63 protein-coding genes and 1 pseudogene (1 of these 64 only partly in view) are annotated in these 56,082 nt (G+C 35.7%); 45 read left to right on the top strand and 19 right to left on the bottom strand.

All coding sequences use genetic code 11. The annotated features are described in order from the left end of the window. The 15 genes in view from BN3769_RS11260 to BN3769_RS11190 are tightly spaced (at most 18 nt apart) and all read left to right on the top strand, a layout consistent with a single transcriptional unit that may run on beyond the window. On the top strand, positions 1–299 hold the 3' portion of the coding sequence (locus tag BN3769_RS11260) for a TraK domain-containing protein (RefSeq protein ID WP_068470642.1). Its footprint begins 418 nt before the window's first position; the window shows 299 of its 717 coding nt (coding positions 419–717); its start codon lies beyond the left edge, outside the window; it ends in the stop codon at positions 297–299. Next, entirely contained in the window at positions 296–1,597 is a 1,302-nt protein-coding gene (locus BN3769_RS11255) for a TraB/VirB10 family protein (RefSeq protein ID WP_068470640.1), read from the top strand. Before BN3769_RS11260 ends, BN3769_RS11255 begins: the two co-directional genes overlap by 4 nt. Before the next feature lie 5 nt (positions 1,598–1,602). Next, positions 1,603–2,202 (top strand): thioredoxin domain-containing protein, encoded by a 600-nt coding sequence (locus BN3769_RS11250; RefSeq protein ID WP_068470638.1) that lies wholly within the window; start codon positions 1,603–1,605, stop codon positions 2,200–2,202. Next, positions 2,192–2,656, top strand: a complete 465-nt coding sequence (locus BN3769_RS11245) for a hypothetical protein (RefSeq protein ID WP_068470635.1) — start codon at positions 2,192–2,194, stop codon at positions 2,654–2,656. Before BN3769_RS11250 ends, BN3769_RS11245 begins: the two co-directional genes overlap by 11 nt. 3 nt (positions 2,657–2,659) lie before the next feature. Continuing rightward, complete coding sequence (traC, locus tag BN3769_RS11240) at positions 2,660–5,128, top strand: type IV secretion system protein TraC (protein WP_068470633.1); 2,469 nt, start codon at positions 2,660–2,662, stop codon at positions 5,126–5,128. Further along, a complete protein-coding gene (locus BN3769_RS11235; protein ID WP_068470631.1) occupies positions 5,115–5,591 on the top strand; it encodes a S26 family signal peptidase in 477 nt (158 codons plus the stop codon). The genes traC and BN3769_RS11235 overlap by 14 nt, the downstream gene beginning before the upstream one ends. Beyond that, entirely contained in the window at positions 5,576–6,220 is a 645-nt protein-coding gene (gene traW, locus BN3769_RS11230; RefSeq protein ID WP_068470629.1) for a type-F conjugative transfer system protein TraW, read from the top strand. The genes BN3769_RS11235 and traW overlap by 16 nt, the downstream gene beginning before the upstream one ends. Then, complete coding sequence (gene trbC / locus BN3769_RS11225) at positions 6,205–6,873, top strand: type-F conjugative transfer system pilin assembly protein TrbC (RefSeq protein WP_068470627.1); 669 nt, start codon at positions 6,205–6,207, stop codon at positions 6,871–6,873. Before traW ends, trbC begins: the two co-directional genes overlap by 16 nt. Next, entirely contained in the window at positions 6,870–7,880 is a 1,011-nt protein-coding gene (locus BN3769_RS11220; RefSeq protein ID WP_068470625.1) for a TraU family protein, read from the top strand. The genes trbC and BN3769_RS11220 overlap by 4 nt, the downstream gene beginning before the upstream one ends. Next, entirely contained in the window at positions 7,874–9,538 is a 1,665-nt protein-coding gene (gene traN / locus BN3769_RS11215) for a conjugal transfer protein TraN (RefSeq protein WP_068470623.1), read from the top strand. Before BN3769_RS11220 ends, traN begins: the two co-directional genes overlap by 7 nt. Then, complete coding sequence (traF, locus tag BN3769_RS11210; RefSeq protein WP_068470621.1) at positions 9,528–10,325, top strand: type-F conjugative transfer system pilin assembly protein TraF; 798 nt, start codon at positions 9,528–9,530, stop codon at positions 10,323–10,325. The genes traN and traF overlap by 11 nt, the downstream gene beginning before the upstream one ends. Next, positions 10,322–11,692: a conjugal transfer protein TraH gene (locus BN3769_RS11205; protein ID WP_068470619.1), complete on the top strand. Its 1,371-nt coding sequence runs from the start codon at positions 10,322–10,324 to the stop codon at positions 11,690–11,692. The genes traF and BN3769_RS11205 overlap by 4 nt, the downstream gene beginning before the upstream one ends. 8 nt (positions 11,693–11,700) lie before the next feature. Continuing rightward, positions 11,701–14,442: a conjugal transfer protein TraG N-terminal domain-containing protein gene (locus BN3769_RS11200; RefSeq protein WP_068470616.1), complete on the top strand. Its 2,742-nt coding sequence runs from the start codon at positions 11,701–11,703 to the stop codon at positions 14,440–14,442. Beyond that, positions 14,443–16,116 carry a type IV conjugative transfer system coupling protein TraD gene (gene traD / locus BN3769_RS11195; RefSeq protein WP_068470614.1) on the top strand — a complete coding sequence of 558 codons (1,674 nt, stop codon included), beginning with the start codon at positions 14,443–14,445 and terminating at the stop codon, positions 16,114–16,116. A gap of 18 nt (positions 16,117–16,134) precedes the next feature. Then, positions 16,135–16,659 (top strand): hypothetical protein, encoded by a 525-nt coding sequence (locus tag BN3769_RS11190; RefSeq protein WP_068470612.1) that lies wholly within the window; start codon positions 16,135–16,137, stop codon positions 16,657–16,659. A gap of 56 nt (positions 16,660–16,715) precedes the next feature. On the opposite strand, the gene BN3769_RS11185 is transcribed toward BN3769_RS11190, so the two are convergent. After that, positions 16,716–17,183, bottom strand: coding sequence for an outer membrane lipoprotein (locus BN3769_RS11185; protein WP_068470609.1), 468 nt, complete (start codon positions 17,181–17,183; stop codon positions 16,716–16,718). A 246-nt stretch (positions 17,184–17,429) separates the two neighbouring features. Between BN3769_RS11185 and BN3769_RS11180 the strand changes: the two genes are divergently transcribed. The 5 genes from BN3769_RS11180 to BN3769_RS11155 all read left to right on the top strand — a co-directional run bounded on the left by BN3769_RS11180 (position 17,430) and on the right by BN3769_RS11155 (position 21,180). Then, a complete protein-coding gene (locus BN3769_RS11180; RefSeq protein WP_068470608.1) occupies positions 17,430–17,858 on the top strand; it encodes a hypothetical protein in 429 nt (142 codons plus the stop codon). A 211-nt stretch (positions 17,859–18,069) separates the two neighbouring features. Continuing rightward, the gene (locus BN3769_RS14940) at positions 18,070–18,300 is read left to right on the top strand and encodes a hypothetical protein (protein ID WP_068470606.1); all 231 of its coding nucleotides are present in this window, start codon (positions 18,070–18,072) and stop codon (positions 18,298–18,300) included. After that, complete coding sequence (locus tag BN3769_RS11170) at positions 18,267–18,665, top strand: hypothetical protein (protein WP_068470604.1); 399 nt, start codon at positions 18,267–18,269, stop codon at positions 18,663–18,665. Before BN3769_RS14940 ends, BN3769_RS11170 begins: the two co-directional genes overlap by 34 nt. Before the next feature lie 1,238 nt (positions 18,666–19,903). Next, positions 19,904–20,641, top strand: coding sequence for a HesA/MoeB/ThiF family protein (locus BN3769_RS11160; RefSeq protein ID WP_195155577.1), 738 nt, complete (start codon positions 19,904–19,906; stop codon positions 20,639–20,641). Beyond that, complete coding sequence (locus BN3769_RS11155) at positions 20,617–21,180, top strand: GNAT family N-acetyltransferase (protein WP_079989535.1); 564 nt, start codon at positions 20,617–20,619, stop codon at positions 21,178–21,180. Before BN3769_RS11160 ends, BN3769_RS11155 begins: the two co-directional genes overlap by 25 nt. Positions 21,181–21,314: 134 nt before the next feature. On the opposite strand, the gene BN3769_RS11150 is transcribed toward BN3769_RS11155, so the two are convergent. After that, positions 21,315–22,519, bottom strand: a protein-coding gene (locus BN3769_RS11150; protein ID WP_154017897.1) for an IS3 family transposase whose coding sequence is annotated in 2 segments (ribosomal slippage) — positions 21,315–22,195 and positions 22,195–22,519 — 1,206 coding nt in all. Because the reading frame shifts where the segments join, the coding sequence is not laid out codon by codon here. Between the two features lie 712 nt (positions 22,520–23,231). Between BN3769_RS11150 and BN3769_RS15295 the strand changes: the two genes are divergently transcribed. The 8 genes and pseudogenes from BN3769_RS15295 to BN3769_RS11100 all read left to right on the top strand — a co-directional run bounded on the left by BN3769_RS15295 (position 23,232) and on the right by BN3769_RS11100 (position 28,609). Further along, on the top strand, positions 23,232–23,474 hold the full coding sequence (locus BN3769_RS15295; protein WP_079989541.1) for a DUF29 family protein: 243 nt from the start codon (positions 23,232–23,234) through the stop codon (positions 23,472–23,474). Between the two features lie 12 nt (positions 23,475–23,486). After that, complete coding sequence (locus BN3769_RS11135) at positions 23,487–24,332, top strand: DNA/RNA non-specific endonuclease (protein WP_068470590.1); 846 nt, start codon at positions 23,487–23,489, stop codon at positions 24,330–24,332. 11 nt (positions 24,333–24,343) lie between these two features. After that, positions 24,344–24,751 carry a hypothetical protein gene (locus tag BN3769_RS11130; RefSeq protein WP_068470588.1) on the top strand — a complete coding sequence of 136 codons (408 nt, stop codon included), beginning with the start codon at positions 24,344–24,346 and terminating at the stop codon, positions 24,749–24,751. 106 nt (positions 24,752–24,857) lie between these two features. Beyond that, on the top strand, positions 24,858–25,133 hold the full coding sequence (locus BN3769_RS11125) for a hypothetical protein (RefSeq protein ID WP_068470586.1): 276 nt from the start codon (positions 24,858–24,860) through the stop codon (positions 25,131–25,133). Positions 25,134–25,620: 487 nt separating this feature from the next. After that, positions 25,621–26,586, top strand: coding sequence for a hypothetical protein (locus BN3769_RS11120; RefSeq protein WP_068470584.1), 966 nt, complete (start codon positions 25,621–25,623; stop codon positions 26,584–26,586). Position 26,587: 1 nt separating this feature from the next. After that, positions 26,588–26,836 (top strand): hypothetical protein, encoded by a 249-nt coding sequence (locus tag BN3769_RS11115; protein ID WP_068470582.1) that lies wholly within the window; start codon positions 26,588–26,590, stop codon positions 26,834–26,836. A 115-nt stretch (positions 26,837–26,951) separates the two neighbouring features. Further along, positions 26,952–27,161: pseudogene (locus tag BN3769_RS11110) on the top strand (helix-turn-helix domain-containing protein); the annotation flags it as partial. Positions 27,162–28,330: 1,169 nt separating this feature from the next. Beyond that, on the top strand, positions 28,331–28,609 hold the full coding sequence (locus BN3769_RS11100) for a hypothetical protein (protein WP_068470576.1): 279 nt from the start codon (positions 28,331–28,333) through the stop codon (positions 28,607–28,609). Between the two features lie 5 nt (positions 28,610–28,614). Here BN3769_RS11100 and BN3769_RS11095 read toward each other — a convergent pair whose 3' ends face one another. From BN3769_RS11095 to BN3769_RS15150, 3 genes are all read right to left on the bottom strand, one after another. Then, positions 28,615–29,040 (bottom strand): GNAT family N-acetyltransferase, encoded by a 426-nt coding sequence (locus BN3769_RS11095; protein ID WP_068470574.1) that lies wholly within the window; start codon positions 29,038–29,040, stop codon positions 28,615–28,617. Next, positions 29,037–29,705, bottom strand: a complete 669-nt coding sequence (locus BN3769_RS15155; RefSeq protein WP_068470572.1) for a GNAT family N-acetyltransferase — start codon at positions 29,703–29,705, stop codon at positions 29,037–29,039. Before BN3769_RS15155 ends, BN3769_RS11095 begins: the two co-directional genes overlap by 4 nt. Positions 29,706–29,769: 64 nt before the next feature. Then, positions 29,770–29,976 (bottom strand): GrpB family protein, encoded by a 207-nt coding sequence (locus tag BN3769_RS15150; protein ID WP_068470570.1) that lies wholly within the window; start codon positions 29,974–29,976, stop codon positions 29,770–29,772. Between the two features lie 161 nt (positions 29,977–30,137). Between BN3769_RS15150 and BN3769_RS11080 the strand changes: the two genes are divergently transcribed. The 3 genes from BN3769_RS11080 to BN3769_RS11070 all read left to right on the top strand — a co-directional run bounded on the left by BN3769_RS11080 (position 30,138) and on the right by BN3769_RS11070 (position 31,606). Further along, on the top strand, positions 30,138–30,485 hold the full coding sequence (locus tag BN3769_RS11080; RefSeq protein WP_068470568.1) for a type II toxin-antitoxin system RelE/ParE family toxin: 348 nt from the start codon (positions 30,138–30,140) through the stop codon (positions 30,483–30,485). A gap of 14 nt (positions 30,486–30,499) precedes the next feature. Beyond that, positions 30,500–30,886: a helix-turn-helix domain-containing protein gene (locus BN3769_RS11075; RefSeq protein ID WP_068470566.1), complete on the top strand. Its 387-nt coding sequence runs from the start codon at positions 30,500–30,502 to the stop codon at positions 30,884–30,886. A 66-nt stretch (positions 30,887–30,952) separates the two neighbouring features. Next, positions 30,953–31,606, top strand: coding sequence for an IS1096 element passenger TnpR family protein (locus BN3769_RS11070; protein ID WP_068470564.1), 654 nt, complete (start codon positions 30,953–30,955; stop codon positions 31,604–31,606). Positions 31,607–31,773: 167 nt separating this feature from the next. On the opposite strand, the gene BN3769_RS11065 is transcribed toward BN3769_RS11070, so the two are convergent. Continuing rightward, positions 31,774–31,980 carry a type II toxin-antitoxin system Phd/YefM family antitoxin gene (locus BN3769_RS11065; RefSeq protein WP_068470562.1) on the bottom strand — a complete coding sequence of 69 codons (207 nt, stop codon included), beginning with the start codon at positions 31,978–31,980 and terminating at the stop codon, positions 31,774–31,776. A 197-nt stretch (positions 31,981–32,177) separates the two neighbouring features. Here BN3769_RS11065 and BN3769_RS11060 point away from each other — a divergent pair, with 197 nt between their 5' ends. From BN3769_RS11060 to BN3769_RS11050, 3 genes are read left to right on the top strand one after another with little or no spacing between them, the layout of a single operon-like run. Then, complete coding sequence (locus BN3769_RS11060; protein ID WP_068470560.1) at positions 32,178–33,242, top strand: tyrosine-type recombinase/integrase; 1,065 nt, start codon at positions 32,178–32,180, stop codon at positions 33,240–33,242. Between the two features lie 41 nt (positions 33,243–33,283). Next, complete coding sequence (locus BN3769_RS11055; protein ID WP_068470558.1) at positions 33,284–33,475, top strand: type II toxin-antitoxin system HicA family toxin; 192 nt, start codon at positions 33,284–33,286, stop codon at positions 33,473–33,475. 2 nt (positions 33,476–33,477) lie between these two features. Beyond that, entirely contained in the window at positions 33,478–33,909 is a 432-nt protein-coding gene (locus tag BN3769_RS11050) for a type II toxin-antitoxin system HicB family antitoxin (protein ID WP_068470556.1), read from the top strand. Between the two features lie 129 nt (positions 33,910–34,038). Here the strand turns inward: BN3769_RS11050 and BN3769_RS14805 are convergent, their stop codons facing one another. Then, entirely contained in the window at positions 34,039–34,203 is a 165-nt protein-coding gene (locus BN3769_RS14805; RefSeq protein WP_154017895.1) for a hypothetical protein, read from the bottom strand. 63 nt (positions 34,204–34,266) lie between these two features. On the opposite strand from BN3769_RS14805, the gene BN3769_RS11045 reads away from it, so the two are divergent. Together BN3769_RS11045 and BN3769_RS11040 are read left to right on the top strand one after the other, a co-directional pair. Continuing rightward, positions 34,267–34,497: a hypothetical protein gene (locus BN3769_RS11045; RefSeq protein ID WP_068470554.1), complete on the top strand. Its 231-nt coding sequence runs from the start codon at positions 34,267–34,269 to the stop codon at positions 34,495–34,497. Next, positions 34,494–35,069 carry a hypothetical protein gene (locus BN3769_RS11040; protein WP_068470552.1) on the top strand — a complete coding sequence of 192 codons (576 nt, stop codon included), beginning with the start codon at positions 34,494–34,496 and terminating at the stop codon, positions 35,067–35,069. Before BN3769_RS11045 ends, BN3769_RS11040 begins: the two co-directional genes overlap by 4 nt. Positions 35,070–35,239: 170 nt before the next feature. Here the strand turns inward: BN3769_RS11040 and BN3769_RS11035 are convergent, their stop codons facing one another. The 4 genes from BN3769_RS11035 to BN3769_RS14510 form a co-directional block, all read right to left on the bottom strand. Continuing rightward, entirely contained in the window at positions 35,240–35,647 is a 408-nt protein-coding gene (locus BN3769_RS11035) for a hypothetical protein (RefSeq protein WP_068470550.1), read from the bottom strand. Next, on the bottom strand, positions 35,644–36,132 hold the full coding sequence (locus BN3769_RS11030) for a hypothetical protein (RefSeq protein ID WP_068470548.1): 489 nt from the start codon (positions 36,130–36,132) through the stop codon (positions 35,644–35,646). Before BN3769_RS11030 ends, BN3769_RS11035 begins: the two co-directional genes overlap by 4 nt. Further along, positions 36,129–36,866: a TIGR04255 family protein gene (locus BN3769_RS11025; protein WP_068470546.1), complete on the bottom strand. Its 738-nt coding sequence runs from the start codon at positions 36,864–36,866 to the stop codon at positions 36,129–36,131. Before BN3769_RS11025 ends, BN3769_RS11030 begins: the two co-directional genes overlap by 4 nt. 246 nt (positions 36,867–37,112) lie before the next feature. Next, the gene (locus BN3769_RS14510; protein WP_079989534.1) at positions 37,113–37,502 is read right to left on the bottom strand and encodes a tyrosine-type recombinase/integrase; all 390 of its coding nucleotides are present in this window, start codon (positions 37,500–37,502) and stop codon (positions 37,113–37,115) included. Between the two features lie 101 nt (positions 37,503–37,603). Between BN3769_RS14510 and BN3769_RS11020 the strand changes: the two genes are divergently transcribed. Continuing rightward, complete coding sequence (locus tag BN3769_RS11020) at positions 37,604–37,927, top strand: hypothetical protein (RefSeq protein WP_154017894.1); 324 nt, start codon at positions 37,604–37,606, stop codon at positions 37,925–37,927. A gap of 418 nt (positions 37,928–38,345) precedes the next feature. On the opposite strand, the gene BN3769_RS11015 is transcribed toward BN3769_RS11020, so the two are convergent. The 7 genes from BN3769_RS11015 to BN3769_RS10985 all read right to left on the bottom strand — a co-directional run bounded on the left by BN3769_RS11015 (position 38,346) and on the right by BN3769_RS10985 (position 44,368). Next, positions 38,346–38,786: a hypothetical protein gene (locus BN3769_RS11015; protein WP_068470542.1), complete on the bottom strand. Its 441-nt coding sequence runs from the start codon at positions 38,784–38,786 to the stop codon at positions 38,346–38,348. Between the two features lie 50 nt (positions 38,787–38,836). Further along, the gene (locus BN3769_RS11010; protein WP_068470539.1) at positions 38,837–39,118 is read right to left on the bottom strand and encodes a polymorphic toxin type 24 domain-containing protein; all 282 of its coding nucleotides are present in this window, start codon (positions 39,116–39,118) and stop codon (positions 38,837–38,839) included. Positions 39,119–39,433: 315 nt separating this feature from the next. Continuing rightward, a complete protein-coding gene (locus tag BN3769_RS11005) occupies positions 39,434–40,186 on the bottom strand; it encodes a CT583 family protein (RefSeq protein WP_068470538.1) in 753 nt (250 codons plus the stop codon). After that, positions 40,173–40,952: a ParA family protein gene (locus BN3769_RS11000; RefSeq protein WP_068470536.1), complete on the bottom strand. Its 780-nt coding sequence runs from the start codon at positions 40,950–40,952 to the stop codon at positions 40,173–40,175. Before BN3769_RS11000 ends, BN3769_RS11005 begins: the two co-directional genes overlap by 14 nt. Positions 40,953–41,334: 382 nt before the next feature. Continuing rightward, positions 41,335–42,561 (bottom strand): nucleotidyl transferase AbiEii/AbiGii toxin family protein, encoded by a 1,227-nt coding sequence (locus BN3769_RS10995; RefSeq protein ID WP_079989533.1) that lies wholly within the window; start codon positions 42,559–42,561, stop codon positions 41,335–41,337. Continuing rightward, positions 42,558–43,157, bottom strand: coding sequence for a type IV toxin-antitoxin system AbiEi family antitoxin domain-containing protein (locus BN3769_RS10990; protein WP_068470534.1), 600 nt, complete (start codon positions 43,155–43,157; stop codon positions 42,558–42,560). The genes BN3769_RS10995 and BN3769_RS10990 overlap by 4 nt, the downstream gene beginning before the upstream one ends. 440 nt (positions 43,158–43,597) lie before the next feature. Further along, positions 43,598–44,368: a hypothetical protein gene (locus BN3769_RS10985; protein WP_068470532.1), complete on the bottom strand. Its 771-nt coding sequence runs from the start codon at positions 44,366–44,368 to the stop codon at positions 43,598–43,600. 706 nt (positions 44,369–45,074) lie between these two features. On the opposite strand from BN3769_RS10985, the gene BN3769_RS10975 reads away from it, so the two are divergent. The 6 genes from BN3769_RS10975 to BN3769_RS10950 all read left to right on the top strand — a co-directional run bounded on the left by BN3769_RS10975 (position 45,075) and on the right by BN3769_RS10950 (position 52,892). Next, a complete protein-coding gene (locus tag BN3769_RS10975) occupies positions 45,075–46,142 on the top strand; it encodes a hypothetical protein (protein WP_068470528.1) in 1,068 nt (355 codons plus the stop codon). 450 nt (positions 46,143–46,592) lie between these two features. Next, positions 46,593–47,012, top strand: coding sequence for a hypothetical protein (locus tag BN3769_RS10970; protein ID WP_068470525.1), 420 nt, complete (start codon positions 46,593–46,595; stop codon positions 47,010–47,012). 66 nt (positions 47,013–47,078) lie between these two features. Beyond that, positions 47,079–48,356: a hypothetical protein gene (locus BN3769_RS10965; RefSeq protein WP_068470523.1), complete on the top strand. Its 1,278-nt coding sequence runs from the start codon at positions 47,079–47,081 to the stop codon at positions 48,354–48,356. 27 nt (positions 48,357–48,383) lie between these two features. Next, positions 48,384–50,981 (top strand): tetratricopeptide repeat protein, encoded by a 2,598-nt coding sequence (locus tag BN3769_RS10960; RefSeq protein WP_068470521.1) that lies wholly within the window; start codon positions 48,384–48,386, stop codon positions 50,979–50,981. Further along, positions 50,968–51,381: a hypothetical protein gene (locus tag BN3769_RS10955; RefSeq protein WP_068470520.1), complete on the top strand. Its 414-nt coding sequence runs from the start codon at positions 50,968–50,970 to the stop codon at positions 51,379–51,381. The genes BN3769_RS10960 and BN3769_RS10955 overlap by 14 nt, the downstream gene beginning before the upstream one ends. Before the next feature lie 17 nt (positions 51,382–51,398). Next, positions 51,399–52,892, top strand: coding sequence for an SEL1-like repeat protein (locus BN3769_RS10950; protein WP_068470518.1), 1,494 nt, complete (start codon positions 51,399–51,401; stop codon positions 52,890–52,892). An 87-nt stretch (positions 52,893–52,979) separates the two neighbouring features. On the opposite strand, the gene BN3769_RS10945 is transcribed toward BN3769_RS10950, so the two are convergent. Beyond that, complete coding sequence (locus BN3769_RS10945) at positions 52,980–54,050, bottom strand: IS481 family transposase (RefSeq protein WP_068470515.1); 1,071 nt, start codon at positions 54,048–54,050, stop codon at positions 52,980–52,982. Positions 54,051–54,605: 555 nt separating this feature from the next. Here BN3769_RS10945 and BN3769_RS10940 point away from each other — a divergent pair. Then, positions 54,606–54,953 carry a hypothetical protein gene (locus tag BN3769_RS10940; protein ID WP_068470513.1) on the top strand — a complete coding sequence of 116 codons (348 nt, stop codon included), beginning with the start codon at positions 54,606–54,608 and terminating at the stop codon, positions 54,951–54,953. 146 nt (positions 54,954–55,099) lie between these two features. Next, entirely contained in the window at positions 55,100–55,741 is a 642-nt protein-coding gene (locus BN3769_RS10935; RefSeq protein ID WP_228840682.1) for a hypothetical protein, read from the top strand. Positions 55,742–56,082 lie beyond the last annotated feature (341 nt).

Raw genomic sequence — 56,082 nt, 5'->3', positions numbered from 1 at the left:
CTCCTCAGTCACTAGTTGATACCATATTTCTCGGACGCATTCCAGAGGGGTATGCCTCTTGCAGCCTTTGTCGTACTTTTTGGCAGATAAAATCAGGAATTCAAGCCACTCCTATTGTCAAATTAGAAGGAAAAAAAGACTGCATCTATATTTACGAAATTTCTAATACCGCTAAAAGGCGTCTAAACATTTCTGAAGAAGATCTCGAAATAGAAGGATGCCAGTGGATTTGCTTAGAAACAAATCAGATTCGACCAAAAGAGAAGATCTTGGGAATTGTTTGTGTAGGGCTACCATGATTGAAAAAGCACAAGCTATTTTAAAGAGGCAAAAGACCGTTCTCTTAGGCGTAATCGGAGCTTCAATTATGTTTATGGGCACCTATTATTTAATAGCCGGAGGAGGTTACGAACCACCAGCCTCTTCTTCATCTAAAGCAGCTATATCCTTGCCTGGAGATAAGGTTAATCATCAGGAGATTTGGATGAATCAAATTGAGGCTCAAAATAAAAAACATGAAGCGCAAAACCAGCTTCTAGAACAAAAGTTGAATTTGCTTCAAGAGCTCATCCTTGACCAAAAAAAGAAAGAGCAGGAAATCGAGATTGAAAAAAGCGATTTAAAAAGAGAAATCCATCGGCTGAAACAAGATATAAAAAATATTTCTGAGAAAACCGAGCAGACAAACAATCTGCAGTCAGTTGCTTTTAATACTCAGCAAGAACAAACATCTTCCCCTCAAGAAAAAGGAAGGGGGGATCATTCTTTCATTGCTTCGGACTCCTTTTCTTTTACACAGGATCCCTTTTATCAAATCGGAAATTCAGCCAATCAAAATCCTTCACCTATGGACATAACAAGACCTCCTTTGAGTGAAGCTGTCATGGAAATAGAAAAATCCGATCCGCGCAAACAAAAAGTAGAGCCTATTGAAGGAAGAATTTTTGCAGGAACAACGGTCAAGGCTCTTTTAGTTTCTAGTGTGGATGCAGTCTGCGGCGTATTTTCCAATAGCGATCCTACTCCAGTGAAACTTCGCATTCTCGATGACGGACATTTACCCAAGCATCTGACCGCTAAGCTCAAAGGCGGCCTCATTATTGGAAGCGCCTTTGGAAATCTTTCTAATGAACGTGTTTATATCCGATTAGAAAGAATGTCACTCTTTAATCCTAAAGGAGAAGGTATTGAAATGGAGGTGGCTGGCTATGTCAGTGGAGAGGATGGGCGATTTGGTTTAAGAGGAACAGTTATTGATAAGTCAACCAAGATTATCAAAAATGCTGCCTTTTCAGGTTTTTTAAGTGGTACAGGTCAAATACTTCAATCAGCTGTCAGCAAACGCCCTGTCGATTGTTGGAATAATTATGCTGTTGGGACGGATATATTGAAACAAGGCTGTGCAACAGGAGCTGGCAATGCTTTCGATATGTTAGCTGATTATTACATTCGCAGGGCTGAACAAGTGCAGCCTGTTTTACAAGTCAATGCCGGACGCATTGTCGATATCACTTTTACTTATGGAACTTCTTTGGGGGATTTGCATGTGAAGGAGCAAATCAAAGAATGTCGTAAGCGAAGTCGTCAAAGGGAGTGAATGAGATGAAGAAGATCATTCTAACTTTAATAGCCTCCCTTAGTCTTTTTAAAGCCCATGCGATCGAAAGGTTAAACGAAGAATACTTAATTTCTTATGGTGATCCGAATGCTCGCGTACAGGTCGTCCACTATTTCTCTTTTTTATGTCCGAATTGCATCAGCCTTTTTCAACGCGAATTTAGTGAAATTAAGGCCAAATTTTTAGATACAAAGAAAGTCCACTGGATTTTTCATCCCGTACCGATGGATGTTTTAACTTTCCAAGGAATGGTTTGCTTGCAAAAGCTGACCCCTAAGGAGAAGCGCATTTTTTTAGAAGCCATTTTAGAAGAAACTGCTTTAGAAGATCCAACCTTGTCAGCGATTATGATGGAAAAGGCAATGGAGGTATTTAACAAGCCCATTCCTAATCTGCAAGATAAAACCTATCTATCTTCTATACCCGCCTTTAAAGACGCCTATTCCTTCGTTACGCAACAAGAAAAGATCTTGGCAATTCCCACTGTTGAAATTAATGGAAAGCTTTACTCAAAAGATATTCCAGAGGTCGAATTTATTGAACTAAAATTAAAAGAGTTAGGAGAAGTTAAAGATGAAAGCTAGAAATTTCTTAAACTCGCGTCTCTTCCTCTTATCCCTCTCTTTACTGAGCTCATGCGCTATTTATGAAAATGATTTCGATTGTCCTCCTGATATAGGAGTCCCTTGTACATCTAGCTCTGATATAGAAGCGATGATTATTGAAACAGATAAAGGTCCCGATATTTTTCTTGGAAAGGACACCAATATTGAAGTGGTTTGTGATAACGAAACTTGTCCACAAAAGCCATCCATTAAAAATAGTAGCCAGCAAAGGCGAATTTGGATAGCTCCTCAGCTTACTCATTTGGGACATCAAGTTGATGGGCATTATATTTATTCCACATCTCAATTGAAAAATAACCGAGAAAAGGTCAACCCATCTTGTAATGAGTATCCTTCCCTCAATCAATCCTTTCCTGCTGATCATATCGAAGATTGTGGATTTTCTTATCCACCTATATATGAGGAAGAGTAAACCATGTTGGAAATGCTTAATAAATTTGGAGAAAAACTCAGCTATCTTCTTGGTGAGCCTGAAATTGGCCTTAAAGGATATTCCAAAGAAGGAATTAAACAACTAAAGAGAGTTTTTGAAGGATATTCGTTTGCCGATGTTCTTCCCTATCAAGCCTATGATTTAGAAAGCGGCTTATTTATCGGAAAAAACAGCGCCGGATTTGTCATAGAAACCTCGCCACTTTTAGGTGCAGATGAATCCATTCAAAGAGAAGTTTCCAGCTTATTTGAAGAGATTCTGGAAGAGGATGCTTCAATTCAATGCCTTTTATGGGCCGACCACCGCATTAATCCTCTTCTGGATGAATGGCAAGCATCCAGAGAACATACGGATGAAATTTTTCGAGAAATAACAAAAAGACGTGCTGAATTTTTTAGGAGCAATAATCATCTCTCTCCCAGGATCTATCGTTTCATTTTATCTTATTCAATTACTCACAAAAATTTAGATGCAAAAGGCTTGGAATCTTTAAATGAAAAAAAGGAAAGAATCTTAAAGATCCTTAGCTCCTTTTCCTATGCCTTTACTTGGACGGTCAATCAATTCTTAGAGACTGTTGGTGGCTTGATTAATTTTACTAATGACAGCTCCGTAAAAAAAATGCAATGGAATCGCTATGAAAGTCTTGCTAATCAATTGACTCAAGGGGGCAGCCTCAAATGGAATGAAGACGGAATAGAGTGGAAGAATGAGACTGAAATGCTCTTTAAAAGCTTCCGCGTTGTCAATACTCCCGAGTATTGGTCTTTAGCCCAAATGCAATTGTTAATTGGAGATTTGATTCGGGATACCTATCGAGTTAATTTTCCCTTCTTTTTACACTATGGTGTGCATTGTCCAAAGCAATCGAAGTTAGAAAATAGTTTTTGGCAGCGTTCACAATTTGTTGAAAAGCAAGGACGATCGCTCTCTTTACTGAGAATGATTCCTCAATTGGGAGCTGAGCTAAAAGAATGTGATGCCGTCAGGCAAGGCATACTCCAGGGAGGACGGTTTGCCTGGACTCAACTATCTGTTGGAGTATGGGCTTCGCCTAATCAAATTGCTCAAGCTGAGCAATCGGTAAAAAGTTTATTTAGAATTAACCAATTCACCTTAACAGAAAATCGCTATCTTCATCTTCCTCAATTTCTTGCGATTTTGCCGATGACCTGGGCTGAATATGCTTCAGAACTTAAAAGCTTAGGTGGACTGCTTAAGACGACTCTTACCACAGAATGCAGTAATTTTGTGCCTTTGCTTGGGGAATGGAAGGGAACCTTTTATTCGCCAGGAATGCTCCTAATTGGTAGACGAGGACAGCTAATTAATTGGAATCCATTTGATAATAGAGGGGGAAATTATAACGTCCTTGTTGTAGGCAAAAGCGGATCCGGAAAATCAGTTTTCATGCAAGACTTGCTATTAAGCGGACTAAGTACTGGATCGAAAGTCTTTATTTTGGAAGTTGGCCGAAGTTTTGAAAAGATGTGTGATCTTGTTGATGGACAGCATATTCACTTTTCCAAGCTCTCTCCAATTTGCCTCAATCCATTTACGCATATTTCATTAGAGGATGAAGAAGCTCGGAATGATTCTTTCAGCTTTCTCAAGACAGTAATCTCCTGCATGGTAGATCCTAAAGAAGGCACAACACGCCATCAGGAGGGATTAATTGAAATGGCTATTCGGAAGTCTTGGGAGAAAAAACAAAATCGATCGACTATTACCGACGTTGTCGAATGGCTTTCTGTACAAAATGATAGCGTTGCTAAAACACTTAGCATCATGCTTATGTCCTATACTAAAGACGGAATTTACGCCAAGTATTTTGAGGGGGAAAACAATATCAATTTCACCAATCCTATGGTGCTCATTGAATTAGAAGAACTCAAAGAAAAGAAAGACTTGCAGGCTGTTGTCCTTCAACTTTGCATCATGACCATTACCAACCAAGCCTTTTTAGGTGATCGTAAAACTCCTTTTTACATCTGCATAGATGAAGCCTGGGATCTTCTAAGAGCAAAACAATCTGGTATTTTTATCGAAACATTAGCCAGACGCTTACGCAAGTATTTTGGATCGCTTGTCATAGGGACTCAAGGATTTGATGATTTCTTTACAACGCCAGGTGCACAAGCAGCATTTGATAATAGCGATTGGATGTGTCTCCTTAAACAAAAAGAAACATCTATTTCTAAGTTAAATCTTTCCGAGCACAAAAAAAAGATGCTGGAGAGCTTATCAAGTCCTCATGAAAATTTCAGAGAAGTCATGATATGTGATCCAGATGGAAATTATCCGGTAGCCCGCATCGTGTTAGATCCTTTTTCAAAGTTACTTTATAGCACTAAGCCAGAAGAATATGCTCAATTAAAAGAACTTAGGAAAAAAGGGCTAAGCATTTCAAAAGCAATTAACCATTTATTGAACGGTTATGGAAAATTCTAAACCTCTTTTTAAACTTGTCCTGATATTTTATATTCTTCTAGCAGTCTTTATGGTTTGTGATTGGGCTTGGTTGGGACTTCGCTTCAATCAATCTGATAGCTTGCCCTTCTACTTCTTTATAAGCGCTAAAATTAAAAATGCAGAAGACCTTAAGATTGAAAAAGGAATGTATGTTTCATTTCGTCATTCTCTTTCCATTGTCAAAGTGGCAAAGCAGATAGCGGGAATGCCAGGCGAAGAGATCACGTACAAAGACGGTCATATTTATATAGGAGATAAAGATTGGAGTGTCCTTGATAAGACACGATCAGGCATCCCTCTTTCTCCTCAAACAGTAGAAAGAATTCCTCCTGATTATTTCTTTGTGGTAGCTACACATCCTAAAAGCTTTGATTCGCGATATGATGAATTTGGCCTTATCAAAAAGGATCAAATTATCGAGGTCTTATGGCCACTCTTTTAAAAAGCTTCTTCATTCTATCTTTTCTCTTGAGTATGGTTTTTCATATCTGTCTTTATGCCAAAGATTTAGGGGTTTGTGGACATACTTTTCCTGTAAATGAAGATAATATAATTCAATTGATAGCTAGGCGCATTCAAGAATTAAGCCAAGAAGAAGTACTTCTTTTTCAAAAAGGTATCAAAGATCGATTTGTACATTCTTATCGGAGTTCAAAATCTCTCGATTCTGTCAAAGAAGCTACCACTAAGCGTACGTTCTATTTTGATCCGACTCTTGTAGTTAAACAAGACATTTTAGATCAGAAAGGAACTATCATTGTAAAAGCTGGGACTTCAATTAATCCCCTTGAGCTAACTTCTTTGACTCAAGATCTTCTATTTTTGGATGCAACTCAAGCTGCGCATTTAAAGTGGGCTAAAAACAATACAAAGAAAGCTAAATGGATTTTGGTTCGCGGTCAACCATTTGAGCTTGAAGAAAAAGAAAATCGACCAATCTTCTTCGATCAAGGAGGCTTTTTAATCACAAAATTCAATATAAAATGCATTCCAGCCCGCGTCTCGCAAGATGGCTTACGTCTTAAAATAGAAGAAATTCCTGTTAGAGAGGCACTATGCAATCAATCATAAGTGTCTTACTTTCAATTTTACTATTTTCATCTTGCTTAGCCGAAGAGATTAAATTTCAAGTTTCTAAATCTTTTTCCGAATCATTATTTGAGAGCTTTCAATTACCTATTAAGGATCCTAGTTGGGACCAGCCAGCCCTTCAAGGATCAGATCAGGAAGTTCAGGATTGGTTAAAGCAGCAACTTAGAGAAAAAAAACAAGAGCTTGGTTTAACCCCTAATCGATCACCCTCTCACGAGATTTCTAGAGGGCAATGCCAAAAATGCTTAGCAGCTAAGCCAAATGAGGACATCGAGTTTCCACTCGTTGTTTTTATGTCTTTTTCTATGCCAGAAGCCGTATGGCTTGCTTTAGGGCAAGAAATAGAGAAATTAAACGGAATAATGGTTTTACGCGGAGTGCCCAACAATAGCTTTAAAGAGTTAGCTAATCGCTTACTAAAGCTTAAGCAGAATGGATTAAATGCAACAATTCAAATTCATCCTCAACTCTTTGAGCAATATAATATTGATCAGGTTCCTTGCTTTTTAGTCCGTGATAAAGAAAGCCTAGACAAGGTTTTTGGTAATATATCCTTAAAATTTGCATTAGAGTTAATGGCAAAAAAAGGAGAGACCGCTCTCGCTAAAGAATTAAAGGACAAGCTGCTATGAAACGACTGAAAGGGATAATTTTATTTTTCATGGGTTTATTCTTTTTCCAGTCAGAGGCAAGCGAAGGAAAGTTTGTTAATCCTTTTACAGATGTTTGTTGGGAATGCCTTTTTCCCATAACAGTAAGCAGCGTAAACATCACGCCTGGGTATAAAGATTTCGCTAATTATGATACCTACGTTTGCATGTGTGCTGGAACGCCTCCAAAAGTGGGAATCCCGCTCTCATTTTGGGAGCCGACTCGCTTAGTGGATGTTACTCGCCATGCGTACAAATTGATCGGTTTAGGAGGAGTATCAGTTGGAAAAGAGACGATAAAAAATCGAGGGACAACTGGACTTTTGGCTGATGGTCCTGAACTGTACAGTTTCTATCATGTCCATTGGTATACCTATCCAATTTTTAGTTTATTGGGCCTCTTTGCTGACTTTACTTGTATCGATAAAGGAGATTTAGATCTTGCCTATATGTCCGAGCTGGATCCAACCTGGTTTGATGATCAACTCGCGTTAATCACTAATGCGGAAGCGGCACTCTTTGGCAATCCTTTAGCTCAATTATCTTGTCTTGCAGACTGCACGGCAGCCAATGCAAATAAGCCCGTCGATAACCTGTTTTGGTGTGCTGGTTGCGAAGGATCGCTTTATCCTTTTACTGGTACTGTTTCTCATCACGTTGGTGGAGTTCAAGCAAGCTATCTCTTAATCCAGCGTTTGATTGCAAAACTTCATCGTACAGGTTTTATCAAAGGCTATGAGGAAAAAGATTTTTGTGAAGCTTCATATATGCCTATTATCAAGAAAAGCTTGTACAAAACTCAGATGGTCTATCCTGTTCCTCAAACAAGCGGAGACTGTCACACCCTAGGCAAAAGCGATGTTATTTGGGGCCAAGGAAAATCCTTTCCCATTAATGGAGAAGACTTTGTCTATTTAATTTGGACAAAAAAACAATGCTGTTTAGATGCTGTTAAGCCTGCGGCCACAGCTGGAGGTGTGGGATGGTAAGACACCTTTTCATCTTTTTTATCTTGTTGGCTATTCCTTGCTTTGCTGATAAGTCCATGAAATCTTTACTGGATGAGGGTAAATCACTTGGCAAAAAAAGAAGCAAAGAAGCTCAGGAATTTTCTAAACAGATTTCTGCGGATGATTTGCTTCCATTGGATCAAAAAGGGAAGAAATTTGATTCAGAAACTGCCAAGAGACAAATTAAAACTGGCTCATCTCCCGATTCTGAAGTTTTAGATTTGGTTTTGAGCGACGAAGTCTTTAGAAATATAAAAGAAAATAAAAATTTTCATAAGGATGAACTTTTCTTAAAGCGCTCAGAAGAAATTGCCAAGTATGCCAAAGACAATGAAGAAATAGAAGAAGAAGAGCATCTTGAATATACATTTCATCAATGCAAGGAATTTGGCGATCCTTTTTTGGTTACCTTAACAAGGGAATTGTTCCTCCAAGTCTCGGCTAATCATCAAACTTGCCAAGGTCACGAAGAGAAAATCTCTCATCCTTCTCAAGGAGATGCTGCTAAAACATTGCAAAAATATAAGACGAAGCTTTCAAAAGATCCCACTATTCAATGGTTTGATGTTCAAATCACAGGAGGAGGTATGAGAGCCAGCTATATTGTTGTAGCCAAGTGGAAGCACTATGACGGGGTAACCATTTGTGATCACTGTCAAGGTTTGGCTCAAGTGACTCAAGAACAGTGGATTTATGATGATCCAAACCTCATTCTTTTAACTCAAGGTCCTGATTGTACATTAATCGAGCAGGTATGTTTGGATCCCAATACGACTAAAACCATCAATGGACTTCTAGTGACGCGCAAATGCTGGAAGGAAAGAATGACCTTTTTCTATCAATTCCCTCAAATGAAAGACTGTCTTTTCTTAAAGAACAATTCCTGCGAACAAATTGAACAAAATTGCCTTCAACCCACCTCATTTGGTTGTGCGTTATGGGAAAAAACATTTAAGTGCTTTTCAAAAATTAAGAAAATAAAAAGCAGCAAAGGCGATGTTTTTGGTTTTGATGGAAGTCATTGGGAGACAGATTATGAGCCCAATCGATCCTTTGCAGATGTCGCAATTAAATTATCTATTTTTGAAGAAGCAGAAAAAGATTTGAAGCAAGCCAATGCCTTTGATGCAACGAAATTAACCATTTTTAAAGGCGAAAAATTTCAATGTAGCAAGAATGTGGCAGCCGACTTAATGTACGATTGCTGTTTTAGCTATTCAGGCCTAGCAAAACAATTTGGTTTGAGCAAATGCACAGCCGATGAAATTTCTCTAGCTGAAAGGCGTGAAAAAGGGCTTTGTCACTACGTCGGCTCTTATGAAGAAAAAATGCTCGATATGTGGAAAAGCCGGGATGAACATGTGTTTTGTTGTTTTTCTACCAAACTAGCTCGTGTCCTTCAAGAAGAAGGAAGGCAGCAGCTACATAAGGGTTGGGGCGAGTCCAAACATCCTGATTGCGGAGGATTTACGATAGATGAACTGACTAAACTCAATTTCTCCAAAATGAATCTTTCTGAAGTCTTTGATAAGTTGCCCCGCAAATTGCCTGATGGATTCGATCAGAAAATAGAAGCTTTTCAAGACCGCATTAGAGAACAAATTGATAGCGAAAAAAAGGAACGAGATGAAGATTAAACTCGCTTTCCTATTCCTATCTATGGCTTTAGTATTACCCTTTTGCCTTTCTTTTCTGGAAGGGGGTTGGCTTGATCGCAAAGCAGAAGGGTGGGCCTGGTATGAAGATGTAGATGAAGATAAAAAATTGGAAGAAATACCTGTTAGTGCCCCTATTCCCTCATCTCCTGTTTTGACAACAGAGACCAAGCTAGCTCCTGTCGAAGAAATTGCCAAGGTAAGAAAAGAATTAGAAGAAAAACTGGCAGAAGCCCTTTTGCAGCCTAATCCTGAAAATGTTGCAACTTATATGAAATTACAAAAAAGGTGGATTGATCAATCTGGCCTATTTGCCCAAACATGGGCACAGGTATTATTAGAAAACCCTTCCTTAGATGAAACGGTCAAATTTCCTATTTCTCAATATGGCATTCAAGTTCAAAAACAGATTCTTCAAGAGCAAAAAGACGCCTTAATTAGGCAACTAGCCCAAGAAAGAGGACTTTTTTTCTTTTACGAAGGAAAGAGCAAGGCCTCTATCATCTTTGCCATGGTGGTTAAAGAGTTTGCCAAACGGTATGGTTGGACTGTCTTAGCGGTTGCAATTGACGGGATCAAAATAGAAGGATTTCAAAATAATCAACCTGATAATGGAATTTCCAAGAGCTTTGGTGTCGAGGTAACGCCTTGTCTTTATGTCGTACATCCACAGTCACGAGAAGTTGTACCCATTTCCTTTGGATTATCCTCCTTAAATCAAATTGAGGACAATATTGTCTTGCAATTCACAGAAGAGGCATCCCTATGATTAGAAGAATTTATGGTTTTCTCTGCTATGTCTTTTTAGCCTCCTCTCCTCTTTGTGCTGATCTCAATAAGGAAATGAATCACTTTTTTCATCAATTCGGCTCTACTTCCAATGTCAATTCAGCAGAAATTTATAATGGACAAAAGGCTGGCTATATGACAGGAGGCGGAATTTCTATTAGAAACCGCGTCATGAATACCAAATTGGCAACAGTCAGTCTGCCCCGCTTTGATGCAGGATGTGGAGGCATTGATATTTTTGCTGGAGGCTTTTCTTTTATTAATCATAAGCAATTAGTTCAAACTCTCAAAAGCATTGGCAGCAATGCGAAGGGATATGCATTTTTACTAGGTTTAGAAACTGTTTCTCCACAGACAGCAAATACAATCAAACAGCTTCAAAGCTGGGCAAACAACATTAATGGAATTGGAATCAATAGCTGCGAGACCGCTTCTCAATTAGTAGGTTCTGTATGGCCTGCTAATACAGCAGCCAGTCAGCAGATTTGCCGGTCTTTGGGAAACAAGGATGGGAAACTTTTCTCAGACTTCATTGACGCTCGCCATCAATGTTCTAATCCTAAAGGATTTGACGCTGTTATGGAGGAATTACAGAGCGATGAGAAATACCGGAGCATTTTAATGGGTGACTACAACATTGCTTGGGAAGCCATGCAAAAGCAGGAATTTTTGAGCAGAGAGGACAGTAAGCCGTTAAAAGAGCTTCTGATGAGCTTGATGGGAACCATCATTGTAAGAAGAGAAAAATCAATTGAAATTGAAAGATGGCCAAGCAAGATTGAAGATGAATCCTTCTTGAAAGTTCTTTTAGATGGTGGTCAAGCAAATGGGTATAGCTGTGGGGTAGATCCCAAGAAAAAATGTTTAGTGGTAGTTGAAAAGTCTATAAGAATAGAGCCTCCTAATGCATGGATCGGCAAAGTCAAGGAAAGGCTGATTAATATGCAGAATAAAATTATAGCGGACGAGGAAATCGATAATTCGGAAAGAGAGTTGTTAGATAAATCACGGCTTCCCCTGTACAAAATCGTCAATGTCTTGACAGCTTATAAAAAGGGATATTGTCCAATCGATTTGTATCAAGTCGCTGATATCGTTGCAATGGATTTGCTTATTCAATACCTCAGGGAAGCAGCTATCATTGTTCGGGAAGGATGTACTCACTTAAGGCGCGAACAGATGTTTGCAGCTCCCATTGATGATTATTTAGTGGAGCTTGATCGTGTTGAACAAAACATTCGCTATTATGAGACGCGCGCCATGACTCAAATGGAGCGTGAGTTTCAAATGATGCACAAAATTGACATGATTGAAAATCAGATTGCTTCAGAACTTATTCTAAATTAAGAGGAAGTATGGACCTGACAATTGTCACATATGGGGGCGGAGAAGTTCTGGAGAAAATTTTTAATGCTATTGCCATGCTTTTCTATGGAGGTGAGCATAGCGTAATTCGTTCGATGATGATTGTTATTGCTTCCATCACGGGATGCTGGGCAATAAGCTCGGCCCTTTTTTCTCAGTCATTGAACCCCCTTTTATCAAAATACTTCTTCCCCATTCTCGTGATCTCTTGCTTGCTCCTTGTTCCGACCGCGACAGTTCACATTGAAGATCTACTAGCCCTAGAGGCGACGGGAGAAAACAGTGCTTTCAAATCCAAAGTATACAAGGTTGATAATGTTCCAGCCTTTCTCGCCAAATTTGCTGAATATGTGAGCTCTATTGGTTATCAATTAACTGTAGCAATTGAAAGTGTCATGCATGAAACCAATGACCTTACTTATAATGCCACAGGCATGATCTTTGGAGCAGAAGCAGCTCTTGATACAAAACGCTATCAATTGACTAATGCAACCCTAGAGCAGAATTTAAGGCGTTTTTCTAAGCAATGCGTTCTCTATGACGTTGCTTTGGGGAAATACTCCGTTGATCAATTGAAGAAGGCTTCTGACTTATGGGCCTTTTTTGAGAGCAATACTTCAAATGTCCGCATGATCAATTATTGTTCTCCTGAAACAAAGAAATGTTCTTATTTACCCTGTAAAGAATCTCTGAAGGCGATGGCACCCTATTTTGAAAGTGAAAAGGGGTATTATGCCAAAACAGATATTCTGGGTAATTTGCCTCTAACCTTTCAGGCTTTGACAGGTTTGACTCAAGAAAAAGGGAAATTGATAGGCCAACAGCTGGTTATGAATCTTTTAGCAGATGAATATAATGGCAGTCGCTTTGCCAATCATCGGGCGTATGATCAGCAGCAAAACACAATGCAAATTGCAGGGTCTTTAGCAGGTAGTACCCTTATCAGTTTGCGCGGCATAATTGAGGCTATCATTTATGCAGGTTTCATTTTTATCATTCCTCTATCTCTTCTTCCGGGAGGTTTAAAAATTATCTCTAAATGGGCAAGCTTATTAGTTTGGATTCAGTTTTGGCCGCCTTTATATGCAATTATTAATTACATTATTCAAATCAATGCACAAGAGCATGCAACAACCATTTTCAACGGCTTATCTTCTGAACAGATAGGGCTCAGTTTTTTTACCAATATTGGTCTCAAACACTTACAGAATAATATGATCGCTGCAAGTGGCTATCTTTATACCCTTGTCCCCATTCTGAGTTATGCACTCATGAAAGGAGGTGAGCATATTGTTTCTAATTTAGCTGGATCTCTGGTAGCGCCCATGCAAAATGCAGCATCCTCTGCCGCCATTGAGCAAACAACAGGCAATTACTCATTTGCCAATACAAGCTTTGGGCAATTTTCTTATCAAAATACGACGGGTTTTCAAAGCAATCTAGCCCCTTCTCTTTCATCAGGCTATTTTACCGATAATCAAGGATCTTCTACAGCTATCTATTCATCAGGTGAAAACATTTTAAAGCAGAACAATTCGGATTTAAGAACCAATTTATCCGCTGATGAATTAATCAGCCAAAGTGTGCAACGGAACGAGCAACAGGCAACTTCCTTGCTCAATAGTGCACAGCGTACTTATCAAGAGAGCTTATCTGTTCATAGTAAGACTGGGGTTGATTTAGCTGAACATTTGGCAAATTCAAGCAATTATAACGAAGGGATTTCTCAAAGAGATTGTCACACCCTTCAAGAAAGTGCCTCTTTTCTCCTGAATGAGGCTACTAATTGGGGTGAACAATATGGGCTAAATGCAAAAGAGAGCTTGGATTTATTGCTAAATGCCTCTCTTGGATATTCAGCATTTGGAGGACAAGGTTCCTATACTTTTGGGGCAGATCGAACCGAAATGTTTAATTCGGCCAAAGCTATTACTGAAGGGGAAAGTTTTCAGAAAAATTTGCAAACGATTAAAGATTTTGCTGAGTCAAAAAATTTCAGCATTTTGCAAGATGAAGGTATTCGATATGCCCAAAGCTTCAGCTCTGCTCTTGACCAGGTTAAGAGCTCTCAATCAGCCTATCAATTTGCTGAAAACTATCTGGATCAAATCTCTCAGAATGCGTCATGGTTAAAACAAAATGCCCATTTGATAAAACAATCTCTCAATCAAGACTTTGTTAATTGGAGTCAGCAAAAGTTTGCTCGAGAAGGAGGATTTAGTCGTGTAGAAGAAATTCTTTCTCAAGGCTCAGAGCAAGATAAGCAATGTTTAGCTATGGAATTCATTCAAGATCTTAGGAATGAAAAAACGATGGATTATTCTCCTCTTTGGAAACAGCCTTCTTTTATCCCCGTTCCTACCCTTGATCTAAAAGCTGAGGAAGAAAGTTTGGGAGAAAACGGAGTTAATTTATTGAAACAAGGCATTGAAGGAGGCTTTACAGATAACAAACTCCATCGATGGGATTCAAACGAACGAATGGATTCTCTGAGTGCTCGTCATACTCAAAATAAAGAATTTTATAAGGATCAAATAGAAGATAGCTTTGGAAAGCTGACAGCTTTGCAAGAAGATGGGCAAATCAAGTTTCAAGAAGAAAAAGATAAAATCCTAATCGATCGTGCTACTAAGCATGCTATTCCTGAAACTCGTCAAGCGCTATTTGATCCGCCTTATAATCACATTAAATCGCAATTTCAGAAACCATTTTGGCTAAAGGATGATGAATAAATGGGGGTCATCCATACTTTGACAGAAGGGGGGCAAATTTGGGCCCACCGCGTGCGCATGTTCAAACAAGTAATGAAGATTGCTATTATCTTTTCCTGTCTTATTTGGATTGGATTATTTGGCTATAGGATGAGTCGTTTGCCTAATCTGATTTATTACGCATCTTATTATCATTTACAGGCTAATTATTCTTTATCGGCTTCTGTGGATCAAATAGAGGTAGATCATCAAATTTGGCAGGTAATCGCTCATGAAAAGCAATCTCAGAGATTAAAAGTTAGTTCTAAGCGGGTCTTTAATTACACAAAACCTTATTGGGATCAATTAGTTCTGATAGGCCATCAAAACTTAATAATGACAAGCCAAATTACTTTTTTTGCTTTTATTGGAATTATCTTTTTCTTTTTTATTAGAGGGAGGATTTCTAAGAGGAAAGAACACATTTCGGGAAAGAAAGTGTCCTCTGCTTGGAAAATAAAAACCTTATTAAAATTGAAAGGACAAGCCTCTTCTATTAAGCTTGGCAATTTACCAATTGTTAGGCGATCTGAGACTCAACATATTTTGATAACAGGCGGAACGGGAAGTGGTAAAACAAACTGTTTTAATAACATTTTACCTCAAATTCGAAAAAATAAGCAGCGAGCTATCATAATTGATACAACAGGAGTTTTTGTTGAACGATATTTTAGAGTAGGAAAAGATATTTTGCTCAATCCATGTGATGAAAGAAGTGTATCTTGGCATCCTTGGATAGAATGTCGAGATAGGCTTGATTTTGATTCCCTTGCAGAGGGATTTATTCCTCAAAGTTATTCAGAAAATGATGAATATTGGAGAACCGCATCTCGCAGTCTTTTGAGCGCTGCTTTGCTAAAATTAAATTTCCAGAAAAATACTTCTGAGCTAACAAATAAGCTATTATTTGAACCTCTTTCTAAGCTAGCTGAATTTGTTCAAGGAACGAAAGCAGCAGCTCATATTGACTTGAATTCAGAAAGAACTGCTGGGTCGGTAAGATCTGTGGCTTCCTCTTTTTTGGGTTGTTTAGAATTTTTACAAGACACAGAGAGTCCATTTTCAATTAGAGAATGGATAGAGAAAGAGCAAAATGATAGTTGGTTATTTTTGGCGTGTAAACCCATTCAAAGGCCAGCACTAAATCCTCTTATTGCGGCGTGGTTTTCTGTCGCTATTCGAAGTTTAATGCAATTAAAGCCAAGCTTAGATAGGAGAATATGGTTTATCATTGATGAGCTTCCTTCATTAAATAAATTGAAAGATTTGGATATTCTTCTGTGTGAAAGCCGCAAATATGGGGGCTGTGCCCTATTAGCACTTCAAAGTCCAGCCCAGCTCAATTCTATATATGGCCCCAATGGCGCTAAAACTATTTTGGGAAATTGTGCCACTAAAATTGTATTTGCAGAACAGGATCCAGAAGTTGCAGAGCAAATTTCTAAAATTTTTGGCGATAGAGAAATTAAAGAATATCAAGAAGGCTTATCCTATGGAGCTAACGATGTCAGGGATGGAGTGAATTTATCTTTGCAAACTCGCAACATTCCTCTTGTTAATACAACAGATATTCAATTTTTAGAGAAGAACCAAGCCTACATTAAGCTAGCGGGTAATATTCCAATTGCAAAAATTAATTTTAAAATTATAAAGTAGGGAAATAGGGAGGCTTATATGCCATACTTTATTTTTTTTGTGAATAAACCCATTAGCATTTTGTACTATATAATGGGATTATTGGGAATAATTGTCTCTTCTTACATTGAAGCTGCTTTAGTGGGAGACGTGAACATAACTTTTGGATTATTTCCTAGAGCAATAGCATTTACTCTCTGGTATCCTTACTTTTTATTTTATTTTTATATTTTAAATGATAATGAAAACTGTAAAATCCAAGGTGTAAATTTATTCTGCCTTAAAGCATCTATGAAAATGGCATTTTTTATTAATCTGGCAATAGTAGTTATGATTTGTTGGGGCATTGCCAAGATTAATGCACACTATACAGAAATCTCTTTGTATTGTTCTTTATTTATTTTATTCTATAGCGGGTTAAGTATTAAGTTATTGGAAAAATACATAGTTGCAAGACTCATTTCAGAAGGCATAAAGAAAAATGTAAAGCTTAAGGATTTCGATTTAAGTAAATTCTATACTGAAGCTAGAGAAGTTTTTATGAAGAAGCTAGTGCACGAGTAGCGATGTTTGGCGGTTAATATCGCGACGCGATATTAACGGCCAAACGAGCGTTGTTCTTATTGAGCAGTAATGCGAGAGCGGCCGGACTGGCTTACGATGACATAAACAGGTTGTTCAACACCAAAGCAATCATCCATTCCTTGAACCACAGTCATTAATCTTCCATCATTCAACTCAACAATGTATTCCAAAGCTGTTTGTTGTTTTAATTTTTTTTCAATAAAAGCCCCTGTTACGGCTCCGGCAGCAGCTCCAGCTGCCGTAGGAAGTAAATTCCCTCGACCTAGGACATTGCCAAGCACGCCACCAGCTACTCCTCCACTAGCAATACCCACTTGATTACTATCTAATTGCTCACTTTGCTCAACTGTTACTTCACGCACATTTTTAATCACCCCTGTATAAGTAAAGGAGGCTTCTCCTACTTGCCTAGAAGCATAGACATCAGAAGAAATTTGTCTAGCGCAAGACGCTAGAGATAAAGCACTAATTGCCAAAAATAAAACTTTCATCGCAAGTTTCATACTCTCATCCATTTGGTAGATTTTTTGATATGAAATCAAACCTCATTTGATTCAATTATGAATTGAACGTAAATAAATTATGTTATTTAATCAAGTAAATTATATGGTTTTTCTTACATATTGAATGTTTATTTTAATAATGAAATAAACGGGATTTTAAATCCGCTTTAGGGTTTGCAAGGAAGTCAAAATTTTGTTTAAATCTAATATTTTATAGATAATTAAATTCAATAAATAAAAGGACTTATGAATCCTAACAATACTTCCTTAAACAAATTAAAAAGTTTTTCTATTCGAATAGCGGAGCATTTGTATGAGCGATTTTCTAAACACATTCAACTTCTTAAATATGTAAGAAAAACATCAAAAAATAAAGCAAAGTGGATAGAAGAATCCTTTATCGAAAAATTAGAGAGAGAACGAGAACTCAGCTTTGATACCATTCCAGATGAGAAAATTTTGCATTTTAAAATCGATGAGCAATTGTACCAAGAAATAGAAGATAGAGTTAATATTATTAAAAAATTTCGTAATTACTCCAAGAAGCAATGGATGGTGGAAGCTATTTATGAAAAGCTGGAAAGAGAGGAACAAGAAGCGAAAAGACTGATGCAGAACATGCTTCAAGAAGCATCTAAAAGAGAAGATTTAAAAATTGAAAATGAAATTTTATAGCCTATCAAAATAGGCAGCAAAATAGCGCTATATTCATCTTATAGTTAAATAAGAATCCTAGCTTACATCTTAGGAAAAATAAATATTATCAGACGTGACTGGGGTGCGGGTAATGCAAGCAAAAACCATGAAAATTTAGTTATATTTGATTTGTTATCCCAAATAATCTAAAATAAAAATAAAGGACATCTCATGCCGTTTAAGCCGCTAGATGAAAAAAATCTACCGACAATATTTGAAGATGATTGGCTGGAGTCTCGTAAAAGGCAGCATTGATTATAAGCTGTACGATGAGAATGGCGCTTTTATTTGCTCTATCAAAATTGCTCATGGAAAGAAGAGTAAACAAAAAGTTGTTGCGCATAGTGTTCATAAAACCGAAGTTGAATTTAAGAAGAGAGGTTGGCCATGGCCACCACAAAAGAAATTAAAGAACAGTTAAAAATAGCTCTTAAAGAAGTTGGTGAGATCAAGCCTTGGTATGATAGATCTTTTAAAAATTGGATCTTCAGTCATCCCGCTTACCCCGTTGAATATGCTGGTGATTCAAAAGATGAAGTCATAGAAAAATATCCCACGTATCTTAGAGAATTCATAAAAGAAAGACTCAATGATAACTTAAGCCCATTGACAGAAAGGGAAACAAAGGGAAGAGGAGGGAAACGGGAAGGCGCAGGCAGACCAAAAGGAACAACCAAAGAGCATAAGACTCGCATCTACATTCCCGATGATATTGCAGAATGGCTTAAGCAACCTGGCGCTATGGAAGAGTTGCGTAAGTTAATGCGTCGTCGTTCGGTCGCTTAAATGTTTATTGATTTTATTTCTAGATTTGATTTGTTCTTCTAAATTACAAAAGCTTTAAGCAGCAAAGAGGATGGCATTCCCATAAATTTTTTACTTTCAAGGACTTAATCTGGAAGAAAAAGGCTTTAAGATGTTTTTCTGCTCTGCAAAAGATTAATGCTCGCGATTGTTTAATTGCTAAGGTCACTCAATCTTCAAGGCGGCAAGCGAATAAGAGAGGTTTTGTCTTTGCGGACAGAGCAAATAGATTGAGAGGAAAGAGAAATAACATTTACCCAAAGCAAAACAAAAGGCGTAATCAAACAAACAGTAATAACTTATCCCGAAACCCTTATGCTAGCACTAAAGGAACATATTGGAGACCGAAAAGGGGTTGCCTTTCTTTCAGGTTATATTGAATCGGGTCGCTAATACATTTGCTAAGGCCGGCAAAATGGCTGGAATTCCATTCAAAATATAACGCCTCATGTTTTGCGAGCTTCAGTGGTAACTTATTTAAAGCAGCAAGGCTTTTATTCAAAAGGTGAACGACCACGTATCAAGCGAGATGGTTAACGCTTAAAACAAGTATGCTCGTGCGGATAATACTAGTAAAAAGTTATCTTTATAGATAAGATTTATAAAATTTTATTTGTTAGGGTCGCAGCATTTAGGAATACAGTTAGGTCTGACAACGCTATACATTTCAATATGCTCAGGTTTTATTTCTCTTGAAACTAAGATCTTTATCTTATTTGCAATGTCTTCAAATAGAATTTTTAATATTCTTTCTTGGTTATCTGTGATTAAGTTTGTAAAAGATTGATTTAGGAACACAATAAGCCTAATTTCAAAAGGATTGCTTTTTTTCAGATTTATAGTATCCATATGAGAATATGCAATATTTAAGATATCGCTTCCGCTATAATTTTGAACCTCTTTTGCTGTGGCTTCTATTACTAGCTCACATTTATACAATTTAAAATCTGAAAGAAGTAGATGGCAAGTGCATTATAGACTTAGGAGCAGGGAAATTATTTAAAAGACTGCAATTAGATCATTTATCTCTGAATGTTTTTAAAAAATTTTTATCACCAACTTCTATTGCTAAAGTAGTAGTTGAGACAGGCCTGCCAGAGGCAGATATTAGCAATTTTTGTGCGCATCTGTTAAAAGAAGGAATTTTAATTCCATATCAAATTATTCCAGAAAATTATACTAGGTTTGATAGGCATCTTAACTATTATTTGCTTAATGGATTGGATCCCATAAAAACTCAGGATAATCTTAAGAAACTATCTATTACCCTGTTAGGTGTTGGGGGAATTGGCAATTGGATCGCTTTAAACTTTGTAGGAATGGGAATCCAAAAAATTAGGCTTGTTGATCCTGATATAATTGAAGAATCGAATCTAACAAGACAAGTTTTATTTGGCGAAAAAGATGTTGGAAAATTTAAAGTTGAGATAGCAGAAAAACAGCTTAAAGAAAGAAATAAGGATTTAACTATAGAAGCTATCAAAGAAAAGGTAACAGAATCTAATATATCAGATTTGATTGATAAGGCTGATTTTGTCATTTTATCTGCTGATAGGCCTTTCTTCTATATTCAAAAACTGGTAAATCAAGCCTGTGTAAAGCTGAAAATTCCTTTATTAAATGTAGGTTATGCAGCAGGAGAAGGCTTAATGGGACCTCTTGTTATTCCTGGTGTTTCCTCTTGTCTTGCTTGCAATGGATATTTAGATGGAAATAATTACTATTTAAAAGAAAAAAGAAACGCCGAAGAATTGGCTAATCATTTTAGATCGCCTTCTTTTGCTTGTTTGAACTCTCTAATCTCTTGTATGGCTTCTTTCGAAATCATAAAGTTTTTTTTGGGATATGGTGAGTGTATATCTGTGAATAATGCAATTCGTATAGATCCTCTAGATTTTAGTATTAGAAAAGTATCCTGTGTAAGGAATCCACAATGCAGTATATGCCAACAAGTATGATTACTAATATTTATCCTAGTTATTTAGAAATGGAATCAAAAAACATGGAGACAAGAATAACTCTTCGGTCTCTATCTCGGGATGACTTAAAATGCTTTTATACATGGGCTAGTGATCCTGAAGTAGCTCAGACTATGACTTGGGAAGCTTATTCTTCGGAAGAAGAAGCTTATAAATTTTTAGTTGAAGTAGCAGAAAAACATTCTTGGTTTAAAGCCATTTGCCTTGACGGAGTACCTATAGGTTCGGTTACTTTATCTCAAGGTAAAGGCAATGCTGCTTGCCGAGCAGAGTTAGGCTATGTATTGGCAAAAGCATATTGGGGGAAAGGCATAGCAACACTAGCTGTAAAAAATGCAATTAAACAAGGTTTTAATGACTTGGGCGTTAAACGCATCGAAGCATTAGTTGATCCAGAAAATATATCTTCTCAAAAAGTATTAGCAAAAGCTGGACTGAGTTGTGAAGGACTTCTTAAAAATTATATTCTTTTTAAGGGAGAAATGAGAGATCGGTATATCTATGCAATTGTTAACTGATTAATAAACTAAAAAGCTGTCAAATTAGCATACTTGTTTGCTTGAAACTTTATCCTACGGAATAATAAGTTGTTTATGGATACCTATTAGTATTAATAAATACGGATTGGAATTGCCCCTATAAAACCGGACCACTAACTTGCGATTTGTAATTTATTTAAATACTCTCTTGGAGAGAGCATTTTTAAAGCCTTGTGAGGGGCTTTATTATTGTAATCATCTATCCATTTTGGCAATTGTTCCAAAATAGCCTTGGCATCTTGAAGATTGCCAAAATAAACATAATCTCTTTTAAAAGTTTTAACAAAAGCTTCAGCCATGCCGTTGCTTTCTGGACTGTAAGCTGGAGTTGTTCTTATTTCTAAGCCAAGCATTCTTCCAAAGTTTACTGTTTCTTTAGCTGTATAGCAGCTGCCATTATCGCTGAGCCATTGCAATCTTGCATGCGCTTTTGGCCGGCCAAAGCGATATTCAACTGTTTCTAGCATTAAGTCTCTGATCATTTGGCCATCAATGCCTATGGTTGAAGCAACATAGCGCATAATTTCTCTGTCGCAGGTATCCAAAGAGAAAGCGACATGAACGCGATCTCCATTGAAGCACTGAATAGAGAAGCTATCTGAGCACCATCTTGTATTGCTAAAAAGAGTCTCTACTTTACCTGTATGAGCTCTGCTTGGCCTTCTTGCAGGCTTTTGCAATAAAAGATGATGTCTCTTCATTAACCGAAAAATTCTTTTATGGTTAATGAGATTTTCTCCTCTTGCCGCTAACTGCTTATTAATAAGAGCCTTCACTCTTCGATATCCATAAGTCGGTCTCCCTTTAATGACTTCTTTTATTAAAGCAATAATCTTCTCGTCATTTGCCTGGCAATAGAGGGCAGGCTCAGGAGAAGAGGGCTTCTTTAATTGTTGCATAAGATTAGACCGAGACACTTGCATGGCTTCTGCTATTTTCCTTATGCTAAATCGTTTAAGTTTGGCAAGGGCTGCCGCAAGATGAGTTTTTTTTCCTGCCCTATCTTGATCGCTTCTTTTAAAATTTCATTTTCTAGCGTCTTCTTACCAAGCATGCGCTCCAATTCCCGGATACGCTTTTCCATTTCCTTGACTTGGCTCTTAGGGACAAGTTCTTCTCCACTTTGAATTCCTTGAAGTGCACCTTCTTCCATCTGTCTCCTCCATGCAAAAAGCTGACTTGGTGTTATACCATATCTTCTTGCAACTTGGGAAACAGATTGTCCTTCCAGATAAGTCTCTTCAATAATTTGTTTCTTCTCTTCCAAAGACCAACGTCTTCTTCTTTCTACTGATGTAATGAGTTTACAATTAGTCATAAATCTAGTCATACTCCTATCTCTTAAGGAGCAAGCTAGGTGGTCCTGTCTATTTAGGGAGCACTACATCTTTCATGTTGTTAGAGAATTTGATAAATATAAAGGCACCAGAAAAATTGAACCCAAGCTAATTGCAAAATGGGAAAATGGATTACTTCTATTTTATGATTCCATTCAGTGAAAGAAATACTTTAAGAGAAAATAAATATTATCAGACATGATATGGTTATTCTATAAATGATGAAATCAATTTTATTTGATAATATATACCGCATTCAATTATGCGATTTAATAGAAATTTAATTATTGAGAATTATCCACTTTAAAGTTATATAATTTTTTATAAATCTATACCAGAAGGTTTGTTTGGGGTGATTTTTATAAGAAAGAAGGAATAGGGTCCCCCCAGGGATTTTATCCTCAAAGTCAGGAGACTATGGAAAATTTTTTCAATTCGGGAGCTTAATCTGGGATGAAGAAGACATCTCAAGTCACGCAGCTTTGCGCCTTTTGGAAATTGTAGATAAAGGAATCTATCGCCCTCAAATTTACAGAAAAAGAGCTTAATTAAGAATTATTATGGCAGTAGGCATACCTTTTACGTGGAAGGCTTTTATTGTAAGCTGGGCTTTTATAAAATAGCCTGGTTCCAGGAATGGAAATTAAAGCATGCTTATATTATAAAGAACTAATCAGGAAAAGCTAAAACAAAATACATCTCGTCAAAAGCTTATTCCGAGAGATAACTTTACAATCTCATCAAAAAAAAATTGAAAATTTTCTAAAGGGATCTCTTAGCTTAAGTAAGGAATTAAACGAAATTCATTCCTCCTGTTATAAATGGGCTAAAAAGCAAATAGAAATAGAACGTGATTTTATTGCCCCTGAAGAATGCCTTTGGAAGGTTGAGGAATTCTGCCATTTCTTAGATCTGAAACCGAATAACGAAAATTAATTAAGAGCCTGCGTGAAAAAGAAATCGTCATCTCACTTCTCTTTTCGTCCATCTTCCTGGATAACCGCTTTATGCTTAGGTATAGGAATTGGCATAACCAGCCAACGCATACCTGAACTAAGGGCTTATACAAATCAAGTTGTTCAGCCAATCGAGCAGCAGGTATTTACTCACCAATATACGCAAGAGAGCCGCTTTTCTGGGCAGCCCATCTCTTCCTTTCATATCAACAGGCCTGGCTATTCTCTTGCTTATGATGCCCGCAATCGCAATCCTGCTTGGGTTTATGAGCATCTCACGGCAGAGAGTATTAAAGGCGATACTGACCGCTCACATTCTGACTTTAAAGAAGACGACAGCATACCACCTCATCTACGAGCTACATTAACAGACTATCGAGGAAGTGGATTTGATCGTGGACACATGGCGCCAGCCGCCGATCATCGCTCCAGTCCTTCGGCAATGGCAGATACTTTTTTCATGACAAATATGTGTCCGCAATGCCCAGAGCTAAATCGTGGGTATTGGTCTAAACTGGAAAAGCATGTAAGAGACCTAACTAAGCAATATGCGAATATCCACGTCGTCACAGGCCCGCTCTATTTGCCTTATACAGATGTTGACGGCAAGCGATACGTCAAATATCAGGTCCTAGGTTCAAACCGTGTCGCAGTGCCCACGCATTTTTTTAAAGTACTGACTTTGGATAAAGGTCATGGACAAGCTTTGACTATTGCCTATATCCTGCCTAATGAGCCTGTACCATCAAATACGCCATTAGAGAAATTTCAAACGTCCGTCCAGAAAGTAGAGCAAGCGGCAGGAATTCTTTTTAATCCAGCTAACAATAAATTTTAAATGGTATTTGAATGAAAATCTTTTACACTGGTTTTTTATGCTGTAGCCTTAATTTTACCAACCTTATTGGATCCGAGGATTTTGATGCAAAATATCAAGAAATATTCGATTTATCCGCAGAGAAGCTATGTATTTTAAAATCAATTGATAATCTGGATAAAGCTATTAACCTATGTTCTGATATCCAAGACATAGAAAATCAGCAAGCTGTTTTTAGTCGATTAAGTTTCTGTTTTCAGGGCTTAAAGAGCGCGTTCTGGGCAGCTGATTATGAAAAGGCAAAACAAATTGTATTAACATTAAATGAAAATCTCGGGGAAATTTTAGCTGATTGTATAGAATCCAAAAGAGATGAAATTACTGCTGCTGTAAACGCCATGATGGCTGCCATCGAGACAGATAATGAAGAAAGGTCTTAATTTATCTTCAAAAAATTATTAATAAATAATTTTGATTTAAGTTCTCCTGAAAAATTTTATTTATTGCAATAAATAAAATTTTTTAACGAATATATAGGAGAACAAAATGAGAAAGATTTTTTATAGTTTGTTTTTAACATTATCACTTAGTATTTCAACTAGTGCCTTCGCCGAAAGAATTTATATCAGTGCAAAAGATGTAATGGTTGCTGAAAATGGAATTATTGTGAATTTAAATGATTATGCTGAAATGGTGGATGCTATTTACTACGATGAAAATGGAATTTTCTTCGAACCCAAAGTAGCATGGATGTGTTCAAATGGTCATTATGTGAGTGGGACGACAACTTGTCCAAAATGTGGCGATAAACAAAGAAAATAAGAATGATTTAATGAAGAAGCATTTAGTTTATTTTTCTTTATTTTAAGGATTCAATTGAATTTCAAAGTCTTCAAGAAAAATTAAAACAAATTCCAAAATGGGTCATACATTCATTTCGATATTAAATCTTTCGGAGAGAGCTTCATGCCTCTTTACTATAGTAATAATTCTTGTTAGCATAGGGTTATACTCTTTTCGTTCGATTCCTACCATATAATTCACATAGTTTTAGATACTAATACTGCTTTGCAACACGTGAATGATGCTAAACTACGATTCAAGAGTTGAAAGGAGATAGCAGTATTTCAACAACAGGCCATTATCTCTAGAGCTCTTTGAAGCAAGTTAAGAAGAAATTGCAAGGTTGGTTATTGTAATTGAACTTAAAAGTGTTATATCAAGCTCATTCCAATTCTAAAATTTTGATTGGTTGTTAAATTCTAAATTTTGATATAACCATCCTCTTTTATTTTTAGGAGCGATAACAATGAGAATGCTGTTCTTTTCCTTTATCGGATTACTAGTTACGACTTTTTCTTTTGCATGTGAATGCGAGCATGTTTATGAATATGAAATAATGGCTACTGTTGATGCTGAATATGATGAAAATGAAGATGACTATTTATATGATTCCAATATATGTAGACAGAGGGAAGATGATCCTAAAAAACTTTTAAAATTAGCATCTTATGCTTTTGATAAATTAAGATATAGAAAATGCCTTCAATATATTAAACGATATGAAGATGTCGTTTCTCCGCCTCCCTATGCACCTTCTAAAGAACAAAAAATTATTATTGAAACTTACAGGGCTTATTGCAAAAAATACTTAAAAAGTTATGACAGTGCAATCGATCACTTTGAAAATATTATTTATTTAATAAATGACCGTTCCGATGATAGTTTTGAATTAAAGGATGAATGTAAATTTATTACTTATTTTGAGCATGCTCAATGTTTTCTCCTTAAGGGTGAGAAAAATGAATACAGGAGAAGAATCAAGAAGATAATAGAAATGAGAGTTGCTCCTAGCTATAGCTACTATGTGAAAAACGACTTCAGAATTAACCACCAGCCCTGTTTTCATAATCATCCAATTAGTAAAACTGAATCCTTCTACTTTCATGAGTTAGCTCCTCGATTATTAGGAGAAGAGCTTTATGCAACAATGGTTAAGAATCAACAAACACCTAAATTTTATACGGTTGCTGATCTAGATGAAGACAAAGAATTTTGCCGCAGGCTGTGTGGTCGAGCAAGTATTCTAAGCGCTATAATAGTTGGTTGTATTACGAAGAAAGCTGAAGCTATAGCAGCAACCATGGCTCTTGGAGAAATTCTTTTAGATTGTGATAATTGTTGCAATGAAGGTTTTGGAAGTAAAAATTGTTTAAAAGATATAAAAACAGTTTTTTGGCAAGTTTGTCAGGAAAATTTACTAGAAGGATTATAAGATGGAAAATTTGATCATCCTTCCATTTGGCATTATTTTAGGCTGGATCTTATATAAAATAGGTAATAACCATCCAACTATTACCTACTTAGTTGGCATTTTACCCTATTTTGTTTTCTTTTGGTTTTCAAGCTATAATAGAGAGCTTTGGGGACCTTATCGAATAGCTATCCTCTTAGGCACAATTCTCGCTATTATTATCTGGAAAAGCCTAGAAGCAATAAATAAAAAAAAGAATGTCAGTATTTAATTGAGCTGATCTGGACTTAATCTGACACCTATATTAAATGTTATATAAAATAATTGAGACCGAAGCCCAAGTTTTCCCAGAGGGCATCGGTCTCCATAACAAATATAGGTGTATTATGAATCATAGCGATCAACATAAAATTATCAAGAATAAACTAGGTCTTTTGCAGCTTGCTCATACACTTGGTAATGTAAGCCAAGCTTGCAGAGTTATGGGCTATTCTCGAGATAGCTTTTATAGGTATAAAGAGCTTTACGAGACCGGTGGAGAACTGGCTCTGCAAGAAATAAGCCGCAAGAAACCCTGTCTAAAAAATCGAATAGATGAAATACAACAAATGCATCATTTATCAATCCCGTATTAAATTTACGCTGGAATTACGACCCAATTTATTATATACACAACGTTTACAAATTAAGAGAAGAGCTACGCATTTCTACTAAGAAACATGATGAGATAGTACAAGAAACATATAGAAATTGTATTAGAGAAAAAAAAGAATTCATAAGGCCAGATTTCCAAGAAGGTAGAGAAGCATGGTCGTGTTGGGAAAAATCCTATAAACAAAAACAGATCGATATCCTACAGACAATAGAACCAGGGAGTTGGATAGAAGTAGAAATTACATTATTCCCTTCAAACTTGTTGGAGATAGATTGGATGGAATTCTCCATAGACATATCCACTATTAGCCCATAAGAGCTAAATCTATTAATTTTTAAATCTCTTCCTGCTTTTGAGCAAAGGACCTCTCTTTCATTTTTCATGGTGCAGTAGCGGTGCAATGATGCAGCACTTTTACCCGCATGATTGCACAAAAACCGATAGCAATCAAATCGTATCTTCTTTAAGATTATGTTCATAGCGGTTGGATGATGTTGAGTGAAACGGAAGTCCGCCTCCCTCATAACCCGCTGGTCGTAGGTTCAAATCCTACTTGCCCCACTTTTTTTAATTTGGCTTCATAACAGTGTATAGATGGGAAATTGATGTAGCGCCAGATTTAAGACTTTTAGCGATTGTCACTAGCGTGGCACACTGGCGGCACACAAAGACCCTATACATCCCAGCACTTCCCAGCAAAAGCAATCATCAGATTGTCATCATTGCTCACCGTTTAAACTTAAAAGCGGAGATTGAGCAACATGGCAACTATTCAAAAACGAAAGAATAAGAACGGAAGTACCAGTTATCGGGTCATGATTCGACCCAATGATGGACTGCCTCCAACTTATAAAACCTTCCCAACACTTCAAGAAGCCAAATCATGGAGGATTTTTATGCTCAACTTTCGGTTTATCCAGAAATACTAGAGTTTGTTAATCAAGCAATAGAAATTGTTCGAAAAAATCATAATATGATCATAAATAGTCCTTCTTCTTATTCAGTTAATACTCATAATGATTTAAATCCAGGAAATATTCTTACAGTGAAGATCCTTTTTATGATTTAAGCTATTTTGCAATTTTTCATGCATATGACAAGGAAATAGAAATGACCCTTCTAAACACTTATCTTAATAGAAATCCTAGTCCAGAAGAATTGCATCGGTATTATCTAACTAAAAGTGTTAATTTTGCTAGAATTTCTTTATCCTGTTTTTTCATATCTTTTATCCAAAATGTACCTGATATTGTTTCTGATATGCCTTTAAAGACTTGGAAGGATTATGCAAAGATTCTGGCAGATAAGACATATGGTAATTTATCCATTTCTCAATTTTTCTATAATTTAGCACGAGCAGCTCTTCAAGAAGCTATCTTTCTGAATTAAAAGATTCATTTTATCAAATCTTTTGTGAGATAATAAAAAGCGGTATTTCTGGCATATCCTTCTCTAAAAAAATCAATGGCAAAGCCATTCTTTTGGTAGAATTCAAGCGCTTGAAAGCTCATTGTTTCGACAAATGCAAATTGGCAGCCTCGTTTTTTGCCAAACTCTAATGCATATTCCATTAGCTGAGTGGCGATTCCTTGGCCTCTATATTTCTTTTCTACAAAAAGATATTTGATATGCAGCTGCTCCCAAAATATTTGAACAACGATAGCACCTATAAATTTGCTCTGATCGAAAATCTCAAATGAAATAGGTTCTTCACTCAAGCCATTGATGCCAGTGGCCTCAATTGCTTGCTCACTAAAGCCTTGAAAAATTTTCTTTTTGATCTCATCGCTAAGTGGATTTTGCTTAATTTGAAAGCTCATAATTTCTTGCCCACTGCAATATCATGAGGACTTGATGGTTCGCCACTCGGATCATCAAAAGGCATATCGCTATAGCCATTCTTGCGATAAAGGCTAAGAGCATCTGGTCTTGCTTCATCATGAATAGATTTAATGCCTTGTCTTTTTAGCCATTGTTCACACAGCTCAAGAAATTGCGAACCAAATCCTTGATGACGGTAAGGTTCATCGATGACAAAAATTCTGAGAGCTGCTCTTTGACCTTGCCAAAATTGAATATGTGCATATCCAAGCATCTCAACACCTTGATAAAGAATCAGATGTGCGTGCTCTTGATGATCGAATGTCCATGTGTAGGGATCGGCCATAGATAAGGGATCAAAAAAATATTTTTGCCTTAGCTTTCGGGCAAAATTCAACTCAGCATAATGTGTGCATTTCATGATGCGAATGCGATTAAAGTTTGCTGCCTTTAAGACTTTTCTTATGAAAGCATCCTTGCCAAGATTATATCCTGTAAAAGCCGAGCCTCTCTTTTCATAAGAAGCTTCATCTTTTAAAAGATTTTCTTTTAAACTAGCGTACTCATTTCTGGCTTCTGGATGATTCCTTAAATAGTCTCTAAAAGTGAGATTGAGCTCAATTTCTGGATGACCTTCTTCATAAACATGGAGATTTGTGTCCACAACCTTTCAGAGCGGTTAAAATAAAAGCGCATGGGAATATTGTATTCGCCTTTATACTTAAACCTTAAGCCTTCGCTTCCGTAGGATTTTCGACAACTCCAATGATGTCAATGACAGGTTTTGCAGAAAGTCCTGGTACCGACGTTGAGCCGACATGATAGAGATTCAAACAGTTAGAACCCAAAACTTCTTTAATTTGCGATGCCTCTCTTTCAAAGCTGATTGGCCAATCAGAGCAATAAGGGATTACAATAATTTTCTTAGTTGTCATAACTTGTTCATTCTTCAGGAATTAAATATTATTATTCTACCAAAAGGGAAAGCTTTAGGCAATTAAGAATCAATCCTAAAAGAAAATTTTCACTAGAAAGATCTCTAAAATTTCATTGAAATTATATCCCAAAATTGGGATAATCGATATTTGGAGGGCATATGAATCAAAGAAAGCCGATTATCTGGGTAGGATCAAGTAAAAAAGACTTTATGGATTTTCCGAGTGATGTGAGAAAAGAGATGGGGCATGCTTTGTATATTGCCCAAAAAGGAGAGAAGCATAGAGATGCTAAGCCTTTAAAGGGTTTTGGCGGAGGGAGCGTTCTTGAGATTGTTCAAAGCGACGGTCAAGGAACTTATCGCACGATTTATACTGTTCAAATGGAAGAGGCTGTATTTGTCCTTCACGCCTTTCAAAAGAAATCAAAGACTGGAATCAAAACACCTAAGCAGGAAATTGATTTAGTCGAACAGCGGTTGAAGAGCGTTCACCAAAAGTATAAATAATAGAGGAAAGTCATATGGTTAAGAAAAAAAAAGAACAAGAAGACATAGAATTTGAAGTGGCCAGCGAAAACATTTTTGCAGATATCGAGATTGAAAATGCTGATGAAGAATTAACAAAAGCAGAGCTTGCTTGGGAGATTGATCATATCATTAAAAAGCGTAAGCTCACGCAAGCAAAGGCTGCTGAAATGATGGGGATTAATCAACCTAAAGTTTCTGCCTTATTGCGCCGCAAGCTCTCTGGTTTTTCTGTCGAGCGTTTAATGCATTTTTTAAATTTGCTTGGACAAGACATTGATATTGTTGTAAGGCCAAAGCCCCGCAATCGTAAAATTGCAAGAGTTCATGTCGTCAGTCATGAAGGTTATTTAAACATCCCTTTAGCCGCTAAATCGTTATGAAAAAAGTGCCATTGCTGATTTAATCAGTTAACTCGGATTAATTTTTAACTTAAAAAGGCATTATCGATGAAGATAAAAGCTAAGGGTAAATGTGTTAAGTGTGGCGAGGTATGCAACTCAACCCAAGCAAAAACTCATTTATTAGGATGCATTGCTCAATCAACCTCTGAGGGATACTTGGTAAGAGTAGCTTGGGCAGAACAGCCAAATCTATATTGGATGTTTATTGCTCTTTCAAAAGATGTCACTTTGGGCAAGCTAGATCAGTTTTTAAGAGATATTTGGCTCGAATGTTGTGGCCATTTAAGCCAATTTACTATTGGTAATCGTAGTTATATGTCTCACAGCGAATCGGGAAACACTAGCCAATCTATGAAAAATAAAGTTGGTCAGCTTTTTTTGCCAGGGTTGAAATTTGATTATACCTATGACATGGGATCTTCTACAGAGCTTGAGCTAGAGGTAATCGAAGGTATTTCAACATCTTCTCAAAATACAATTAATCTTCTTATGAGGAATGATCCACCCATTTTTCCTTGTAAATCTTGTAAAAAAACATCTGAAATCATTTGTTCTCTTTGCGGAGATACAATATGTGCTAGCTGTAGTGAAAATCATTCGTGTGCAGTAGAGGAGGAGGACACATACATGTTAATGCCTCTTGTCAATTCTCCGCGTGCAGGAGTTTGTGGATATGAAGGCAATGATTCAAATGATTGATGGCAATAAATTTTTCGATTTTGGCGGCACAGTGCCATCCTATTTTCATCAATAAATGCCAGCAATTGACAATTGAATTTAAGTTTTAGATCATGCTATCATCTTGCTGTGAGCAGTGAATGACTGTAGTGAAGTGTGGGAAGTCCGCGGACTCATAATCCGTTGTCTTATCCTAAATCATCTTTAGTAGATATTTTAACTGGCTCATTATCCATGAGCTGTATTTTATCTAAATCTTCAACAGGTATAAAGGCTCCCACAGTTTTTCCATTTCTAGTGATTAAAAAGCGTTCCCCTTTGTATTTTGCTAAATTGACACATTCCGATAAATTTTGACGAAATTCAACAAAGCTCATTGTTTTAACTTTTTTCATAGTTATCCTCATTAACATCTTTACTTATTGATAACATATAGCATATAGCAATATGTGTAAATATATAAAATTATATGTATTTTTAAAGAAATTCTCATATGAAAAATATGTACATAATTTTGGGTGGTATAAAAAAATTAAATAGGATATCTTAACTTCCGATATGGGAATCTTATCGGAATCAAGAGGGTTTGATTATGGAAAATGCGATTATCACCATCACGCCAACAATCATTGATAGACTCGAGCCAATTAAGCGCTACAGAAATTCATTTACCGAACATGACATGGCTAAAGCTTCTATTGATGCTTACCTGTCCGATTGGGAAGACCTCTGTTTATGGTGCACAGAAAGAGGACGATCCTTCCTGCCTGCCAATCCGCATGATGTTGCAGATTATCTTGAAGATCGGGCACGCAATCCCTGGCTTGGAATCTCTGGCAAATCAAGAGGGCTTCAGACAAAAGCGCCCCTGAAATGGAATAGCCTTAATAGGCGGCTTACGTCCATTAGTAAGGTTCATCAATACAATGAAATGGAGTTCAATCGCAAAGACCCAGCCATTGTGCGAACACTAAAAGGCATCAAGAATAAATTGAGTAAAGAGCAGCCGCACCGCGTCAAAGAGAAAAGAAAATCTCCTATTATCAAAGCCGATATTGCTAATATGGTAGCGGCCTTGCCTGACAGCTTAATCGGTATTCGCGATCGCGCCTTACTTTTAGTTGGGTTTACCTGTGCCCTTCGGCGTTCCGAGCTTGCAAGGATTTGCATTCAGCATCTTCAAGCTTCCGAAAACGGATTTAAACTTAACATTCCTTGGTCAAAGACAGGCGAGCGCAACCCTATTATTCCCTACGGAAGCAATCCACAAACTTGTCCTGTTCGCGCTTTAAAAAGCTGGATTCAAGCGGCTGACCTTACAGATGGGCCAATCTTTCGCAGCATCAACCGCCATGGGCAAATTCAGAACAAGGCGCTTTCTGATAAAGCTGTCGCGCTTATCATCATGCGTAATCCCTATGTAAAAGATAAAACAAACATAGCAAAAGCGGAGGCTCGCGAAGACCCGACAAAGCCCATTCCAAACTTTGGCGGGCATTCCCTGCGGGCTGGTTTTGTAACACAGGCTTATCTTAATGGCGCTTCTGAAGTGGACATCATGGCCCAAACAGGACACAGAAAAAGCGACACGCTGAAGAAGTATATTCGCGAGCTTGATGAATGGAAGAATAATGCCGCAATTAAGCTAGGATTATAGAAACGATTGACTTTGTACATAAATATATGTACAATTAAAGTATGAAAAAACGAGACTTAGAAAAGAAACTTTCACAGCAAGGCTGGTGGTTAGACCGTCACGGCGGAAACCATGATATCTGGACTAATGGGGAAATCTACGAACCTGTTCCGCGACATCCAGAAATTAATGAATTATTAGCAAAAAAGATCTTAAAAAAAGCTGTGAATAATCCTGCGAAGGAGAAAGAGTAATTATGGAAATTGAAGGAAGAATTTTTAAAAGTAAGGACTGTTGGCTCGCAGAAGTTCCCTCCTTAGATATAATGACACAAGGGGAATCTAAAGATGAAGCCTTACTAATGCTTAAAGACGCTATACTAGCGTTAATTCTCTCTTATTTTAAAAAAGAAGTAAGTAAAGACTTTGATGTGAATGTTAATCTCTATAACAAAGGCGTTATTGGCATAACAACTACGGATAACAAATTAATGTTAGCTCTTTCCTTAAGAAGGCAAAGGGAAATAAGTGGTTCTACAGTACGTGAAGTGGCAGAACGTTTAGGATCAAAATCACCTCATGCTTATGCTCAATATGAAAAAGGTAAAGTTAATATTTCCTTAGATAAGTATGAAAAGCTTTTATATGCAGCAAACCCTAGCCAGCATCGCCAATTGCGAATTGTTTAGAAATATATGAATTTTACCCTATAGTTTATAATTTTTTTCATATCAAGGAAGTATCATGCAACTAACACGTACGATCAAGTGCGAAATTGAACAAGCTCTATTCAGATATAAACTGTGATAAAGTGATTTCTAAGAAATTGCCTTGGGCATATGTCCTCTTTGATGTTGATATTTTTGAGTTAGCTCAATTGTTTCTGGATGATTAAGATCTCCTACAAAATAGACGCTTCCCATAGTCAATGGAGAATAGTGATAATCACCGCAAGGCTCAAGCTTAATACTGGATTTTTGCATAGCGACATCACTTAGAGCAAAGCAATCAAAATATCCACGCTCTCTTTTGCATGGGATAAGTTAATGAAATTAACAGGTAATGTGGAAATGGATTGCAAAAATGTCATTAAGCTACTGGAAGACAATCAAATTTTTCTAGAGAAATATCGATTAGAACCAGGTCGAAACTATAAAAATTTTATTCGCTATGATCATCAAATGAAAATCAATGGGCATGAAGTCAAAGCTGTCTTCAATAAAAATCTTGAGACGGGAGAGCTATTCCTCAATGATGCATGGGTGATCACAAAATGAATAAAATAAAAGAGCTTATTTCTCAAAAGGACTGGGGGTTACTTATATCAAATTATTCAGTCGAAGATGTTTGTTCATCTTTAAGCTTTAACGATGCCATGCATATCGTAGAACATCTTTTTTATGATGATATTCAAGATGATGAAAAGCAGCAATATGCTTTAAAACTTGCTTTCAAAATAAAAGAGCATTTTAAAAAGGAGTGGGAAAGTGATTGGAAAAATGACGTCTTTCTAGGAGGTCTTTGTGAAATGCTTTGGCTTTATGATGAACGATATCTCTGCTATAAAAGAGCCTATGATAAGTTAAAGGACTCTCCAAGTGAATTATTACTACTTCTCTCAAACTGTAATAGTGCTCCAGGTAAACCTCCAATTACAGATGAAGAGTCTGAATTCTATTTGAGACAGGCTGTAGATAAAAACTTAACATGTGAGGTAGCACTCGCAATGAGAAGCTTTTATAGGCTTAAGGAAGACAAATCCCAAGAAGAGTATTGGGACCAAATGTACAAAAAACTAGAAAAGGAAAATGTACATTCGGGTCAAATTATTCCAGACGTCTTAAAGTAAGACGAATTTATTCTAACATAAATTGAGTTGATCTAGACTTAATCTGACACCTATATTAAATGTTGTATAAACAATGGAGATCGAAGCCCAAGTTTTTCCCGAGGGCATCGGCCTCCAAACAAATATAGGTGTCAGATTAAGTCTAGATCAGCTCATCTAATTTGGTTTTTCTAGTGAATTTCTTGAGAAATCAACATCGCATGATTTGCTAATTCTATGGCTTTCAACTTTTGAGCAGATTTATCGCTAGCATACCCTTCGATGTTAGCGTGGTCCTTATGGGGAGTTGGTTCTGATATAACATCTAATTGAGATTTTCTAACTTCAATAGCAAAGATATCGGCCCGAGCTTTAGAGACCTTTCCGTCGTTTCTTTTTCCAGAAACAAACAGCTTATCAAGTTCGCTTATTTCCTTCTCTGTGTATCCATTTATTCGAAAAACTGAAGCTTTATTGTCTTTTGCTGGTAAAAAAGCTCCATATTTTACTCTATTGCTTACAGAACTAAAATGATCTGAAGAAAAAATAAAACGCCCAATTTTTTCCGAGTTATCGACGAAATCAGAGGTGTTAGTCATGATAGAACAAAATAATCTAATAAAATTTTTTCAATTATAGAAGGAATTACATTCAAAAATTTAACTTCTCCGTGACTTTTTCCTGATCCAAATAGCCCTGCAAAAGTGATCGTTTGCGAATTTACAGAAACTGCAAAAATTGCATGTTTTCCGTTAGTCCATTCAAATCCTATTTCACCGGTAGGCTCAGGTACAATTTCTGGAATTTTAATACCATCCGGTAAGAGTTCTATAAAAATTGAGGTTGCATATATCGCAGAGCGATTAATTGCAACTGCATCATAACCATCCCAGTTTTCTTCACAACATCTAGAATATACATCCATTAGTTGTTGATTCAAAGTTTCTCTCCAACCCAATGACATAGTTTGAGAAGTATGATTTCTGATTCTCCATATATAGGTAGAAACCTCTTGAGATGGAGAACTTACACCAAGATCATAATGAGAAGAATAAAAAGGAAGATCTATTGGATATGCGTTCATGTAAAAAGCTCTGTGGTTTTTTCCGTTAAACTCTTTTTGAAAACATCGTTTTTGACATTGCGAAGCACTTGAAATACATCCATCATCGAATTATCACTAATTTTTGAATTAATTTCTTGCGAAGCTTCCACATCCAAAATTATCGATTTTTTAGTTGGATCTAAAGACTTTCCAAAAGTTTGAGTAACAACAACATTTACGTTCTTTTCTGGAATTAAAAACTCAATCCTATTAAAAAAGTTATTCAAAGCAAATGTAACCGATGGCAATTTAGGCGTGTTTATAAAATATTCTTGCAGAGAAGAGTCTCTGGGTATTTCAATCACGTTGATAAAACGAATAGCTATCCGCTTTATTCGAATAGGAACAACATTTTCCGAGTAAATATTCCAATTTTTAATAACCTCTGGAAAATGTTCATCCCAACTCTGGTACGGTTTTAGCCTACTGAAGCTATATCCATCCAAACGAAACTGAACAACTTGTTTTTCATCGGCAGACCAGTTTAAAAAGCCATCTATTCCTAGGTCCATTGATTCAGAAATTAGGGTTTGTTCGTTAAATCCAATTTTCCCCTCAAATCTTTTCCGAGAACGTTTTTTTGGGTATTCTACACAAATCTTATTAGTTAGCTGTTCAAGATGGGTAATGGTAGCATCAGGCGGTAGTTCAACTTGAATCTCAAATATAGCCTCGGTCAGAGGAGCATGAGGATAAGGTTCATTTTGGTTCATAACGTGAAAATCTCGGAAAATATAAATCTATAAAATTTGACTTTCTACCCATGAACCAAGACTACCACTTCAGTAAAATACTTGCAATCGATTTGGCATGCGCATATTTTGAATCATTTTGTAGCTTAGCAGCTAGGCCATCATTAAGATTCGAGAGGATATTGATTGCGTGTATGCATCAATATTGACAGATCTTTATATACGCCAAGTTGCTTATCGGTTTGTCTACTCATCATTTCTTCTCATCTAATATTTACCAACAGATTTTGTTAAGGTTCTCATTTCGTTAACACCTGCGTGCGTGTATCTTGTTGTCATTTGCATGGAGCTGTGGCCTAAAGAAGTCATTAATGTAATCCCTGATCCACTATCCATATTTGAATAAGTTGAGTAAGCATGACGAATGTCATGAAAATGGAAGTGATGTATGTTGGCTCGCTTTAATGCTTCTTCAAAAGCTTTTCTAATGGAAATTTTTCCAAATCTTGTGCTATTTGCAAAGATGTAAGGTGTATGTGTACTACGAGTTAATGAAAGTGTCCGCAAAGGAATTGCTACTTCGAAATCCAACGGAACCCTTCTTGAGTTCCCATTTTTTGATGGTCGAATATGAATATGCTCTCGATCAAAATCAATATCCTCTCAATTAGAGAAAGAATTTCACCCTGTCTCATACCAGTCGTAATAGTGATCAGAATAATTGTTTTTAGATAACGATTCTTGCTTGTTATATGATCATGAAATACGACGAGCGATATGAAGCTTATAAAAGAGCTTATGAGAAAGCACCTCCTCCTCAACCTTCTTCCTTATTAATCTCACTTGCTGGTTGTTATCTTTTACCAAAACCTCCGATTACATTAGACGAAGCTGAAAATTTAGCAAAAAAGGCATTAGAAAAAGAACTATCTATAGAAGGGGTTGTCTTATTAAGGGGAATTTATGCTGAAAAAAAAGACCAAGCTAAATTTGACTATTGGGACAAAGTACTTAAAGAAGTGGAAGAACAAAATATTCATACTCAAGATGCATGGCCAGATTTTTCTGATATTCATTGTTAATCAACCAATTTTGATTGGAATTTGAACCATCCTAAACTGTTTTTTGCAACGATCCAAAATTGTGATTTTTCCTCTAAATTATCTCGTTTTAAATTACTGAACCAATGTATATTAAGATTTGCGATCTTCACTCTTCAGAACTTAATCCAATAAATTCTTTTGCTTGAATATGCGCTAATTTTACATTGGAACACAGTCAAATAAATATTAGAAGGCATGATATCTTCAAATGATTTCACAGTTTTTTTTAATAAAACCCCGATTTCACTACATCCCTGACAATGCTGTTGCAACTCGTAACTACGCGCCATGCATAAGGTTTGGCATTCTCGAGATATCTTTTATCAATGGAAAGTGATGAGTATTTTTGAAATTTCTTAATTTTGTTTTTGGCAAAAATACTTGATCAATCAACTATTTATTCAATTTGATAGAAAGTTAATCCATAATCACCATTTTCAATATCGTAAAGAAATTCTACATTGAACTTCAAATTTGGAAAATCTTGCTTCAATTTTAATTGCCATATATTTACAAGAATTTTTGATAATGCCTCTGCTTTTTCTTTTCCATCTTCATCAAAAAAAGGATCAATAATGAAAAAATTTATCCAAAATTCAATTTTGTCATTATTTTTAATCAAATCTTTGAATTTACTGTCAGAAAAATTTTCTTTTAAGAAGACATAATTGTCATGTACAATAAAAGAGGGCCAAAATACCTCTGAAAAAGCAAAAAAAATATCACTACTTAAATTTTTTGATTTAATTATATTAAAAATATAATCAAATAAAGAAAAATTTTTATTCAAATTTTTCCATTTTTCAAAATCTTTTAAAATTATTGAATTTGGATTCATAATTAAATATTTTATTTAGGAATCTCTTCCGGTTTAGCTAGACGAACAGTTTATTTACCTGGCATAGGACCATTTGGAGTTTCATTAATTTGATTTTCTTTTACATTTGGCCTTGGTACATTACCATGAGATTTACCAGATCCTCGATATTGTTTAAATGTCCCATCATCATTAAAAGTTGTATATTTCCCTTCAAATCCAGATTGTTCAATTACTGTATGAGGTGTTCCTTCTGCTTTAGGATCTGGGTCTGCATGAGTATTCCTTTTTTCAGTATAAGCTAAGTCTTCATTATTTTCTTCATAAGTGAAATGCGTTCTTGTTGCTTCCATTTACGTTGAGCGTAAATTTTTTCATGTAATTTGTTTAGATAAGCAACGATGCTCTCATGTTCTTGTGGTGGAGGAATTATCTGAGTGCTAATTCCATATAAGGAGTAATCATTATCTGCTCCACTACTGGAAGTAGCTTGTAAAGAAAGCTCTGAACAATTTGTGTCTGCTAACCCTTGATATATTCATTTTTTGTAGCAAGATAAAGCTGACTCATTTTTTCGAGGAAAACGGTTGAGCATCTTTTTGTATAATGATAAGGTAGATTCATAAAGGTGCAACGCGCTGCACAAGATGTGCAACGGTTGCATAAATTTAAACAAGTAGAAGGTCTATCATATTCTTTAAATTACAAAGACTTTGCTTATCTTGTTCTGATAATTCGTAGTTTAGAGCCTTAATTTTTTGAATGGCATCAAACGCAGAGAAAATTAAATGTTTGCCCTGTGGATGGCTCTTCATATTTTGTTTTTTCTTTTCCGAAGGGAATTGCTCTTGAATCAATTCAAGCATTTGATCTGTTTTAAGATTATCACATGAATTAATAATTTCAGCTTTCTTTTCAATTTCTCCAATCCTAGAGGCAAGAGCATAAGCCACCTTCTGAGGAATTTTTTTGAATTTATCTTTAATATCTGAATCTGGTAATGAAATAAATAGCTCATAATAAGATAAGGCATTATAACCTGATCTTTTCGAACCAAACGATATTTCTAACCATTTAGTAAAAGCCCCATCTTTATATGATTTTAGAATTTCGCGTGCTTTAAAGGCTCTTTCTCCCATCAAAATAGATCCTTGCTTACCAATAGTTCTAATTTCAGCAGTGATTTGTTTAATTTGATTGATATCATTCTCAATAACGTCTGAAGTAGTACCAGCTTTCGAGCTATCTATTAACAAGAGTTCAATTTGATCTTCTTCAATCGGCTCTAAAGATTTAGTTAAACGAAATATATCACTTACCTTTGGGGCTTCAATAATAGCATGGTTTGCATGGGAAGACTCACTAAACATTTCATCAAAAGACATCTTGGCTTTACTCTTAATCTGACTAATTCCGGACATAGCTGAGTTTCTCCATTAATTCATTTGTAAATTCACTATAAGCTTTAGCAGCAGGGCAATTAGGATCAAAATCGTAAATAGCCTTCCCATACTCCTGGCATTCTTTTAATTTAACATTTTCAGGAATGCGAGTTTTAAACATTTTATCTCCAAAAAGGTCTATAATGGCATCAAAAACCTTTTTAGAATGATTTGTTGTCATTTTAAAATGAGTGAAAAGCACGCCTAGTACTTCTGCTCGATGACCTATTAAACTACCCGCTTTCTTATTTGTTCGGTTGATTGTTTCCATGAATGTTTGCACACCTGCTAGATTAAAATAATCTAAACCGAATGGAAGAATAATATGCTCGGCAGCTAAAATGGCATTGGTCAAAAGATTAATATAGCCAGGGGAAGTATCGATAATCACATAATCATACTTAATTCCATCAAGCTTTGTTCTTAATGCAAATTCTTTTGCTTGAATATGCGCTAATTTTACATCGGAAACAGCCAAAGAAATATCAGAAGGTATGATATGCAATCCCTCTATGTAAGTATCTTGCACTACATCATTAAATTGGCATTCTTCTTGGCAAATCAATTCTGCAATTGTCTGCCTATTTTCTGTTTTTATTCCCAAACCTATTGTGGAATTGCCTTGTGGATCTAAATCTATAAGCAATACTTTTTGACCTGCATATGCAAGGCCCGCGGCCAAATTTATACTTGCTGTCGTTTTCCCACATCCACCTTTTTGATTTGCTATAGCTATTATGTGCATATTAACCTCCTCAATTGACTGATACAATAAAAATTCATGCTAATTTTGTCTATATATAAGTAAGCTGAGGCGTATTTAGCGAAATATGAAATATACAAAGATATTTAACTTGTTCTTATTAATTTAATGCCTTTTTAGAGATCTAAATAACTTATTTAATACAAACTGCAACGCGTTGCACAAGATGTGCAACCGTTGCACATATAAATAGCTGAAAGCTTCCATTTAAATTAAAGAAATTTATTTGATTAGCTCATTTGAAATGGTCCAAATTTTTGTAACAAACCAATAAACCACCTTACCAAGGTTCTTCCATTAGCTTTTATGGATAATTTTAAATATTATATATCAAATCGAGAATTGCAGATTTGGTCATCCGAAGTTATGAATTCGGTTTTCTTTTTAACCAAATTTGATTACGACCAAAATGTTGAAATTGATACAATCGGGGATAATGATAGCCCTGAAGATTGTTTGGATTAAAAGGTGCACCTTTTTCGATTAAAAGATTAGCATTCTCAAACTGTCCATAGTTAATGGCCATTTGTAAAGGGTTCAGTCCACTATGATCGCAATATAAAACATCAGCACCCCCTTCAATTAACAAACGGGCAACTTCAGAATATCCTTCTTTTAATGCCATCTGTAGCGACCGATGGCCATTCCTTGAATTATCATTTACATCCGCACCAGCAATAATTGCAGCTTGCACTTGTTCAAGCATTTTTTTTCCACTTAATTCAGCAACTATATTTCCAAGGGAAATCAAACTCATTTTTACAAGATAGGAATTAATTTCTCGAATAATTTCTTGTATGTTTTTTGGAAGTCCAAGATCTTTTCCCTTTTTTCCAAGACTCTGAAAATGTGCAGTCCATAGCTTTTGAATGCGCTTAAGTTCATCTTCATCGAAGACGATAAGTTCAAATATTGTTCTTCGATTCTGAAATGTATTTGTTATGGCTGCTTTAAGATTATCTTGCTGAATTAAAGTTGGATTTCTGATTAATAACACCAGATCATGATAGTCTTTCATACGACTATTGATAGAACCTTTTGAAAGCACTGTTTCTAGTTTTTCAGCAAAAATAGTTTCAGGTGGGTATACAAGTAATGATATTTCTCTTTCAAAAATTGGTTTTCCTCTATATTCAAAAAAATGAAAATCGCGCTCCACGGGCTTTACAATATCGCCGATACCCACATCAATTTGAATTTTATCTTTCATATTACTAAACGCAGCTCGTAAAATCACTCTATATCCAGGATAATCCATATGAGGCTGTTCTAAAAACTCTAAAGTTTCATATAGAAATGAAAATCCATCTTCTAATGCTATAGAAGCAATTCTTTGAATAGCATCTTCTATTTCTTTTTCACTAGCATTCATCTTTGTAAGTAAGAAATCCAGATCTATAGTTTCACGACCTATTTCCATCATGTAGGAAAGAAGGAACCCTCCTTTAAAAATGAATTTATCCGAATATTCGGAAAGAGATAACCTTGCCAAAAAGCGTTCAAGCAGTAATTGTTTCCAACATTCATTAAATGGAATTTCAGCTTCTTTCGCAATCTTATGCACACGGTCTATTAAAGCTTGTTTGTTCATGTGGTTGCTGTCATCAGGTAAGGTTGAATATTATATCTGAGTTTTTTTGCATATTCTTGAAGTTTTTTTAGATCTAGTTTTTCTTTTCCTTTTTTAGTAAGAGCCATTTTTAGAGCTTTGATAGCAATCTCACGACTAAGTAATCTAAAAGAATCAATGATGGTTCGTTCTCGATCAAATATGGGGATTTGAATGCCGCCAAGATCAAGTGTAGTTTTTCCGAGTTCCATATTTCGAAATCGTATGATTTTAGTAAGCTTGCGCTCCTTAATTGATGTGCTATGAGGTATGGCAATCCAAAATTGTCGAGCAATTTGCTCTGTAATGTCATAAAGTGTTAACGCAGAAATTAGACATACCACACCTCCAGGGACAGAGTTTACGGCTTCAATAAGATCTTCCCATTGAAAATAATCAATAGGATACTTGAAATTAGTACCTTGATAAATCCCTCGGCCAAGTCGTCTAACTTGACCCTTTTTTATATAGTAGGCTAGATGAGCAGGAAATACCCCAAGCATTTTAGCTTCATCGGCTGTAAATGAAGGCTGTTCCAGAAGAGTTTGAATGGCACAAAGGCTGCTGGATTTTTTCATAAAATCTCCTAAATTTCAGTTTAACATAAAAACCCATTAAATTCTAATGGGTTTTTATGTTAAATTTTAGTAAAGGAAATATCAGGATTTCTGAAACTGTATTCAAATGGGATTTAGAGTATCTTTGAAAGGAAAATGCCTTCTTGTAGAGGGCTTTTTGTAAAATTAAAGCCATAGAATGGCACTCGCGATGACTTAAAGCTTCAATCATATCGGGATTTTGTTTTTGGCAAGAGTCCTTGGATGGTTTCAAGTATGAAGATTTCCCCAGAAAGATTTATTCCCACTAAATTTATTCATCTATAGGACTTATCAGAATATCCCGATTATTAAGAGAAAATAACTTCGGCATGTTTATATTGCTCCCTATTTAAAGTCTATCTTTATTTAAAGTCTATCTTTAGCAATTAATTTACTAAAGATAGACGATAAAAATTTATTTAAAATTCGACATTTTCTTTACCAATCTTTATTGGTTCTAAAAATGATTTACTCCCCTTTCTAGGGTATCTCTCATTAAAATATAAGTAAATTTCATCTTGATTTTCATCTATCACTCTAATGCTAACCCAACTTTTTTCAGGTAATGGAGGAAGTTTATAGAAGATTTTACCTGCATGATCAGATAAAGTTTCCTTTATAAAAACTTGCTCTTTCGACATCCAACTAGAATAACCATCAATTAATATCTTTTTATGGGGAGTAAAACCTTCTCCATTAAGAACATATTGTCCCTCTTCAACAGGACCTATTAAAGTTAAGGAAATTTTATGATTTTTGTTAGAGGCTTCAAGTGGAAAAGGGGTAAATTGAAAATTGCTTGATAGATGCCCTCGCTGTAAATCACAATCAAAATTTTCACCATAAGCTGGGTTTTTTATTATCAAAAGATAAGGATTAACCAATTGAAAATTGCTATCAAAAGGAATTTCATTCATTAATCTTCCATTATCATCAATAAATACGTGATCTAAAGTATATGAACTCATTCCTCTGCTTACCCTAAAGTCAAGAGAAGTATTTAGGGGAAAACCTTCAGGAATAATATTATATACTAAATATGTATCTTTCGGTAAAAGTGCCGAGCTAATCATATAGCCAGCCTCTTCCAAGCTAAAAGATCCTTCAAAATTTTTGTTGAAATAATCAACAGCATATAAAGCTTGAACACCTAATAAATAGGTAATAAATAGAGAAAAATACTTTTTCATAAAGACCTTTCAATTTAAATTTTTCATCAAATTTCAACAAAAAAAATTTTAAATTTCTTTTTCGTTGAAACGCTGACAATTTAAATTTTTCAGGTTTTTATTGCTAGTTAAATAATTAATTTAAAAAAAGTTTACTTTAATTAAATTTTAAATTAATTGTTAGCAAAAGATTTGTTAGAGTTAAAAAACAAATGTAAAGTGACTATTTATAGAATTTAACGAGTGAGCAATAGAGATATTCCAATTAAACTAAGAATCCCAAGAATACTGATGGAAGAGTCAGTGAAATCTATTTGCAAAGGTCTGCAATGGCTTAAAAAGTGATGCACATCTCTTTTCAAGATGTGAAAATCTTTTCTAACCTCTTCACCGATGAAATTGATTACAGGAAAAGTAATATTTGTAATTTTATTATAAATAATTTTAGAGGTTATATAATAATAACTTGAAATATTTTCAAATCTTGAAATTATGTTTAACATAAATTCTCTAACAATTTTGATTTGATCAATTGTTTATTGAAGAATATTTAAAATCAAGGTCAAAGAATTAATAACAAATCCAAACTCGGCTCTCAAGCGCGTCTGATAATATAAAATAAAAAAATTTCAATATATAAAAATTAATATAAATGTGGGATAATTATAATAAATTAATGCTATATCTTTCGAAGATGAATTAAGAAATAATTCATAAGGAGAGCTATATGACAGATATTAATTTAGACAGTGGTAATAGCAATTACATGGATTTTATCGGAAAATATCAAAGCTCGGATGGTACTCAAGGAGAAGTTGATGTTATAGGCAATAAGGACAAATCTCTTATCATCATTAAACAGCAAGATCCGACCAAAGCCGACACTATCACGCAGATGACCATTATTGAAATGCAGAATGGACGCTTAACGGGTGTCTATAGCTTTTCTGCCACTAATCCCTCCCTTTTTCCTCCGCAAGATGATCAAAATGATATAAACGGACAAGGTAACCAAGGCAGTCAGGGAGGAACTCCAGTTCACCAATTGCAATCAAACCCTTGGTTCAACGTCTCTTTCTTAGCCGTTTTTAATAATATTATGACCGAAATTTTAGGTTTGGAACAAAAGAACCACTACATGGAAGCCCAAACGGAAATGCAATCGCGCGTCAATATTATCGCCATTTCTCAAACCCAATCAGAATTAACCAAAGCACTTTACGATACGAGAGCAGAAGAAAAAATGGTTGAAGCCATTACGTCTTTTGCTCAAGCTGGTTTGGCAGTCGCTCAAATTGGTATGACATGGTCTAATGCAACAAGAGCTCAGGCGGATGTTGATAAACGAATTGATGATCAAAAAAAGGAAGTCGATCGCCTTCAATTAAGAGATGGAGTGGTCTCGACAGATCCTTCTACTTTCCCTAAAGCTTCAACGGAATTGACTCTGGCTCAAGAAAAATTAGCTGAAATGAAAACATCCGTTTGGCAGCAAAGCCAAATTCAGACCAGGACGCAAGAACTTAACCGTCTTTCCGATTTGAATAATGAAGTTATTAAAAACTCAATCAACGGCGTCAGTCAAACCATTCAAGCCGGTCTGATTGGCAAAGAAGGAGCCATCGATGCGCTTAAAACGATGAATGATGGATATCTGCAAGTATTGAATAAATATGCAGAAAATACCGCAAAATCAAGGGATGATGCCAAAGCTAACTTCGACCGCTTTGTCGATTTCTTGATGAAGATCGTTGACTCAGACTTTAAAGCACATTCTATCGGGCAAGGAGTGTAAAATAAATATTTTATTGACATTAAAAATTATTTATTCTTAGAGTCTGTCTCTGAATTCAAAAGTTGAGTAGGTTAAGAAAATTTTCTGGATTCAGCTTATTGTGGTGAGGAAATGAAGGAAGAAGCAGCACGCTATAGAATTGAATTAGAAATTGTTAAGCGAAAAGATAATCAAATATAAGAGATAGATAGTGGAACGAACCTTGCTTGGTTTGGAAAGTGTATACGATTGAGCAAAGACTATGAGGGAATCACCACAACAAGTACAGCATTCATTTACTTAGCTATGATTCGATTCATGATGAGACGGCTGACAATAAATGCTTAATCCAGAGACAGACTTTTAATAAGAAAATTATTAATTGTTTTGAATTTATAAGTTCTTTACAATTATAAGAGCTTTATTGTTCACAATAAGAAAATTAAGAAAAATTTCAAAAGGAGAAAATATATGACAAGCGTTGCCCCTAATCCTTCTTCAACACCTTCATTTCAATATGGTTATCTCGATCAAACTCTATTACCTAACGGTTTTATCACTGTAGCTTTAACAGGGGATTATGTAGAATTCCAAAAAGGAGATAAAAAGTGTACAGCTTTTGTGATTTCTCTATTAAATCATATTGATAAAAAATATATAGGAAAAACAATTGATGAAGGTAGAATAGCAATTCTGCAAGTAGAACAAGATAAAGTGAAGTCCATTACTATTAAAAGTAATAAGCTTAAGGCTTTTACAAAACATAAGATTACAGACGTTGTTATTCAAACAAGTACTAATATACTTGTTATTGATGGAGATATTAAAATGAGACCTTATACTTCCGATGAGCAATATACAAGATATATAGAGAAAATGAAATTAGCATAAAATTTTTGATTATGTTTTTATTCTTGCGTGATATAATTAATATTATATGACAATCAAGGTGATATTATGATTAATTCTCCTTTTTCATATAATATTAATACGGTAACTCCATCAAATTTAGAGCAAGAATCAATAAGCAAAACAAATAGTGGAATTTACTCTGAAGATCAAAATATGTCTAACGATTTTCAGAGTAATTCTAGCTCAAGCTTAAATACTCACTTTATTACTTCTATTTCTTTTAAAGATATCGAACTAGATAATGATTCTCCACTTGAAGAACAAAATAATAATTCTCTTGAGGAAGATGATTTTTTAGAAGATTTTTTAAATGAAGATAAAGGTGTTAGCTTAGGCTTCTTAGATGATCAGGTATATGCTAGCCTAGCAGAAAATAGTGAAGACTCTTTAGAAGATTTTTTGGCAAGCAAAGAAGATACACCTAATGTTCCCCTACAGATTACAATTTCTCAATCTAGACAAGACGTCGCTTTACCAATTCAAGCATCCAAACTTATAAAGCCGCTCTCTGCAGAGGCTGGCTCTAATTATCTTGCTTATCTTACTCCATCTGCTGTTAAACAACTTGAAGCTACACCACCTCAAGCCATCCTAAACAATTTGCACTTAAAAAAAATAAATCTAGAAGAAGAGCATAGTCAAGAAACCTTAGAAGAACTAGCTTGGGCAGCCCAAAACGCAGCCTTTGCCCATATCAAACAAAACGAACAAGGAGAAACAGAAGTCAGGTTAGCATCTCAATATACCGATCTACTTGAAAAACATAATATTAAACAAATTAAAATTACTAATACTAAAGGAGAAGAAGTTGAAAATATTGATGTTAATAACATTAAAATTACTCAATTTACTCCTGAAGAAATTAATTCTATTTGCCAACAAGTATTTCGATATATTCACGAAATTAATTCCAAATTATTAGAACAGCAAAAGCTACAAAAAAAAGATGAAGATTCAAGAAAACTTAATGAATCTCATTTTCACTTGTCAGACAATTTGAGGAAAAACAAAACAGATGAAACTCCCAAAGCTAAAGCCATCAATCCTCTAGCAAAGAAAGTAGCTATAAATGTACTAAAAATGCTAAATACTCTCATCAAAAAACAGAAGGAATTGGAAAAAATTAAAGAAGAGAGAGCAGAAGAGAAAGACAGACAGTTCTGGGAAAATAAGCATTTAATCATTCAAAAAAATATCCAAAAATTTGAAATTTTACGCGATACTATAAAAGAGCAAGCCCTTGCTCATTCAATCGCTCTTTCTGAGCAAAATCAAGCATTTTTTAAATCTCATGTATTCAACATCATTTATATTAGTCTTTGAATGTGATGGCATAAAGGAGAATATCAAATGCTTCCACAAGAACATTTTTCAACGAAAAAACAAGAGATAACTCACTGGGACATACATAATGCTCTTAGTATTCCCTATCCCAATATAAATTTAATATTTTCCCAATCTCAAAATCTAACAGACCAAGAAGCATTTAGCACCTGGAAAATGCAAGCCGATCAAGGATTGGCTGAAGCGCAGTTTATAACAGGAGTATGCTATGAAGAAGAAAAGGGCATTAGAAAGTCTTATCGATCAGCTTTTCATTATTACAAACTTGCCGCCGATCAAGGATTGGCTGAAGCGCAGTTTCGTTTAGCTCTTTTATACGAGTACGGTCAGGGCATTAAAAAGAATCTCCAACAAGCTTTTCACTACTATGAATTAGCAGCAAATCAAGGTGAGGCAAGAGCGATGGCCCAATTAGGTCATTGTTATGTAGAGGGAAAAGGTGTAGAGAAATCAATAGAAAAGGCGATCTATTATTATCAATTAGCGGCTGATGCTGGAAGTCTAATAGCTTGGTCTTATTTAGCAGAAGCCTACGAAAAAGGAATAGGCGTTGAAAAATCTCAAGATCAAGCTGATTTTTTTTATCGAAAAAAATTCCAATTCTACAAAGAACAAGCAGATTCAGGAGATGCAGAATATCAAGCAAAAGTAGGATGGCTTTTTGAAAATGGCACAGGTGTTGAAAAATGCTTGGAATCTGCGGTTTATTATTATCGAATTTCAGCAAATCAAAATTGCTCAACAGGCCTTTTTCATTTAGCAGAATGTTTCGCTGCAGGAAAAGGCATTGAAAAATCAATAGAACAAGCCATTCACTATTATAGACTATCTGCCGAACAACAAAATCCATTAGCAATGTATTCCTTATCCAACCTCTTCATCAGGAATAAAATGCATGCAGAAGACGCTGTTAATTATCTTAAACTAATTGTACAACTTGATTTTAAAGACAACCTATCCATTATTTCAGCAGCTCAATATGACTTAGGTGAGTGCTTTGAGAAAGGGATAGGAATCAATCAATCATTTCAGAATGCCTTCTATTATTACAAGCTTGCCGCAGATTGCGGAAACGGGCTAGCACAAATCAGACTAGGAGATGCCTACTTCGAGGGAGAACTAGAATTAAAAAAATCTCTTAAACAAGCAATCCATTATTACAAGCTAGCAGCCGATCAAAGGTCATCCTATGCCATAAGAACATTAGGACGATGCTATGAGAAAGGAGAAGGCGTCAAACAATCAGCAGAAAAAGCTTTTTATTATTACAAGCTGGCAGTCGATATTGATTTGGAAAAAGGTTATAGTTCTTATCTGTATGAGTTAGCGAGATGCTACGAAAATGGAATTGGGACAAATCAATCTCTCGAAAATGCTATTTATTATTATATGCTTGCAGCTGAAAATGGATCAACTTCAGAATATTATCACGCAGGAAATTGTTATAAAAAAATGAAAGGTGAGACATTTGCCAAAAAAGCAATTGATTGCTTTAAGCTTGGGGCCGCCCAAAATGATTCGTTATCTCAACTTGCCTTAGCAGAAGCTTTTGCTGAAGGAATAGGCGTTGAAAAATCGGAAGAAGAAGCGCTGCGATATTATAATTTAGCCCAAAATAACCAGGAAGTTATTCATGCTCTCGAAACTATGAAGGATGCAGAGAAAACTTTTCACCTTTTAAAAGAAAGAGCTGATCAAGGAGATGCAGAAACCCAGTTACTCATAGCACAATTTTATTGGACAGGAAAAGGAACTCAAGAATCTGAATCGAAGGCTTTTGAGTATTTTAAAAAGGCCGCTGATCAAGGTTTAGCCGAAGCCCAATATAACACAGGGATAGGCTACCTCGATGGCAAAGGCGTCAATCAATCCATTGAAAACGCCATTAAATATTTTAAATTAGCCGCTGATCAGAAATGGGTGCCTGCATATTGTACATTATCTATCTGTTATGAGGAACAGCAAAACTACAGCGAAGCTAATCGATATCTCAAATTGGCTGCCGATCAAGGAGATCTTGATTGCCAACTTTATTTTGGCTACTTATGTGAACAAGGAGAGATAATTGAAAAATCCTATGAACAAGCTCTTCACTATTATCAACTCTCTGCTCAGCAAGGAAATGCCACAGCCTACTATAGAATAGGAAATTTATACGCCTCTGGCTATGGTGTTAAGCAATCTCATGAAAATGCTTTTAAATATTACAAATTGGCAGCTGATCTGGGAGATCCCTCCAGCCAATATTTTGTAGCTTCCTCTTATGTTTATGGGGAAGGGGTGCACAAAGATCTTAATCAAGCCATTCACTATTATAAACTTGCCGCCGATCAGGGCATGTTCTTCGCTCAGAAAAGACTGGCTGAGATTTATGAGGATGGTATTCACATCAAACCATCTTATGAAAAGGCCTTCAAATACTATCAATTCATGGCTCAATCAGGAGATCTAGATGCTCTTTTTCAAATAGGCCGTTATTATCTATGGGGAAGGGCGGTAGAAAAGTCTCCTCTTAAAGCCCTTGAATGTTTTAAGGAACTATTAGCTAAAGGTTATAGAATTGGAACTATCAAACAATACATTAAAGAATGTGAAAAAAATTGAAACAGCTTTTAGTGTGCATGATGTCATAAATCGAGTTGGACAAACTTTGTTGCATTCTCAACTTGCTAAAGATGCTATTACTTATCCGGATGCAAAAAAATTGGATACAAGCGAATATTCGGAGAATCGCAAACCAGATGTTTTAAAAAATATTTTCAAAAAAGCAAAAGACACTGCTATCTACCTAAAGGGTCATAATTTAAATAGAACTGAAATTCAAATTGTTAGAGATGCAATGATAGAGAATCCCAAGTTTACTTTCATCGGTCTTGAAAGTGATATTCAACATCTTTATCACGCCTTTGAAGAGCTTGGTTATCATCCTGGTATATCTCTAAGATGTGCCAAATTTAAAGATAATGATTTCTATGGATTATTATTTATGGGAGAAGCAGCTTAAGAAGAAGGAGTAAAAACATGATATTGTCTTTATTCTTCTTAAAACACCAAAAAAATTTACTATCTTGGAAAATTCATGATGCTTTAAGTATTCACAACCCAATATTTTCTAAAAATCAACAATCAAAAACAGACCAAGAAGCCTTTATCACCTGGAAAATGCAAGCCGATCAAGGTTTAGCCGAAGCCCAATATAACACAGGGATAGGCTACCTCGATGGCAAAGGCATCAATCAATCCATTGAAAACGCCATTAAATATTTTAAATTAGCCGCTGATCAGAAATGGGTGCCTGCATATCAGGCATTATTTACGTTTTATGACGAGAGGGAAGACTATAGCGAAGCTGCTCGATATCTCAAATTAGGCGCTGATAGAGATGATGCTTATTGTCAACAAATGTTAGGAATTTATTATGAAAATGGGTTGGGAGTAGCGCTTTCCGAGAAAAACGCTGTGAAATATTACCGTTTGGCAGCTGACCAAAATGATCCAATTGCTCAGTTTTTTCTAGGAGACATGTACAAATGGGGAAGCGGCGTCGAGAAATCTCTAGCAGAATGTCTTAAATATTATAAAATGTCTGCTGATCAAGGTTACGGGCCAGCACAAATTAAATTGGCTGATTATTATGACTCTGACGACGTAAAAGACTACAAAAAGGCCTTTGAGTATTACAAATTAGCGGCTGATCAAGGATATGCTGAAGCCCAATGCGATGTTGGTTTTCATTATGAATATGGCAAAGGTGTCAAAAAGAGTGCTGCAAAAGCCATTCAATATTACGAATTAGCCGCTGAACAAGGTGATGGTCGCGCTTTATGCAATCTTGCGATGTGTTATGAATATGGGGTTGGAGTTGTCAAATCTCCAGAAGAGTCCTTTAATTATTTTAAAAAGGCCGCAGATCAAGGATATGCGCGTGGACAATATAATGTCGCTCGTTGTTATAGATGGGGCATTGGAATAAAAAAATCTTTAGAAAATGCAATTGAGTATTATGAACTTGCATTATTACAAAATTACGAAAAAGACGCAGTTTTAAAATATCTAGATGATTGCAAGAATGCTTTACAACAACCTAAAAAAGAGGCGATTGCTAAATCAGCTAAAAAAGCTTTTAGTATGCAGGATGTCATAACTGGAGTTGGACAAATCCTTTTGCATTCTCAGCTTATTGAAGATGCTATTACTTATCCTGGCGCAAAAAAATTGGATACAAGCGAATATACGAAGAATCGCAAACCTGAAATTTTAAAGGGTATTTTCAAAAAGGCAAAAAATATGCCCATTTATTTAGGAGGGCATTATTTAAATGAAACTGAAATTCAAATTATTAGAGATGCAATGATAGAGAATCCTAGATTCACCTTCATATGCTTGGAAGACGACATCCAACATCTTCATCATGCTTTTGAGGAACTTGGTTATCATCCTAATGTGTGTTTAAGATGTGTCAATTTTAAAGATACTGATCTTTATGGATTGTTATTCATGGGAGAAACTGCTTAAAAACCTCAAACTCGTAATTGGTCAGACGTTCACAAGGGAAAGTGCTAAGCAAATTGTCCTGAAAAAGACTTGATCTGACACTAATCTTCAACTGACAGCTTGATCAGCTGTTGGTTGAGTATTGTCTAACATCTTTTCAAAAGCAAGATGCTTAGATTCCTCAAAAGTTTGCCAAGGTGTTCTACCAAAGCAATATTTTCCTGTATGGGTTCTTTCCTTATTATACTCTTCCATCCATTTATCGACATCTGCCTGTAGCTCCTCTAAATTCTGATAAAGCTTTTTCCTAAAAGATACTGCATAAAATTCATTTTGAATGGTTTGATGAAATCTTTCACAGATTCCATTTGTTTGTGGAGATTTGGCTTTTGTTCTTGTGTGATCGATGTCTTCAATGGCTAAGTAAAGTTGATACTCATGATGTTCAATTTTTCCGCAATATTCTGTTCCTCTGTCCGTTAAGATCCTAAGAGGTCTAACCTTTTGTTCTTCAAACCAAGGAAGCACCTTATCATTGAGCATCTCTGCTGCGACAAGCGCATTCTTTCGATCATAAACTTTAGCAAAAGCTACTTTGCTGTAAGTATCTATTACAGTCTGCTGATAAATTCTGCCGATTCCTTTAATTGTTCCTACATAATAAGTGTCTTGAGCCAGTAAGTATCCTGGATGTTCAGTTTCAATTTCTCCATGCGCTTCTTTTTCTTCCTTAGCTCTTTCTAAGGCTTTGACTTGATCTTCCGTTAGAATAAGCCCTTCTTCTGCAACTTTGGCTTCCAAGGCTTTAAGCCTTTTAGGAAACGTTTCAAGATTATGCCTAAGCCAGATAGAACGCACGCCTCCAGAAGAGATGCATAAGCCCTTTTTCTTTATTTCATTTGCAACTCGAACTGGACCAAAAGCGGGCTTTTCAAAAGCAAAATCAACGACTGCTTTTTCTATTTGTTCATCTATTCGATTTTTTAGACAGGGTTTCTTGCGGCTTATTTCTTGCAGAGCCAGTTCTCCACCGGTCTCGTAAAGCTCTTTATACCTATAAAAGCTATCTCGAGAATAGCCCATAACTCTGCAAGCTTGGCTTACATTACCAAGTGTATGAGCAAGCTGCAAAAGACCTAGTTTATTCTTGATAATTTTATGTTGATCGCTATGATTCATAATACACCTATATTTGTTATGGAGACCGATGCCCTCTGGGAAAACTTGGGCTTCGGTCTCAATTATTTTATATAACATTTAATATAGGTGTCAGATTAAGTCCAGATCAGCTCACTTAAGTCTAGATCTGCTCAATTTAAATAAATTACAAATCGCAAGTTAGTGGTCCGGTTTTATAGGGGCAATTCCAAAGTTCTATATTTTCTCTTCCAAAGACCAGCGCCTTCTTTATTCTAATGATGTAATGAGTTTACAATTAGTCATAGTTTTATCTCTTAATGAGCAAGTTAGGTGATCTTGTCTATATAGGAGAGCACTATACCTTTTGTTTGTCTTTAATTTTCGCAAAAATAATGTTCAGTTCTTGTTGAGAGCACGAGGCTATTAGCCGTTTCAGCTTTAAGGAACTCCTATTTTCAGACCTTTTCCTATTTTGCTTGTCGGATGATGAGTTAATAATTGATATTTAATCACTTATTAACATAAATTTTTATTTATTTGACACTTGATTTTCATGTTGTTAAAGTTCCTCGCTAAAAAGAACAGGAGGTCAATATGATCAAGTATATTACAACATGTTTTCTCTTTTTATTTATCTGTTTTTCATCAGTTAGTTTTGCTAATCAAATAAAGGAAAATAGTTGTTGCATAAGAGAAGTGATAGGAAATAAAGTCTATTTAAACCCCACGACCGTTCACATTGCCAATAATGGGATTTTTATAAATGTTGGGGGCTCACTTCATGGTGTTAATAATTTAGGGATGGATAGTCAAGGTGTTTATATTGATGCTACAAGGGCCGGTGTTGGTGACTGGGTTGTTGGTGAATGCCCTGTATGTCGTGATGTAACAGTATTTGGCGTTTGCATGAATGATGCATGTCCAACTAAAAACAGAGACTAAATCTATTTATAGAAATGATTAAATTATTCTGTTTCGCTCTCATTATTTTAATGAGAGCTTGCTATTCTTACGAAGTTCAAGATATCCCCAAAGAGGATAGGCAAAAGCTCGAGCAATTTTTCAAATTTATTATTACACGAACCTCTTTGGGCTATACTCTATGTGGAGATAAACCCTGTTCAATAGAAGCTTATCCTAAATTATCAAGGATGCCTTCTAGATATTCTGTAAAAATATTTTTCAAATATTATGGATATTCTACCCTTATTCAAGGGTGGGACATATGGTCAAAATATGCCAAATACTTTCCATCTAGGAACTTTGTATTTAGGCATGTTCCGGAATACAATACACTTGTTCTTATTAATAAAAAAGCCACACGTAAGATAATCGAAGAAAATTTAGACTTATTTCAAAGATATGCAAAGAGAAATATTGTTGTAGATGAAGTCTTACAGGAGATTTGTTCACCTAAGGATAAAAATAAAGATTATCTAATTAAACAGCATATTACATTGTTAGGAATTCTGCTTGGTTATGGAAGAAATAACGCTCTTGCTTTTACTCAAAAGAGCTATATTCAGAATTTAAAAAAATTTGATATCGACAATAGCCACCAATCTTTAAATCTTATCCTCAATCCAGGTTTTGTTAGCATTCAAAACGGCACAAATGAAGAAGAGAACGAGCGTATAAGGCAAATTTTTCAGCAAGCCAAACAAAACATTAAAATTAATTTTCAAAAAGACAGTTATTTAGAAACTTTTATTTACTTCTATCAAAATTAATGTTTTATGCGCTAATGCTTTTTATTCAAATACCATTTAAAATTCTGAGTATTCTCATATAATCGAATCCACTTCAATCGCTTTCCGATTTTTTACCATTCCAATTTTTGATTTAACACTATAAAAAATCGAGTATAAAATTGAAATGATGTCTATGAATCACACATTTTATTGAAACCCCTTGAATTATCTTATTTCAGGGGAGATAAGATGGAATAATGCAATCTCTAAAATATCTCCATCAGAAAAGGTAAAAATTACCTTCTTTTTTAATTCCGCATATTTCTTCTTCAATAATTTTGTTTCTGGATGTGTTAAATCAGCCGCAAAATTCACGGAAT

The organism is Candidatus Protochlamydia phocaeensis (assembly GCF_001545115.1).
Classification (GTDB): domain Bacteria; phylum Chlamydiota; class Chlamydiia; order Chlamydiales; family Parachlamydiaceae; genus Protochlamydia_A; species Protochlamydia_A phocaeensis.
Note: the sequence above shows the minus strand (reverse complement) of the source record. Positions and strands in the feature narration are given on the sequence as shown.

Excerpts from the sequence above, each read along its gene's own strand:
- BN3769_RS11040 (WP_068470552.1), top strand. The coding sequence starts at position 34,494 with ATGAATAAAATAAAAGAGCTTATTTCTCAAAAGGACTGGGGGTTACTT.
- BN3769_RS11065 (WP_068470562.1), bottom strand. The coding sequence starts at position 31,980 with ATGAAAAAAGTTAAAACAATGAGCTTTGTTGAATTTCGTCAAAATTTA.
- BN3769_RS11120 (WP_068470584.1), top strand. The coding sequence starts at position 25,621 with ATGAGAATGCTGTTCTTTTCCTTTATCGGATTACTAGTTACGACTTTT.
- BN3769_RS10965 (WP_068470523.1), top strand. The coding sequence starts at position 47,079 with ATGATTAATTCTCCTTTTTCATATAATATTAATACGGTAACTCCATCA.
- BN3769_RS11055 (WP_068470558.1), top strand. The coding sequence starts at position 33,284 with ATGAAAAAACGAGACTTAGAAAAGAAACTTTCACAGCAAGGCTGGTGG.
- BN3769_RS11235 (WP_068470631.1), top strand. The coding sequence starts at position 5,115 with ATGGAAAATTCTAAACCTCTTTTTAAACTTGTCCTGATATTTTATATT.
- BN3769_RS15150 (WP_068470570.1), bottom strand. The coding sequence starts at position 29,976 with ATGACAACTAAGAAAATTATTGTAATCCCTTATTGCTCTGATTGGCCA.
- BN3769_RS14805 (WP_154017895.1), bottom strand. The coding sequence starts at position 34,203 with ATGCAAAAATCCAGTATTAAGCTTGAGCCTTGCGGTGATTATCACTAT.
- BN3769_RS11020 (WP_154017894.1), top strand. The coding sequence starts at position 37,604 with ATGAAATACGACGAGCGATATGAAGCTTATAAAAGAGCTTATGAGAAA.
- BN3769_RS11130 (WP_068470588.1), top strand. The coding sequence starts at position 24,344 with ATGAAAATCTTTTACACTGGTTTTTTATGCTGTAGCCTTAATTTTACC.
- BN3769_RS11045 (WP_068470554.1), top strand. The coding sequence starts at position 34,267 with ATGAAATTAACAGGTAATGTGGAAATGGATTGCAAAAATGTCATTAAG.
- BN3769_RS11000 (WP_068470536.1), bottom strand. The coding sequence starts at position 40,952 with ATGCACATAATAGCTATAGCAAATCAAAAAGGTGGATGTGGGAAAACG.
- traW (WP_068470629.1), top strand. The coding sequence starts at position 5,576 with ATGGCCACTCTTTTAAAAAGCTTCTTCATTCTATCTTTTCTCTTGAGT.
- BN3769_RS10940 (WP_068470513.1), top strand. The coding sequence starts at position 54,606 with ATGATCAAGTATATTACAACATGTTTTCTCTTTTTATTTATCTGTTTT.
- BN3769_RS11095 (WP_068470574.1), bottom strand. The coding sequence starts at position 29,040 with ATGAGCTTTCAAATTAAGCAAAATCCACTTAGCGATGAGATCAAAAAG.
- BN3769_RS11050 (WP_068470556.1), top strand. The coding sequence starts at position 33,478 with ATGGAAATTGAAGGAAGAATTTTTAAAAGTAAGGACTGTTGGCTCGCA.
- BN3769_RS11005 (WP_068470538.1), bottom strand. The coding sequence starts at position 40,186 with ATGTCCGGAATTAGTCAGATTAAGAGTAAAGCCAAGATGTCTTTTGAT.
- BN3769_RS11010 (WP_068470539.1), bottom strand. The coding sequence starts at position 39,118 with ATGGAAGCAACAAGAACGCATTTCACTTATGAAGAAAATAATGAAGAC.
- BN3769_RS10945 (WP_068470515.1), bottom strand. The coding sequence starts at position 54,050 with ATGAATCATAGCGATCAACATAAAATTATCAAGAATAAACTAGGTCTT.
- BN3769_RS10970 (WP_068470525.1), top strand. The coding sequence starts at position 46,593 with ATGACAAGCGTTGCCCCTAATCCTTCTTCAACACCTTCATTTCAATAT.
- BN3769_RS11070 (WP_068470564.1), top strand. The coding sequence starts at position 30,953 with ATGAAGATAAAAGCTAAGGGTAAATGTGTTAAGTGTGGCGAGGTATGC.
- BN3769_RS11205 (WP_068470619.1), top strand. The coding sequence starts at position 10,322 with ATGATTAGAAGAATTTATGGTTTTCTCTGCTATGTCTTTTTAGCCTCC.
- BN3769_RS11220 (WP_068470625.1), top strand. The coding sequence starts at position 6,870 with ATGAAACGACTGAAAGGGATAATTTTATTTTTCATGGGTTTATTCTTT.
- BN3769_RS11060 (WP_068470560.1), top strand. The coding sequence starts at position 32,178 with ATGGAAAATGCGATTATCACCATCACGCCAACAATCATTGATAGACTC.
- BN3769_RS11075 (WP_068470566.1), top strand. The coding sequence starts at position 30,500 with ATGGTTAAGAAAAAAAAAGAACAAGAAGACATAGAATTTGAAGTGGCC.
- BN3769_RS11170 (WP_068470604.1), top strand. The coding sequence starts at position 18,267 with ATGGCCACCACAAAAGAAATTAAAGAACAGTTAAAAATAGCTCTTAAA.
- trbC (WP_068470627.1), top strand. The coding sequence starts at position 6,205 with ATGCAATCAATCATAAGTGTCTTACTTTCAATTTTACTATTTTCATCT.
- BN3769_RS11155 (WP_079989535.1), top strand. The coding sequence starts at position 20,617 with ATGCAGTATATGCCAACAAGTATGATTACTAATATTTATCCTAGTTAT.
- BN3769_RS11015 (WP_068470542.1), bottom strand. The coding sequence starts at position 38,786 with ATGAATCCAAATTCAATAATTTTAAAAGATTTTGAAAAATGGAAAAAT.
- BN3769_RS11190 (WP_068470612.1), top strand. The coding sequence starts at position 16,135 with ATGCCATACTTTATTTTTTTTGTGAATAAACCCATTAGCATTTTGTAC.
- BN3769_RS11255 (WP_068470640.1), top strand. The coding sequence starts at position 296 with ATGATTGAAAAAGCACAAGCTATTTTAAAGAGGCAAAAGACCGTTCTC.
- BN3769_RS10975 (WP_068470528.1), top strand. The coding sequence starts at position 45,075 with ATGACAGATATTAATTTAGACAGTGGTAATAGCAATTACATGGATTTT.
- BN3769_RS11100 (WP_068470576.1), top strand. The coding sequence starts at position 28,331 with ATGACCCTTCTAAACACTTATCTTAATAGAAATCCTAGTCCAGAAGAA.
- BN3769_RS11125 (WP_068470586.1), top strand. The coding sequence starts at position 24,858 with ATGAGAAAGATTTTTTATAGTTTGTTTTTAACATTATCACTTAGTATT.
- BN3769_RS10960 (WP_068470521.1), top strand. The coding sequence starts at position 48,384 with ATGCTTCCACAAGAACATTTTTCAACGAAAAAACAAGAGATAACTCAC.
- BN3769_RS11185 (WP_068470609.1), bottom strand. The coding sequence starts at position 17,183 with ATGAAACTTGCGATGAAAGTTTTATTTTTGGCAATTAGTGCTTTATCT.
- BN3769_RS10995 (WP_079989533.1), bottom strand. The coding sequence starts at position 42,561 with ATGAACAAACAAGCTTTAATAGACCGTGTGCATAAGATTGCGAAAGAA.
- BN3769_RS11180 (WP_068470608.1), top strand. The coding sequence starts at position 17,430 with ATGAATCCTAACAATACTTCCTTAAACAAATTAAAAAGTTTTTCTATT.
- BN3769_RS11115 (WP_068470582.1), top strand. The coding sequence starts at position 26,588 with ATGGAAAATTTGATCATCCTTCCATTTGGCATTATTTTAGGCTGGATC.
- BN3769_RS11035 (WP_068470550.1), bottom strand. The coding sequence starts at position 35,647 with ATGACTAACACCTCTGATTTCGTCGATAACTCGGAAAAAATTGGGCGT.
- traN (WP_068470623.1), top strand. The coding sequence starts at position 7,874 with ATGGTAAGACACCTTTTCATCTTTTTTATCTTGTTGGCTATTCCTTGC.
- BN3769_RS10990 (WP_068470534.1), bottom strand. The coding sequence starts at position 43,157 with ATGAAAAAATCCAGCAGCCTTTGTGCCATTCAAACTCTTCTGGAACAG.
- BN3769_RS11080 (WP_068470568.1), top strand. The coding sequence starts at position 30,138 with ATGAATCAAAGAAAGCCGATTATCTGGGTAGGATCAAGTAAAAAAGAC.
- BN3769_RS11245 (WP_068470635.1), top strand. The coding sequence starts at position 2,192 with ATGAAAGCTAGAAATTTCTTAAACTCGCGTCTCTTCCTCTTATCCCTC.
- BN3769_RS11030 (WP_068470548.1), bottom strand. The coding sequence starts at position 36,132 with ATGAACGCATATCCAATAGATCTTCCTTTTTATTCTTCTCATTATGAT.
- BN3769_RS14940 (WP_068470606.1), top strand. The coding sequence starts at position 18,070 with ATGAAAAAAATCTACCGACAATATTTGAAGATGATTGGCTGGAGTCTC.
- BN3769_RS11025 (WP_068470546.1), bottom strand. The coding sequence starts at position 36,866 with ATGAACCAAAATGAACCTTATCCTCATGCTCCTCTGACCGAGGCTATA.
- traC (WP_068470633.1), top strand. The coding sequence starts at position 2,660 with ATGTTGGAAATGCTTAATAAATTTGGAGAAAAACTCAGCTATCTTCTT.
- BN3769_RS10985 (WP_068470532.1), bottom strand. The coding sequence starts at position 44,368 with ATGAAAAAGTATTTTTCTCTATTTATTACCTATTTATTAGGTGTTCAA.
- BN3769_RS11200 (WP_068470616.1), top strand. The coding sequence starts at position 11,701 with ATGGACCTGACAATTGTCACATATGGGGGCGGAGAAGTTCTGGAGAAA.
- BN3769_RS10950 (WP_068470518.1), top strand. The coding sequence starts at position 51,399 with ATGATATTGTCTTTATTCTTCTTAAAACACCAAAAAAATTTACTATCT.
- traF (WP_068470621.1), top strand. The coding sequence starts at position 9,528 with ATGAAGATTAAACTCGCTTTCCTATTCCTATCTATGGCTTTAGTATTA.
- traD (WP_068470614.1), top strand. The coding sequence starts at position 14,443 with ATGGGGGTCATCCATACTTTGACAGAAGGGGGGCAAATTTGGGCCCAC.
- BN3769_RS11250 (WP_068470638.1), top strand. The coding sequence starts at position 1,603 with ATGAAGAAGATCATTCTAACTTTAATAGCCTCCCTTAGTCTTTTTAAA.